Below are 57,438 nucleotides of genomic sequence, written 5' to 3' on the forward strand. Positions count from 1 at the left end.
AACAACCCTTGGGTTGCTGCAAGAGCAATTAGAGAATCAAACAAGCTTAGTTAAACAGCTAAATATGGAGCTAGATGATGTTAACTTATCAGCAGCTAGCACAGAGCAAGAGTTGGCCAGCTTAAAAGAAAAAATGATTTCTACTGCACTTGCTAATAACAACCTAACAAATAGAATCAATGATTTGAGTAATAGTATTGACGTGTTAAGTACTCGAGTACTAGCAGCTGAAAGAGCAAACGCTAATATTGGTAATATAGTTACACCTAAGTCTTAAACAATATTACAGGCAAAAAAATAGAGCATTTAATGCTCTATTTTTTTGTCTTTAAAACCAGAAATAAAATTATTCTGCAGGTTTTTCTGCGTCACGTTTAGCGGCAGACTCTTTAACAACTGCTTGTAATTCACCTTGTTGTGTCATTTCCATAATAATGTCACAGCCGCCAATTAGCTCACCGTCAACCCATAATTGTGGAAAGGTTGGCCAATCAGCATACTTTGGTAGCTCTGCACGAATATCAGGGTTTTGCAAAATATCTACATAAGCAAACTGCTCTCCACAGCTCATAAGAGCTTGTGACGCTTGGGCTGAAAAGCCACAGTTTGGCAATTTAGGTGACCCTTTCATATATAATAAAATTGGGTTTTCTTCGATTTGTTGCTTAATTTTTTCAATAGTGTCCATAAGGGCTCTCGTATAAATAATTGCTAAGGCAGATCTGGCATCAAGTTTAGCGTTTTCAAGCTCAAATTTACACACTCTTGATCTTTTATTGATGTAATTCAGTAAAGCTATTTAAAACAATCACTTGAAAAATGTGTAAACAACACAATATAGATATTTAGTAATCATAATAAAGCAATGCTTTTACATTAACCTATAAAGTAATAGCATTAGCGAATTGTGTTTTTCTGTATCTGGTTGCAAAATGATATTGAGCAATATCGATGCAGCAAACGGATAACATAAATACTCTAATAGAGACTTAGACCACCTATATACTTGGAGAAAAAAAATGGCTTTTGAATTACCCGCTCTTCCCTATGAAAAGAACGCACTAGAACCACATATCTCAGCTGAGACATTGGAGTATCATTATGGAAAGCATCACGCAACTTATGTAACTAAACTTAACGGCTTAGTTGAAGGTACAGACTTAGCAAGCAAAAGCCTTGAAGAAATCGTAAAAACTTCTGAAGGTGGTGTATTTAATAACGCTGCTCAAATCTGGAACCACACATTTTACTGGAATAGCCTAAGCCCGAATGGTGGTGGCGAGCCAACTGGCGCACTAGCTGATGCTATCAACGCTAAATGGGGTTCTTTCGCAGACTTCCAAGCTGCATTAAACGACAAAGCAGTTAACAACTTTGGTTCAAGCTGGACTTGGTTAGTAAAAACTGCTGATGGCAGCCTTGATATCGTTAACACCAGCAACGCAGCTACACCTTTAACAGATAGCAGCCTTACTCCTCTACTTACTGTAGATTTGTGGGAGCACGCTTATTACATTGATTACCGAAATGTACGTCCTAAATACCTTGAAGGTTTCTGGGCTCTAGCTAACTGGGATTTTGCTGCGGCAAACTTTGCTTAATAGCTAAGTATCAAAATACTAAATGGAAGCCCTGTTCAACAGGGCTTTTTTTTTGATATTTTTCAGCGGACAATATCCATTATGAGTCAGACTGTATTTCAATTTTTATGCGATACCTTAAAATTGGAATTCGGTATCACTTCCAATATTTGAGGCATAACCCTTTAACATGGCAGCACAACAGAAAAACAACCCTTTGCATGGCCTAACCCTGCAAAACATTTTGGAGACCCTAGAAAGTGAATTAGGGTTTGAAAAAATGGGACAGCACGTAAAAATTAACTGCTTCACCTCAGACCCATCCATAAAATCCAGTTTAAAGTTTTTACGCAAAACCCCATGGGCCAGAGAGAAAGTAGAACAACTCTATTTGTCTACTGTACATAAGCAAGCAAAAGAGCCAAAAGCCGATACAAGCGAGTTCGTTTGGCCTGACATTAGTAACAAACCAGAGTAGCAATATATTTATTGCGACATTATTCAACAAACAGGAATCTACATGAGTAAAACCCTAGAAACACTTTTTTCTGCCTTCAATATGAAAGGCTTATCTCTAGAAAATAGAATAGCCATGGCCCCAATGACACGTAGTTTTTCTCCAAATGGAGTGCCAACAAAAGAAGTCGCAGGCTATTATCGGCGAAGAGCCGAAGGTGGAACAGGGTTGCTTATTACCGAGGGAACCACAATAAACGATCCTGTTGCGACTATGGATGGCAATGTTCCTAAATTTCATGGAGCTGAATCTTTGGCTGGCTGGAAACAGGTAGTAGATGAAGTTCACGCAGCTGGGGGCAAAATCATGCCACAGCTTTGGCATGTTGGAATGGCCCGTAATCCCGAAAAAGCGCCCTTCCCTGAGTTACCAAGTGCAGGACCTTCTGGCCTGTTATCACCCGGTAAAAAAGTTGCTGAGCCGATGACAGTTGCACATATTCAAAAAGTTATAGAAGGATTTGCCCAGGCCGCTTTAGATGCTAAAAAACTAGGTTTTGATGGTGTCGAAATTCATGGAGCCCATGGCTATCTGATTGATCAATTTTTCTGGGAAGGTACCAACCAACGAACTGATGAATGGGGTGGTAGCATGGAAAATCGGGGGCGTTTTGCTGTTGAAATAGTTAAAGCAATTCGTGCTTCGGTAGGCGAAGACTACCCGATTATGTTCCGTTTTTCACAGTGGAAACAACAAGACTACACAGCCCGTTTAGCAGAAACGCCAGAACTGCTAGAAGCATTTTTACTTCCATTGAGCCAAGCTGGCGTCGATATATTTCATTGTTCAACCAGACGCTATTGGGAACCAGAATTTGAAAGTTCTGATTTAAACCTAGCTGGATGGACCAAGAAGATCACCGGAAAGCCGACAATGACAGTGGGCTCTGTAGGATTAAACGATGACTTTTTTGGGGCTTTTGCTGGTAAAGACTCCAGTACTCGCTCAATTGATGACTTAATTGAAAGGCTTGATAAAAATGAGTTCGACTTAGTCGCTGTGGGGCGCGCCTTGTTACAAGATCCTCAGTGGGCAAACAAAGTTCGTAAAGGTGAAATGGATAAACTTGAACAGTACTCAGGGGAAGCTCTAAAAACCTTGTCTTAAATCACAAGTTGACATTGTACTAAGCAGCTAGCCTTTAGCTGCTTAGTACTAGCCTTTAGCTGCTTAGTACTCGTCTTTGGATATCTACAACTCTGCGGCTAACCTTGTGCCTTGATTAATTGCTCGCTTTGCATCTAACTCTGAGGCTAAACTGGCTCCCCCGATTAAATGATAAGGTTTAGTTAGCCCAGTCACCAGCTCAACTAATGACTCTTGCCCTGCACAAACAATCACGTTGTCTACTGCTAGCACTTTAACTTCTTCATTTACTTTAATGTGTAATCCAGCATCGTCTATTTTCAGGTATTCAACGCCAGCTAACATGTGCACACCTTTACTAAGTAAGCCAGCTCTGTGGGCCCAACCTGTCGTCTTACCAAGTCCCGCGCCAACTTTAGTCTCTTTACGCTGTAATAAATATATCTCTCGCGGAGACGGAGTCGGAGCTGCTTTTACGCCTTCAATACCGCCTCGAGAACTAAGACTCATATCTATTCCCCACTCTTTCATAAAAGCCGGAATATTTACGCTGCTTGACTCACCTGCATGGGACAGATATTCAGATACATCAAATCCAATTCCACCAGCTCCTATTATTGCGACTTTATTACCCACAGGCTTTTTATTGGCAATAACATCTATGTATCCCAACACTTTAGTATGCTCAATCCCTTCGATTGGTGGAGTTCTAGGACGTATCCCTGTAGCCAGAATGACCTCATCAAACTCACTATTGTTTAACTGCTCAACATCAACTCGAGTGTTTAAATTTACGGTCACATTACCTAATTCCAGCTGGCGAGAAAAATAACGAATGGTTTCATAAAATTCCTCTTTACCTGGAATCTGTTTCGCAATATTAAATTGCCCGCCCACTTCCGAAGAAGCTTCAAATACAGTGACTTTGTGGCCACGCTGAGCTGCTGTAGTGGCAGCCGCTAACCCAGCAGGCCCCGCGCCAACAACGGCAATATGTTTAATTTTGGTTGCAGGCTCAATAATCAATTCTGTCTCATGGCAGGCCCTTGGATTCACTAAACAGCTTGTCATTTTTCCTACAAACACATGATCTAAGCAGGCTTGATTACAGCCAATGCAGGTGTTGATTTCATCCGCTCTGTCTTGGGCTGCTTTAATGACAAAGTCAGGATCTGCCAAAAATGGCCTAGCCATAGATACCATGTCAGCATCACCTCGCGCTAAAACCTGCTCAGCAACGTCTGGTGTATTGATGCGGTTCGAGGTAATAACAGGTATAGATAAAGCTTCCCGAAACTTAGCCGTCACCCAAGTAAAAGCAGCTCTTGGAACTTTAGTTGCTATTGTAGGAATACGAGCTTCATGCCAACCAATACCTGTATTAATAATAGTGGCGCCTGTTTTCTCAATAGCTTGACCTAATTGCACAACCTCTTCATAGGTCGAACCACCTTCAACTAAATCCAGCATAGATAAGCGATAGATAATGATAAATTTTTCACCAACGGCTTCTCTTACTCTGCGGACTACCTCTAGCGGTAAGCGAATACGGTTTTCGTAACTTCCTCCCCACTCATCATCTCTATGATTGGTTCGTGCAGCAATAAATTGATTTAAAAAGTATCCTTCGGAGCCCATGATTTCGACACCATCGTATCCTGCCTTTTGAGCCTGCAACGCAGTATTCACAAAGTCTACTATTTGTTTTTCGATACCATGAGCGTCTAGCGCTTTAGGTTTAAAAGGGTTGATAGGAGCTTGTATCGCCGATGGAGCAACTAATTCTGGGTTATAGGCATAACGTCCTGTGTGCAGAATTTGCATGCAAATCTTACCACCGTGTTCGTGTACTGCATCAGTGATCATTTTATGTTGTGTTATAGCCTCATCGGTATCTAGCCTATGGGTATCTTTGTGAGTAGCCCCTTCATCGTTTGGACCTATACCACCGGTCACAATCAGGCCTACTCCACCTTTAGCCCGCTCTGCAAAATACGCAGCCATACGCACATGGCCATTGGGAGCTTCTTCTAATCCCGTGTGCATCGAGCCCATTAGTACTCGGTTCTTTAATTGTGTGAAACCTAAGTCTAATGGTTTCAATAAGTGAGGGTATTTAGCTAAACCTTTATCTGTGTTTTGGTCTACTGAAGTACTAGTTGTCATGTGGACAATATTCCTATAAAAATTTGGAAACTAACTGGCTTTATAAGCCAGATGATTTTTTATGTAAGTTAGCAAACACTGGGAGGCGTTTTTCTTGGCCTGCGGCCATAGCTTCTTGTACATCTGGCATTTGAAACATGCCACTTTGCCAAGTAGCCATATAAGTTAAGCTATCATTGACATCATGATCACGGGTGTAATTGATCATTTCTTTACACCCAGATACCGCCATTGGTGAATGGCTAGCTATTTTTGCTGCTATCTTCATTACCTCCTCAAGCATACTTTGTTGATCTGTATAAACTTGATTAACAAACCCACACTCCTTTGCCTCACCACTTAGCATATTACGCCCTGTATAGGCCAACTCTCGTATTAGGCCTTGAGGCATTAGATGAGGTAAACGTTGCAATGTGCCTACATCCGCCGTCATTCCTAGCTCAGTTTCTTTAATAGTAAAAAATGCATCTTGGGTACAATAGCGACAATCAGCAGCGCATATCATATCGACTGCACCACCGATCACTCCTCCTTGAACAGCAACTAAAACGGGAACACGCACTTCTTCCATAGCATTAAAACTATCTTGTAACGTCAGAACCATCCGTCGAGTTCTTTCAGCCCGCCGTGCTGGCTCCCCTTTAAAATCTTTAGCCATATTGGTAAATACTGACAAATCCATGCCAGCACTAAAATGTTTACCTTGAGACGAAATAACAATCACCCGAGCAAGTGAATCTGCATCTATTTTTCGTACCACTGCCGGAAGCTCTATCCAAAAAGCAGGCACCATACTATTTAACGCTTCTGGGCGACTGAGTTGTATGTGAGCTATATGATTGTCGATACTTACAGAAAGTGTCTCTAAAGTTGAAAAGTCTATTTCTGGCACCTGTATTCCCCTTAAATTAGCTTAATGTCGCTAATGAAAACTCAAACTAGACTGCGTCAAGATAAGAGTTTATATTGACACTGTCAAGATAACCCATATCATAATTATTAATAGACATATATGAATCAGAAAACATCAAAAATATCGAGTTTAAATAAATCCAATTATCACCATGGGGATCTGCGTAGCACCTTGATAAATGAGGCCACAGCTATACTCAAAGAAAGCGGTGTTGAGGGCTTGTCCCTTCGAAAGCTGGCTGACAAAGCTGGTGTATCGCGAACTGCCCCTTACCATCACTTTAAAGATAAAAACCAGCTATTGTGTACGATTGCTGAGCAAGGCTTTGTACGTTGGCAAAATGATGCAGAGTCAATATTTAATCGTGATGATTTAAGTGCCCATAAAAAATACCGCGCCTTCTTTCATGGCTACATTCAGTATGCTGCAGATAATCCTGAGTTGTACGATTTAATGTTCGGACGCACTATATGGAAACAAAACAGTGCAACCGAGGAATTAAAAGGCGTCGCTTTTCCTTGTTTTCATCATCAAGTGGAAATGACTAAAAGGTGGCAATCACAAGGGGTTATACCTAACAACGAAAATACGTTACGATTGTCTCAAGTGACATGGGGAACGATGCACGGTATCGCGCGTTTGTTAATTGATGGAATTTACGCTGATCGTACCCATATAGATGAAATGTGTGACTGTGCGGTAAACTTATTTACACAACAGTTAAGTATCTCCAATGAGGTAGACTGAGTATGAGTCAAAGTATCCAATCCATTACTTTGCAAACAAAATCAGGTGACAAACTTCAAGCCTATTGGTTTACGCCTGAAGACCCGCTAATTGACACTGTAAAAGGTAAAATAGTTATAGCCTCTGCCATGGGCGTAGAGCAAAATTACTACCGCCCTATTGCTACTTGGCTAGCAGAACAAGGTTATTCTGTGCTTACCTTTGACTGCCGCGGTATTGGTGAAAGCAAAAGCCACCCCTTAAAACACTATCAATGCGACATCATTGATTGGGCACAACAAGACTATTCTGCCGCATTAGATTTTACGTTAAAACAAACTGAAGACACTGTTGAGGCTAAGTTACCTGTCTATTGGGTAGGCCACAGTTTAGGTGGACAAATTTTTCCGCTCGTAGAAAACATTCAAGATGTAACTAAGATCATTACAATTTCTGCAGGTACTGGATATTGGAAGCACAATGTTACAAACTTAAGGAAAAAAGCATTTCTGTTTTGGCACCTTATAGCACCAATAAGCACAGCCCTATATGGATACTTTCCAGGGAAAAAGCTAGGAATAATAGGAAACCTCCCCAAAAAAGTCATGTCTCAATGGCGCAAGTGGTGCCTTCATCCAGAGTATTGTGTTGGCGTAGAGTCTGAGTTGGTTAGAAGGGCTTTCATGCAAATTAAAGTACCTTTGCACTCAATTGGTTTTAGCGATGATGAAATGCTATCCGTTACCAATATGCGTGACTTACACTGTTTATTTTCACACCAAGACAAGCGGTTATCTGAATTAACTCCCGTCGACATAGGGGCAAAACATGTAGGGCATTTAGGTTTCTTTAAGGCACAATTTGAAGATAGCTTATGGCCAGACTTGTTACTCCCTGAATTAATTCAACCGGGCTCTTAAAGACAACATTTTTGCTAAATAGTCTTAACCCTGCGGTTTCCTGGTTTTCCCCTACCATTACAAATATATTTGGCGCTGTTTTATGGCTGCTCGTAAGCTTTTAGGGTATGTAACTTAGCGGAGTATAATTTTTCTTCGTTTGGCGTGTAGGCAAGCTCCACTGCTTTTTTCATTGCTAGTTTAGCTTTTGAGGTATCGCCTAATTGAAAATAAGCCCTAGCTTGTCCAAAAAAGCTCTCATGTAAATAAGGTGCCATCTTAGAGGTTTTTGCGAACAAATCTAAAGCCTGTTGATAATTTTGAAGACCATAAGCTTGATTCGCCAAATTGTACCAGCGATAGGGGTTATCATCTTCGATTTCACTATAGCGGCTGGCATATACCCTAGCTTCGTTATCACGGTCTTGTTGTTTTAGTAACAGCACATAATTACTTAACGCACTAACAGAGCCTTGAGTATGATTTAGAATATAGTGATAAATAGACTCTGCTTTCGCTACGTTTCCTGACTTTTTATACAAAACAGCTAAGGTATTTAAGGTTTCAACATTATAGGGGGAGCGCTCTATGGCCGCAGCGAGCAATGAGTAAGCTTTATCATAATTTTTACTGGCTAGTTCTATTGCTGCTAGGTTTTGATAATACATAGAAATAAAGTCATCAAAACTCACAGCATCCCCTAACATTCCCCGTCCAGAGGGAAAATAATCAATTACAATCTTTGAGAAATAAAAATGCCCTTTTTCAATATCTTGTTTCTTAGGAGCATGCACATGAGTTTGAACATGAGATGAAATTGTTATTAGGCCACCTTCCTTAGCGTACACAGGAGCTGAATTAACACGGCGATACTCAATTTTCAGGTCAGCCAGTAAAGCATAAGCCTTGGTTAAAATGGCCAAAGATAAGCAGTTACCAGCATGCTCGGTAGAAGCTAGGTCAGCGTTGTAAGTATTCCCTTTATAGGAAAACCCGCTAAGAAACAAAGCGATAAAGTTACTAAGGCGCTTGTGGCCTTGCACCTCTTGGTTTTCTGGTGCGTGATAATAATCTAAAAATAATTGCTTATTTTCGTCGCTAAGATAAAAAATACTCTCAACTGAAGGTACATTGACTGACGAAAAGGTGTCGCTTTCCCAGTTTAATTCAGGGGTTTCTTTTACATTTGACAGCTTAACTGGCCCAGCACAACCAGTTAAAAGCGCTATCAATATCAATCTAAAAACTAGCATAGAAGACATACCCACCCGCAAAAAAACAATCAAATAGGCTTGGAACATATAATTTTCAGTAAAGAAAATCTACTTGAACATCTTTGAGTTCTTAAGTAGCAACTGTAAATCAAGGACTAGCATAGCTTGATTGCATAAAGCTATGCTGGCAAGTTAAGAAATAAAAACTTTAGGAAATTCTCTATAGAAAGTTAATTGATTTTGAAATTAACTAAGCTTATCGCCAATCAACTAAGGTTTGAGAATGGCGACTAATCCACTAGCCCTTTGGGCATATCTGCTCGCATACCTTCCCAAAGTTTACCACTTTCAATCCCGTAATTACGCACTACCAACTGCACCTTTTCGTAGTCCTTGGCTTCTGCTAATTCGAGTAATTGATTGTAATAGTTTCTGGTTAAATCTCTCGATTCTTGATTTGAGAAGTAATAGCTTCCAATTCTTGCGTACAAGCCTTTAAAGCCATTCATCATTAACACATAGACAGGATTTCCCGACGCAAAGGCTAAGTCGTGGTTGATTTGATAATCTTTAATAGCAAACGTTTGGCTATCATCATTAATCTCTAAGCCTTTCTTAACGATTTCAATAGCTTTCTCTTGATTATTACGAATAGCACCTCGAATAAAAACAGCGCTCAAATTTGTTCTTGCCGCCAGCAAGTGGTCAACAAGCTCAGATATACCGTCTTCATCCAATCTTGCAAGGGTTTCCAAAATATTTAATCCAGAGGTTTCCCAAAAATTATTTACTTTAGTAGGCTTACCATGCTGAATAGTTAACCAGCCATCTCTGGCTAAACGTTGCAACACTTCTCTTAGAGTAGTTCGCGTCACGCCTATTAATTCAGACAGCTCCCGTTCAGCGGGAAGGATAGTACCAGGGGGAAAGCGTCCACTCCAGATAGATTCCACAATATACTCTTCGGCGAAACCTGCAGGGCTTTGTGCTTTGTAAATCATCAATAACTCACTTTTTGATTATTGTTTTTGTCATTTTTCAACACTGATTGTACCAGATCATAATTGACGGTAACAATGAATCTTTAAGGTGTAACTTACTATTTGTTAAGAAATAGTTAAAAAACACCTAATTACATATCAACTATAGGATTTTGTGAAATTTTTTGGGTACACTCTAATCCTGGTTTATTTTAAAAATATAATATTCAGCAAGGAATTTTTGCTTATGCAAATGTCAATATCTAAAGCAGTAGCCTCCAACTTTTTGGGAAAAGCCCCAAATTGGTACAAACAAGCAATTGTCGCCTTTCTCGTTATTAATCCCATCTTATTCATTTTTAACCCTTATATAGCAGGTTGGGCATTGGTAGTAGAATTTATATTTACACTAGCAATGGCATTAAAGTGTTATCCACTGCAACCTGGAGGGTTATTGCTGATTGAAGCACTTTTTATTGGTATGACAACCCCAGAGCACATGAAGCATGAAATTGTTGTCAATATCGAAGTAGTACTGCTGCTGGTATTTATGGTAGCAGGCATATACTTTATGAAAGGTCTGCTCCTCTTCCTTTTCACTAAACTTCTTTTAAAGTTAAAGAATAAAATTGCACTCTCCATTGCCTTTGCTGCTGCGTCAGCTCTACTTTCGGCATTCTTAGACGCTCTTACAGTGGTAGCAGTTATCATTACGGTAGGTCTAGGGTTTTATTCAATCTATCACAAAGTTGCCTCTGGCAAAGACTTTCACTCTTCTCACGATCACTCAGACGATGATGGGGTTCCCCACCCTAACCGTGATGACCTAGAAAACTTTAGAGCTTTTCTTCGTAACTTAATGATGCATGCCGGAGTGGGAACCGCTCTTGGTGGTGTAATGACTATGGTAGGGGAGCCTCAAAACCTTATTATTGCAGAAAAAGCAGGGTGGGACTTTATTGAGTTTTTCATGCGAATGTCTCCTATAACAATCCCGGTTTTTGTGGCAGGTCTAGCGACGACATTTGTGGTAGAGAAATTTAAATTATTCACTTACGGTGCCCAGCTACCTCCAGTAGTGAGAACTATACTTACTGATTACGATAAGCACACTCAAGAAAATTTAACTACACAAGACAAAGCTAGACTAGCAATTCAAGGACTTATTGTTATCTGGTTAGTGGTCGGGCTAGCAGGCCATTTAGCTGCTGTAGGCTTAATTGGATTATCAATTATCGTATTAGCAACATCTATGAGTGGCATAATAGACGAGCACTCAATTGGTGAAGCCTTTGAAGAGGCCCTGCCGTTCACTGCCTTATTATGTGTGTTCTTCGGTGTAGTTGCCGTGATTATCGACCAAAGCTTATTTAGCCCCGTTATAAACTGGGTGCTTACATTCGAAGGTAAAACGCAGCTTGTGATGTTCTATCTAGCGAATGGTTTATTGTCTATGGTTAGTGATAATGTATTTGTAGGCTCTGTTTACATCACTGAAGTCACCGCAGCTTTGAATAATGGCACGATAACTCGTGATCAATTTGATATGTTAGCAGTTGCTATAAATACTGGCACAAACTTGCCTAGTGTAGCGACACCAAACGGACAAGCAGCCTTCTTATTTTTATTAACCTCTGCCATCGCTCCACTTTTAAGATTGTCTTATGGCACCATGGTTTATATGGCACTACCTTATACAATCATATTAACGCTTACAGGGTTAGCTGCGACTTACTTTGGCTTGTACGATCTGACAAATTGGTTATACGACCTGCACTTAATTGAGCATCATAGTGGCGCGGTACCAGGTGCCGCCGCACCTGCACACCATTAAGGTATGACTTTTAAGTCATAGTATTACTAAAATATGTTTACCACTATTTCAACGTTTACAGCCTCCAGATTATCATGGGGGCTACTATTTTTAAGTGCACTAGGGTTAGAAATAGCTGCGCTGTATTTCCAACATGCGTTGGATTTACAGCCTTGTATCATGTGCATTTATCAAAGAACGGCTGTATTTGGCGTTCTTTTTTCTGCACTTCCAGCAGCGTTAATCAATAACATAATGACCCGCGCAATAGGGTTTGTAGGCTGGGGAGTATCTTCAATTTGGGGGTTAATGATTGCGATTGAACATGTTGATATTCAAACGGCAATCAATCCATTTTTTGCCACCTGTGAGATAGTACCTAACTTCCCTAGTTGGGCACCACTACATCAATGGTTACCAAATATCTTTGGTGCGACTGGCGATTGTGGTGATATCAACTGGTCATTTTTAGATATGAGTATGCCACAGTGGATGATAGTTATTTTTGCAGTGTATGCTTTGGTGTGGGTGCTAGTACTTGCAAATAGAGCACTCATTAGTAGAACAATATAATTACCTACCTCGCCCAGCTCCTATTGCTGGGCATTTAATCTGGCGTTAATCAATATCCTCTATTGGCCATATGGCAATATAATCTTCGAAGTTCTCCAGATCTACGTCATGATCTGCAACAGTTTTTCCTCTCACAGACATTCCTGCTTTATGCATAGCTGACTTTTTACCTTTATGTAAAAGTGGATGCCAACTGGGCAAGCCTCGACCTTCATGTAGCCTTCTATAACTGCAACTAGGTGGCATAAAAAAGATATCTTCTAAGTTTTCTTTAGTAAGTTTTACACATTCAGGTACTAACTTAGTTCGTTCCATGTACTTAGTACATGAGCAAGATTTTGTATTCAATAAGCCGCATGCAATATTGGTATAATGAATTTGCTCACTTGGTTTTATGTGATCTGTTGTCGCAGCTTCACTCACCTCTTCATCGTCAATAAATTTGTGTAAACAACATTTAGCGCAACCATCGCAAATGCCTTCCCACTCACTCACAGTCATGTCAGATAAAGGCTTTTCTTCCCAATATTTATTCATAGTAACTTTAAATATTTCCCAAATTTCACGTTGTTTTAAGTTTGTCAAAGAGTAACCACAACATAGCGTCGCTTCGAGAAGTAAAGTTCTTAATTGGTAAATCGAACCTATCTGCTAGTCTATTGAGCATTTTGTGACTGCCGTGATTGACCTTTACTATACGAGCAATTTTCAGGTCCGAGATCCACCCTTGTTCTCGAGTCTCCATCACAAACTTTCCCATTTCTAGGTTAGAGCAACGGATAGAACATCTGGTCACGTCATGTACTATATCTTTCATCTGGTTTTTACCGGCCATTTTGACAGACGTTTTAAGGATATGCACAAGTGTTAACCCATCGGAAATTTCTCCCTGCACCTCGCAGATTAAAATTTTATTGGCGTTATCTAGGGTGTAATCATACGTAAACGACATGTTTAAATAACAAAGGTCCCTACAGAAAAGTGGTTCTCTAATGTCACCTCAAGCTGTTCCTCAGCACACAAGGGACCGACTCCCTCTGGCGTACCTGTCATCACAATATCACCAGGCATTAACTTAAAGTGCTTTGATATCTCCACTATTAAATCGGTTATCGAGTAAATCATTTGCTTAGTGTTACCTTGCTGACGCAACTTGCCAGCGACCTTTAGGCTAAACTCCAGATTGGCGTAATCTTGTATATGTTTTTTTTCAATAAACTGCGAAACAGGGCAACTGTAATCAAATGCCTTAGCTCGCTCCCAAGGTTGTCCTTTAGCTTTCAACTTACTTTGTACATCTCTCAAAGTTAAATCTAACCCTAACCCTATACCCCAAATTGCGTTTTTTGCTTCTTCGCTTGACCCATTACTGAGTGGGCTTTTTATCAATACGGCCACTTCCAACTCGTTATGGCAGGCACCTTTATCTTTAGGAATAATCACCGGCTGCTTTAGAGAGCAAAGTGCGGTAGCGGGCTTCATAAACAACAAAGGCTCACTTGGGACCTCGTTATTCAACTCTTCAATATGTTTAAGGTAGTTCCTTCCAACACACACTACCTTTCCTAAAGGTAGAGGGATTTCTTTCCCCCTATTATCAATATGTTTATAAGCACTCATTTACTTAAAAGCCTTTATTTATACGTTCAGAAAGATAACTCACCGAAACACCAAAATAGCTTGAACGATTCCATTTCATTAACGTATGAAAATTTTCGTATACCAGGTACACTCTACCGTTAAGGCCATCAGGGGCGATTACAGATGCTTTAATATCTGCAATTGGCAGTGTTTCACCATTATAACGTTTAACGCCTAAATCAGACCATTGGTTTAATGTTTTCATCTTTTGACGGGCTAACCCAATGTGACTTTTATCAAAATCATCGCTTAGGGAAACTTGACGCCCCCAAGTTAGCTGCTTACTCCATCCCTCAGACTTTAAATAATTCGCAATTGACGCGAATACATCAGCTTTGTTGGACCAAATATCTTTTTTACCATCACCATCAAAGTCAACTGCATAATTTAAAAATGAACTAGGCATAAATTGAGTCTGCCCCATAGCACCAGCCCACGAACCTACAAAGTCCTCAAGTTTAATATGGCCTTGTTCAATGATTGATAAAGCCGCAAAAATTTGCTTTTTAAAAAAAGCTTCGCGGCGTCCGTCATATGCAAGAGTTGTTAGCGAGTTGAACACGGGGTGACGCCCCATGAACTTTCCAAAATTACTTTCATTGCCCCACAGTGCAACAATAAAACGTTGCTGCACACCATATTGCTTTTCAATAGCATCTAACACTTGCTTGTTTTCATTGAGAAGCTTCACAGCTTGTTTTACTTTCCAGTCTGGCACCCTAGTAGCCAAATAACTATCAAGGGTGATCTTAGTCTCTGGTTGGCTTTTGTCAGCTTTCACAACAGATTTTCTATACGTCACCTTAGAGAAGGCAGCCTCAACCAATTCAGGATCATGGCCCTGAGATATTGCCTCTTGCTTTAAATCCTCAACATATACTTCAAAGGTTTTCTTAGCATAACTATTACAGCTGACCACTAATAAAAGGGATATAACCAGTTGTATTAAGCTTTGACCAAGACTTTTTATCATTAACATACCGGCCATTACTTCATCTTATTTTGTGCTAAGTGAGCTTTTAACAGGTTTTCCTGCGGCGGTGGCAGTTGTAAATAGAACCCCTTGATAGTTAGCTCACTTCGGAGCTTATTAATATCAACCTGTGCTAAAGGGCGGTCTTTCTTAAGGGGCATAATCATCAAAAAAACAGGTGTGCCAAAAGTTTTCATAAGTGCTTCAGGCACTTTAGAAAAGTCATCTCTACCAGGCACATATAAATATGTCTCCTGCTTTTTGCTACTTTTATACACTGCGCACAACATTATTCTGCTCCTTCAATTTGGCTAACTGCTGCTCTTAAATTATCAACCTTAAGTAGCTCTGGAACTAAGTATTCTCTACGCCAGCCACTTAACAAATCTGGCAACAAGCCCAAGGCTTTGGTTTCATCAATATCAAACCAACACCATTTAAATAATTGATTTAACTGTTTTTTTGACCCCATTAGTTCAATGGGAACCTCTAGTTCATTAGCGATTTTTTCGCATATTTTTTTAACTTGAGAGTGCGTATTTTTATACTCTGGATAAAAATTAACTCGCTCAACTTTAGGAGGAACAGAAGCAGCATCAAGGCCATCACACTCAGCGACAATAGCCAATAAGGTTTGGCCGTGAATTCTTATTTCGTGAGGGTTCATGCCTTGAATACTTCTGAGATTATTCATAGTGATAGGTTGACGCTTAGCTATCTCAATTAAGTTTTCTTCACGTACAACAAAGTTAAGTGCTAAATCTCTTTCTCTGGCTGTCTGGGTGCGCCATGCAGCAAGGTGTTTAAGAGTAAGTAGCTGTTTTCCCGCTAACTTCCAATTATTCTTAATTGTTAAATACACAGCATCTAACGGCAACTCAGATTGTTTTTTACGAGCTAAGTGTTCGATTTCAGCATACACCCAAGGTAACTTTTGCTGTTCCTCAACTTTAGCCTTTAATTCTGGATACAACTGAAAAAGATATAGAACATCATTGGCAGCATACACACATTGCTGCTCACTTAAGGGCCTAGCAATCCAATCTGTTCTAGACTCACCTTTATCGACTACCACCCCTAACATAATTTCAACTAATTTTGCATATCCTAAAGCTGGCCCCATACCAACAATACTTGCTGCAAATTGACTATCAAAAATCGGCGTGGGGATAACCTTTAAAGCATGCCAAAAGGCTTCTAGATCTTCTGAGCATGAGTGTAAAACTTTAACAAGCTTGGGGTTGGTTAGTAATGCTTGTAAGCTTGAAAAATCATCGATACTCAAAGGGTCAACCAACACCAGTTGCTTACCATCATATATTTGAATCAGACCTAACTTGGGATACAAGGTTCGCGTTCTAACAAATTCAGTGTCTACGGCAATCGCTGGGGCTTTGATCGCTTGCTGGCAAAAATCATTTAATGCCTGAGTGTCTGTGATAAAAGTGTATTCCATGAATATCCAAAATTGGCTGATAACAGATAAAAAACCGGCTTTCGCCGGCTTTTTAAAGTGAGTTTATAAATAAAAATCTAGAAGCAGTTAAATTTTAATGCATGAACTGTTTTTAAACTACTGGAGCAGCGTATGGGCAAAATACCTACGACTGAGCCACTCTTTTATCTAAAACAATTAGTTGCAAAAACATCTACTCAAACGCTATCGCCCTAAACCTTTACTTATCTCTTAATTCTCTACGTAGTATCTTACCAACATTACTTTTAGGAAGCTCGTCTCTAAACTCAACTTTTTTAGGTACTTTGTAACCAGTTAAGTGCTCACGGCAATGTTTAATCACATCTTCTTCTGTCAAAGCAGAATTTTCACTTACCACATACAGTTTTACTATTTCCCCTGAGTTTTCATCGGGTATGCCAACGGCGGCAGCTTCTACTATATCTGGATGCATTGCACTTACATCTTCAATCTCATTCGGATAAACGTTAAACCCAGAAACCAAGATCATGTCTTTTTTACGATCAACTATATAGAAAAAGCCATCTTCATCGCATTTTGCAATATCGCCAGTGGCTAACCAGCCATCTTTTAATATTTCATTGGTTGCTTCTTCTCGATTTAAATAACCGGACATAACTTGTGGCCCTTTTACGAACATCTCTCCAGACTCTCCAAGGGGCACTTCAGCACCAGCATCATCTAAAAGCTTAATGTCAGTTGATGGAACAGGCATGCCAATTGAACCTTTATAAGTCTTTAAAGAAGGATGATTAACGGTAACAACTGGAGAACACTCAGTTAACCCATAGCCTTCAAGTAAAACGTGACCAGTGGTGGTTTTCCAGCGCTGCGCAACCGACTTTTGCACCGCGGCTCCTCCAGCCAGTGACACTTTCACGTTAGTGAAATCTATATCAGAGAAGCCCGCTGTATTAAGCAAACCATTAAATAGAGTGTTTACTCCTGTAATAATGGTAAATGGATAGTTAGATAGGGCTTTAACAAACGCTGGCATATCCCTTGGGTTGGTAATTAATAGGTTTGGACACCCAAACTTTATAAAGGCTAAGCAATTCGCCTGTAATGCAAATATATGATACAGAGGTAAAGCGGTTACCACATATTCCTTACCAGGTATAACAATGGGAGCCAAAATACTCGCAACTTGCTCTAAGTTAGCCACAGCATTTCTATGGGTCAACATAGCACCTTTTGATACGCCAGTGGTTCCCCCCGTATATTGTAAGAAAGCTAAATCTTTTCCTTCTAATGTGGGGCGAGTGTACTGTTTGGAGGCACCAAGTTTGACTGCAGAGACAAAGGATTCTGCATCAGGTAAATGATAATTTGGCACCATTTTCTTAACGTATTTAATCGCAAAATTTACAACCCATTTTTTTAAACTGGGTAACATGTCACCAATAGAAGTAAGTAAGACTTTTTCAACATTAGTGTCGGCGATCACTTCACTTAGTGTGCACGCAAAGTTTTCTACTATAACAATAGCTTTAGCGTTTGAATCTTTTAGCTGATGCTGTAACTCTCTTGCCGTATACAGTGGATTAACGTTTACCACTGTCATTCCAGCTCGTAAAACCCCAAACAATGCCACAGGATACTGCAACAAGTTAGGCATCATAATTGCCACTGCATCGCCTTTATTTAGACCGATACTTTGCAAATAAGCTGCGAAATTTTTCGACAACTGGTCAAGCTCAGCGAAGGTAATACTTTTACCCATATTGATGTAACTGACATTATCAGCAAATGTCGCCACTGATTGCTCAAAAACGTCTACAAGAGACGGATACTTATCTGCGTCAATCTCCGCTGCAATGTCAGAGTCATAATTATTTAACCAAATTTTTTCCACTACGCCTCCGGGCATAAAACATAAAAAGTACATAGGTAAGAACACCTACGGGCCGAAACACCTCTAGAGGTTGGACCACTTAGGCTATAGTACCTAAAAAACCAATAAATAGTAATCAACAAGTGATTAACAATTTTAACTTTTCATAAAATCAACAATAGCCTCAGCTACTGGTTTGGGATTATCCATATGCAAATGATGATGACCGTCATATTCAAATGACTGTAATTTTACTATCCAATCTTTTCTTGCAAGGAAAGCGTCTCCCATAGACTCGTAACCAGAGCGGCCCATAATCACTAAGACTGGGCACTTTATGTTACGTAAAAAGCTTTCTACTTGTTGTTCAGTCAATCGCATCGAAGATAAGGTTCTCAAACGTCTGTCAGTTGTAAAACGCAACTGCCCTGCAACCGTCTGAGTATTTCTTGCCACCAACAGTCGTGCAGAAGACACGCTAATATCACCTACCATAGTCCGCGCTTCTACAGTTCGCTCGAAACTAGTAGGATGCCTCACCCTGCTTTTTTGTGCCTTGAGCCTACTATTAATAGAATCTCTTAGTTGAGATGGGCTAGTTTGAGGAGCTTTCGCTAAAGGGCCTAATGATTCAATGGAGATAAACTTGCTGACTCTTTCTTCAAAACAGGCACTATACAAAGATCCAATAATCCCTCCCATTGAATGTCCCATTAATACTAAATCAGTCCATCCTTGAGATTCTACTAGTTCATGCAAATCATGCACAAAATCAATTAAATGGTAATGGGCACCTGGTGTTCTATGGTCAGATAAACCATGGCCAGTTAGATCAATTGCAACAATGTAAAAGTCTCTTAGGTATTGTGAAATAGGCTCAAAACTCGCGGCATTATCAAGCCAACCATGCAAAGCCAAAATCATTGGTTTTTGGGGATCTCCATACCCTACCCCGCGCAGAGTTAAGTGACTTAATGAAAATTCTAGAGCTTGTTGCATTAATTTCCGTTATCTCAAACATAAAAAAAGCGGCAATTACTTGCCGCTAAGACTGAATAAGTATGCCATATCTGGCGCTAAATGGCCGCTACTTTTTATGACTCTTAACTTGTACTGGTCTTGGCAAAGTGGCTGCCCCACTTGGTCTTAACCCTTTATTAGAATTAACTGAACTCCTGATCACCGCACGGTTATAGAAACCTCTGTTATAGCGACCATAACCAAAACCAAATCCGAAACCATGGGGCCATATGCTAACTGTGCTGATATTGACTCTTTGGATGTTCTTCCATAAATGGTGTTGTAATGCAGTCACACTAGGAAAAACATAGTTGTGCTCCCCTACTAAGCCTTCTTCTAAACCATTTAACTCACCGGTAAAGGTCATCAAACGTCCAATTTGATAAACCATAGGATCCATAAACCCATTTACAGTAACACGATAACGGCCGATGCTTTCATCGCCAGAAATAGGTTTTCCATAACTTGTAAGGGGGTAATGCACCATTTCTAAAACGGTTGACTCTGCTTTGTTCTCAATCTTTGCGATTGCTCCACCCCAGCGGATAGTTTTTCCTTTGACATCCTCAGCTTTAGAGGAAGCATCTTGATAACTCACTAATTGCGAATCATCTTCAATTTGTAATTCTTCTGGAAAAGTTGCACAACCACTCACAAACATGGCTAACAACAGTAGACTTACCCGAATATTCATATTTGCCTTCTTACATGTTTAGTAGAACATTATCGTATTCTATTAATATTAACTGAACTGAGACTGAATTTAACGGTTTTTTATCGGGCTATATACTCTAATCACCCCACAATTAAGGACGGTTAGCTTGTTACAAAGCGCTACACAAAGGTATCAACGCCTAAAAGTAATTGTATACCTTCCCTTTGCTGGCTCTTTTCAATGCTTTGATATGCCTCAATCGCAGACTTCTCATTAAGGGTTGCACCGGCTTGGGATGAGGTGCTTTGACTAAAACTAGCAGCTTGCTCAAATGCTTTAGGTGTACCAGACCTTATGATGTCGACTTTAGAGTACGAATCAGCTGCCTTATCTTCTTGGATAGGCTTAACACTGCGACTTTTATCTCGTGTAGAACGAGTTAAATCCGCAGTCTTTAAAGCATTTGAGAGAGAATCTATGGTCAACAAAAAATCCTAATCTATGGCAATATTTTGCCTTAAACAAAGTTTAAGGCCATGTTTAGCCGTCTAGTTATACAAATTTCGTTCCATAAAAATAGCTTAAGGGGAATTATTCTCGGCCTGGTAACTTTTTCCAAGTTACTTTATCTCTTAAATATACTGGCTCTATATCTTCAACATCCACGGCATTACCAGCGTTTATTTGCGAGACGGCTAACGGCAACATGTACAAAGCATTTGGATACAAAATATCGGCTAAGACTTCTACCTCATGACTTTGGTTAATGGTTTCATATGCAGCCCACCCCGTACCAACACCTACAGCTTTTTCATCAAGCTGAGTATTTGCAAGGGCTAACTCTGGTGGTATTACTTTTTCCTCAGCAACCAAACTGACTACCCCTTCAACTAAACGATACTCAGCAAAATAAACTTCTGACATTCGAGCATCAATCGCGGCAAATATTCTACTACTCTCAGTGTTAGTCGCTGCTTCTTGTGCCATCGCTGCTAATGTCGAAATCCCTACAACCTTTAACCCAGATCCTAGCGCTAAGCCTTGTAAAATACCTGTTGCAATCCGTACTCCAGTAAAACTGCCAGGACCTCTTCCAAATGCCAGATAATCTAAGGCTTGCAACTTAACCTCAGCCTCTTTTAATACTTCATCAATCATTGGCAAAATACGCTGACTATGCTGTTGGGGGCATATTTCAAAACGACTATATGTTTTGCCATTTACTTGTAATGCAACGGAACAGGCTTCTGTCGCAGCATCAATTACTAATAAATTCACAAATTTTCCTCATGTATGGAGCGCAAAAACTCTATTGCTTTATTTAAATCCCGAGTACGGTGCATATCAGGCAAACTTCCCATAAATATTTTTCCATAGTCTTTTGTAACAAGTCGATTATCACAAATAACTAGCACTCCTTTATCATTTTCATCCCTGATCAACCTACCCGCCCCCTGCTTTAAAGAAATAGCAGCTTGGGGAATTTGTAATTGAGCAAAGGGATTACCTCCTTGCTTCCTACAGTCATCGATACGGGCTTGTAATAATGGATCATCGGGAGACGCAAACGGTAGTTTATCTATCAGCACACAGGTTAGATCTTCTCCGCGTACATCTACTCCTTCCCAAAAGGCACCAGTCCCCAAAAGTACTGCGTCTTTGTTTTCAATATAGCGCTCTAGAAGTGCTCTTTTAGTGGTAGTACCTTGAACAAGAATTGGGTTATCTATTTTATCTTCTAACTGCGAGGCCACTGCATTAAGTGCAGCATGGCTGGTAAACAGTAAAAAACAGCGCCCTTGGCTTGCTTTGACCAGTTTCGCAGAAATATCTATCAGCGTAGCCCGCATTTCTCTTGCATTTGGTTCAGGTAAAAAACGAGGGACACAAAGCATAGCCTGTTTAGGATAATCAAAAGGGCTGTCTAAAGACAAGGTACTCGCGTCATCTAACCCCATTTGTTTTTGAAAGTGGGTAAAGCTGTCATTCACCATTAAAGTAGCAGAAGTAAAGACCCAACTGCGCTTAGGCTCAGCGATAAAATCAGCAAATTTATTAGCAATACTCAAAGGTGTTAGATGCAAAACTATGTGTCGTTTCGTGGTTTCATACCACAAACTGACACCTAACTTAGTGGTATCGATTAAGCGAGATAACTTACCTTTGGCCTCAGAGATCCGTTCAAAGATGTTATCAAGCTCTTTATCTCGACCAATATGAAGCTTTGTCACCTCGTATAACACCCCAAGCCCGTCCGTTAACTTACTCACTTGAGTTTGTACATCATCACGGAGCAACATTTGTCGCCAATTACCTTTATGGGGATTTTCTGGAAACAATATCCTTAAATCTGCAGCGATCATTTTGCATTTTTCAGCGGCAACTTGTACTTGCTTGGCATCTTTTAATACGGTGCGGTAAACCATATCGATATCACGGCTAATGTCTTGAATTTGTCGACTAGAAAAGGTTTCACCAAAATATTCACTCGCGATATCCGGTATTTGATGGGCCTCATCGAATATCACTAAGTCAGCCTCGGGAATGAGTTCGCCGAATCCGGTATCTTTTAATGCCATATCAGCAAAAAACAAATGATGATTCACGACCACAACATCGGCATCTAGGGCTTTTCGCCGCGCTTTAACCAAGTAGCAATCTTCATAATCTTGGCAATCTTTACCCAAGCAATTATCTGTAGTGGATGTAACAAAAGGCAGCACTTTGGCATCTTCGGCAAGAGACTTTAAATCTCCCATATCTCCCGTTTTAGTACTTGAAGACCACTGCCTTACCTGTGTTAACTCTGATAAGGTTTGACGCTCTAACAAGGTGCTATTTCCACCATGTTGACGCAGGCGATGGATACACAAATAATTTGCGCGGCCTTTTAACAAGGCTATTTTGCCATTACTTTTTAATGCTTTTTTAACTAAAGGTAAGTCCCGATGAAAAAGTTGTTCTTGTAGGTTTTTAGTACCCGTTGAAACAATTGTTTTCTTTGTAGATAAAAGAGCAGGCACTAAGTAGGCAAAGGTTTTCCCCGTTCCAGTGCCTGCTTCAACAATCAGTTTTGACTTATCTTGAATGGCTCGCCCTACCTCTTTGGCCATATCAGTTTGAGCCTGACGTGGCGTAAAGCCAGAAATAGCAATTGAGAGATCGCCGTCTTCAGAAAAAGTCTGTGAAATACTAGGCATAACACCTTAAAAAGGAATTCAGAAAATTAATATGCTTAATTATGCCAAATAGATCGACTTCAAACGAGAGTTATTCTTTGTAAGTCTAAGTAATTTCTGATTATCTAAGCTTAACAGCAGATATTAAATTGAGTTACCCCTGATGTAGGTTAGAATAATATTTACCGATAAAATTATTTATATTGAAGTACTTATGGACCCTATTACTGATTTGACCATAACTATGAGTCATCCAGATAAATCTGCCACCGACAAACTAAAGCTAGCCTGCACAGTGGCCTGTCAAAGTATTTCAGGAGCAAATCGAACCAGTATTTGGCGCTTAGTAGATAACAAACAAAAAATAGAGTGCCTGATGTGTTTTGATCAACTAAGTAACAGCTTTTCATCTGGGCAAATATTAACGAAAGAAGATTTTCCAGAATACTTTGAAGCTATATTAGAAAATGAGCATATTGTTGCCTCTGATGCCAGAAACCACCCATCAACAGAATGTTTTAATGCCGATTACTTTATTCCTAACGACATTTACTCACTGCTTGATTACATACTTCATCAAGACTTTTCACCTACAGGGATATTTTGCTGTGAAAGCGTTGGGACATTTAGCCATTGGGAAGAACAAGATTCCACAAAGTTAAGAAAAATGGCAAATATAATTTCGATGTTTTTTACCCCAGATCTATAACCGAAATAAAAAACATCAAACAATTAAATTCTCTTCACGCAGCCAGTACTTACTTTGAGAAGTTAAACTGTGCCAGACTCACACTGTTTTTCTCGCAAATTACCAACAAAATTAGGAAGCTCTAATTTTTCAGTAATAACCTCAGACACAACTAGGCCTGTTTCGGACTCCTGGATCCAAAGTGATACTGTGTCTGCTTTAACATTCCTATTCAGCATATAAGCCTTGCCCTCATCTAAGTTCACTTTAAAATTAACTATTGCTTCCTTAGCAGAGCTCATCCGCTCAATATCGCCAAACTTAGCTTTCACCCATAAGTCATGTTCACCGCTTGTAAATTGCTTAGGAGAGGTCCATGACACCGGTCTATGGTTTTCACACATTAAATAAACAAGCTCAACGTCATAATTTTGCAAACGTCTAAAATTTTCAAACCTCAAATGATTATCAGCAATCTTAGGTGAAAAATTGCTACACCCTGATAACGTAAGGCCTACTAGTATACTCGATAATACAACTTTCATATTAAGCTCCCTGTTCTTTCACTTTAGTTAATGCTATCTATTAAATTGCTTAAAAATAATACTCTACGCCAACCCAGCACATAATTCAAAGGTTAAAATACGTACCCGAGTTAACATAAAAAACGTCAATAAATACAGCTACCAGTTTGCCAACTTTGTTTTTCATGCTATTTTCTGCCGCAAATAATTTGAGAGTGATTCCAATGCCTAAAGCCAGTGAAATAAAAAAAGGTGCCGCTATAGAGCACAATGGTAAAGCCTATCTTGTAAAAGATATCAACAAACTAACCCCAAGTGGTCGAGCCGGTGCTAGCCTCTACAGAATGCGCCTTTACGAAGTAGGCACAGGGGCAAAAGCTGACGAAAGCTTTAAAGCAGACGAAGTATTAAATTTAGTAGATTTCCACCGTAGTAAAGTCACATTTTCTTATGTAGACGGTGATGAATATGTCTTTATGGACAGTGAAGACTACACATCTTATTTCTTAAACAAAGACACTATCAGCGAAGAACTACCTTTTGTCACAGAAGACACTCAAGGGTTACAGGTTCTATTAGTTGAAGGTAAACCTGTCGGTGTTGAATTACCCCCCAACGTTGAGCTTGTTATCACCGAAACCGACCCGTCTATAAAAGGCGCATCTGCAAGTGCTCGTACTAAGCCTGCAACACTTAGCACAGGTTTAGTGGTACAAGTACCAGAATACATATCTAACGGTGAAAAAATTAAAGTGAGTACTTCTGAAAGTAAATTTGTAAGCCGTGCTGACTCATAACCCCACCTAAACAACCTCTATCAAGATAGAAAGCAAACTTCAGTGTTGCTTTCTATCTTGAGTTTCACAATTAACTGCAGATTTCACAAAAGCTCAGCTTGCAGTGGCTAAACTTATCACCACAGACTTGTATGCTGGCGTATTACTTTTTTCTGCAACACTACTAAGTGGAATTAAATCATTGGTTTCGGGGTAGTATGCTGCAGACGAACCTTGAGGGATATCAAAAGCCACTAAAGTAAAGCCTTTTACAGTGCGAGTTTTAATATCTTCACTTGGCCAATGGCTGTGAATATCCACAGAATCACCTACCTCAAATCCCAAAGCAGCAATATCTTCCTGGTTTAGAAACAACACCTTACGGCTACCATGTATTCCTCTGTACCTATCGTTATTGGTATAAACCGTTGTATTAAACTGATCATGACTTCGAATTGTCATCATCAATAAACAGTTTTCGGGGACCGCTATGGGCTCAATTTGATGTACGATAAAGTTGGCTTTTTGAGTGTTGGTGGAAAATTTACGGGCGTCTCGAACGGCATTAGGTAATACAAACTCACCTAACTCATCTATACGACGGTTAAAGTCCTCAAAACCGGGGATAACCTTAGCAATGCCATCTCGTATTAAACTATAGTCATCTCTCATACCCAGCCAGTTTATGTGACTAGCATCTAGGGTTAAATCTGCAAGTTCGGCGATTATGGCAATTTCGCTTTTTAATAAGTTCGATGCAGGGGGGATCTTCCCATGGGAGGTTTGCACGACTCCCATAGAGTTTTCTACGGTAACAGTTTGAACGCCAGAAGCTTGAGTATCAATCTCAGTTCGCCCCAATACCGGCATAATCAAAGCGTTTTTACCGGTATACAAATGACTTTGATTTAACTTAGTTGATAGCTGCACTGTCAATTCACAATTTGCCAAAGCATCTTTAGTTAATAAATGATCAGGCATGGCTCTGTAAAAATTCCCGCCTAAGGCAAAAAACACTTTAAGCTTGTTTTCGGCCATGGCGGTAACCGTTTCTACAGCGTCGTAACCAAACTCTCTAGGGACCTCAAATTGATAGGTATGTTGCAAAGCATCAAGTAAAGCATCACTTGGTTTTTCCCAAATACCCATAGTACGATCACCCTGCACATTACTGTGGCCGCGCACTGGACACACTCCCGCACCTGGTTTACCTAGATTCCCCTGCAACATTAAAAAGTTTGTCATTAGCTGTATGTTAGCCACTGCATTCTTATGTTGTGTGACTCCCATTGCCCAGCAACAAATCGTCTTTTTAGAAGACGCCGCAATATCGGCAGCTTCATTAATTTGAGCCAGAGTGACACCACTATGCTTGATAATGTCATCCCATGATGTTGCCAAGATATCTTCCTTAAATGCATCATAACCATGGCAATACTCAGCGATAAATTCTTTGTCTAAGATATCTAAACCAGAATCATCTCTTTCTATCAAGGCCTTACACAAGCCCTTCAATAAAGCCACATCACCATTTATTTTTACTGGTAAATGTAAATCACGTAACTCTGTTCCTGTACCGATTACACCGCCAACCTCTTGGGGATTTTTAAAGCGTTTAAGGCCCGTTTCATCTAGGGGGTTTATAGAGACAATTTTAGCGCCATTACGTTTAGCATCTTGCAGTGCACCTAGCATTCTTGGGTGATTTGAACCGGGATTTTGACCAAATACAAAAATGGCTTCAGCGTGTTCTAAATCTTTAAGGGAAACCGTACCTTTACCCACACCTATAGTTTCACCAAGACCCACACCACTGGATTCGTGACACATATTTGAACAATCCGGCAAGTTGTTGGTACCAAACTGACGCACAAATAACTGATATAAAAATGCCGCTTCATTGCTCGCTCGGCCAGAGGTATAAAAAGCCGCTTCATTTGGCGAGTCCAACTTACTTAAGTGGGTAGCGGTTAACCCTAAAGCCATGTCCCAACTGATGGGTTTGTAGTGAGTGGCACCTTCAGCCAAAAACATAGGCTCAACTAATCTGCCCTGGGCATTCAACCATCGGTCTGATTTTTGTTTAAGCTCTGCAACACTGTATTTGGCAAAAAAGCTCGCATCGACAATGTCTTTCGTTGCTTCATCTGCGATAGCCTTAGCGCCATTTTCACAAAATTCAAACGTAGCTCGCTTTCCTAAAGGATCCGGCCAAGCACAACCGGGGCAATCAAACCCTTCAATTTGATTTAAATGGGTTAACAAGCGGGTGCCTTTTATTGGGCCTACTTTGCCACCCACATTTTTATAGGCAGAGACTACGGCAGGTATACCTGCTGCCCATTGCTTTTGAGGGGTGACCTGTAAGTTTTTAATCGCTATTTTATTAGTTGTCATATCACACTCCTTGATGGGTAGGTTTATCACTTAGTAGGTGTCCACCTGTGTATAAATTACAGTGCTCCGGCTTCACAAAGCCGAGTAGGCAAATATCACAATCTTCAGCTAAATCAATCGCTAGGCTAGATGGAGCACCCAAAGCGATAATATAGTTAAGACCAGCCATCGCAGCTTTTTGTACCATTTCAAAGCCCACTCGACCGCTTAAAACCACTCCTGCAAGATTGTGGTTCGACTTAGTAATCATACTGAGGTTGGCACCAATGAGCTTATCCAAAGCGTTGTGACGTCCAACGTCTTCACGTACATCAAGTATATGAGTGTGATAATCAAACAGGGCTACACCATGATTACCGCCGGTTTGTTCAAAAATACTTTGTCGCTCACCCAAACCTGATACCAATGTGGATAAACTTTGAAGAGATAGCGTTTTGGTTTTTTTCGTAGTTTGCGCCCTATTAGGTAACTTTTTTAATATGCTATCAATACTCTGCTCACCACATACACCACAAGCAGAGCTCGCCACATCAGCTCTTTTAGACTGACTCACATCAATCACCTTTGAAAAGGTAACCATAATACGGTTAGTGGTGTGTCGCTTTAACCTGCCTGTGCCAGTGTGGTTGATAGAATATACGTCAGATACATTTTGAATAATGCCACTGCAAAACAACCAACCTAATACTAGGTTTAAATCATCACCTGGGGTGCGCATAGTGGTATACAGTAGCTCAGCTGGAGGAGCATGATTAATATGATAACAACACCAAACCTCCAAAGGCTCCTCAACCACTATGCAATCTGTTCTAGATTTACTGGCAACCGAGTACTCTGACGCATTCGACAAGGATATTTTATCAATAGAATAATGTTTAACGGGTTTCAAACAAGCCAACAAATAAAGTTAATGTCCTAATCCTGCTCCATATCAATAAAAGCGAACAATTAGGTTACTAGAAAGGTAAAGAGGTAAGGCCTAAGATAAATATCCAAACGCCAAAAAACAACTTTAAATTTTTTGGCGAAAAATAAAGAACTAACTTTTTAGCTAACACACCACCGATTATTGCCCCAGCACCGGCAAATAAAACCACAGGCCAATACACGGCTGACGTCACAAACAAGTGATACACAATCCCAGCCCAGACAGTAACTGCACTGACAATCACAGCCGCAGCAATAGCGAAAGCAACGTTAAAACGCCGCGCAATTAAATACACAGCTATAAGCTCTCCAACGCCAATCGAAAGCCAAGCAGTAATACCGCCCCCAAGCAGCCCTATCATGCTTAAAGAGACATAATCAATTAAACACAAGCTTTTATTAAAGCTTTGAGTTTTCACCCAAAAAACACTGGCGATAATCCCCAAGGATAACCCCATAGAAAAAATCCCAAACCCTAAGTGTAAAGTATCGGGGTCGCTAAGTTGCTCTAAAGATTGAGAATTTAATTGAACCAACCACAAGCCAATCATTGAAGCAGGAATAGTCAATATCAAAACTTTTGGTAACACCGACCACTCTTGAGCTTCGGTGAGTTTATGTGCCGTTAATTGTTTAAAGTACGCATACCATGTCAGCGCACCAGCAGTCATTCCGCAACATTGAATAGCAAAACTCGTTGCCACAGAGGTCGTGACACTAAAGCCTAACTGATTAAAAAACGGCATGAATACCACACCGCCACCAGCGCCCGTTGAATTGGCAAAAATCGCGCCGATAACACCTAAAAAAGCGAAGGGGCCAAAGTCTTTAAGCAAACCCCAAGGGTTAGCTTGGCAAATAAAAATAGCCAACCATATACCCAAAAGTGCTAGCCTAATAATTAAAATGGAGGAAGGTGAATACTTCAAAAAGCGGAAATCCAAGCTTAAACGCAATGATTAATCTAGTAACGTTATTTACAATAATAATGATTTCATCATAAAAACAACGAGTGAACTAGTATCAATTGTAGATATATTTTGAAAACTTATCTTTAGTAAATATAAAACACATTCGATACAGACTTTGTTTAGTCCACCTAATGATTAAAAGCCAAAGTGGGTTTAATTCTATTACCTCTTACGCATGAAGTACAAATGCTACTCGCGTACTAAAACGTCAATACATTTAGTTCTACATTATTAAGCTTGTTTTCAAGCCCAGTGTGATAAAGGCTCTCGATAGCGGTTACGCCAGCATACTCAGCTACTTTCACCTTATCATTCATATGCAGTGCGAAACTCTGCCAGGCTTTTGCATAACGCTCTGCAAAGCCTTCATGGCCCCATTCGCTAGTACGTTTTTTCACTTGGCTTGGCGCAAAGAAAAACTCACTATTTAGATGTCCTTGAGGTTTGTTTTGCTGGGCTTCCACATCGGTAGAGCCAATCAAAATCAGCTTACCTAAGTTTTTAGCAAACCCTTGCTGCAACTTAAGCAATAAACTTTTATTACCTGCAAAATCTAGAACCAAGCTAGATTTACCTCCATCTAATGTATCAATGTCATCATAACTCACTACTTGGTCGTAACAGGCTAAACCTTCGGTAAAGGTTTTATTATGTGTAGATGTTAACCCTATCACCTTATAACCCAAACCACGGGCTTGCTTATGCTTCATTAATAAATGGGCCGTGCCATAGGCAGTTTTACTGGAGGCGCTGGTAACAAAAATCTGCTCAACAGGATTTACAAGCTCAGCTAGCCCTTCACCAACAAAATCATCTAATACAAAGGATGTCATAAACAAAGGGCGATAGTTTAATTGCCACGCTTCTCTACTAGCTTGATACCCAGGGTCTGTGGCGCAGCGCACATAGTTATCGTATACCGGAGAAATACTTTTACGTTTATCGCTAACATCAAAAAAGTGAGTGGCAGAGGTTTTACCAGCTTTAATGATTAAGTGAGAAGCCATAGGCAAATAGCCGTATACTTTTTCCCCTACCTGCACATCCAAATGGTTAGATTTGATCACAGTTGCAAAGCCCCACATAGGCACAATACCCCAGTTATCAGAGGCAGGAAAAAAGCCCCAATATCCCATTTTATCTCCAAATACAGCATAGGTAATATTGTTAGCAGAAAACCCTAATGAATCGATTTTCAGTACAACCTCACCCTCTTGTAGTAGGTCAATATCTATATTTTTTTCAATAATTTTAGTGTTCGCGACATTAGACTTCTCAATCCAAACTTGGGTAACTGTAATAGAATTGCTCATATACTCTGCCTGTAGCTAAAGATAATTAGTGCACTGAGTATAAGATTGAAGCCTAAGACAAGGGCATCATAAATTTGAATGGCTCGGCATAAAACCCGCTGATTATCAAAGCCTAGCAATGCTGACATATAGGCTCATTAACATAAGGTGATTGAAGAATGAGTACGAGTGGCGAGCAACAAAACCTAAAACCAGTTTTGTGGCATTAGAAGTTATTGAAAGCCATTTATAAAACTATGTTTTGCGCCATTCCATCAAAATTTCTTCATGCTCGGTTTGTTCGCATAGTTGACGATCAAAGTCTTTAAAGCCTTGAGACTGATAAAAACTGTGAGCTCTGTGATTTTGGACATACACAGCAAGCTGTAATTGATTGTGTCGCTGTTTAATAAAGTTTAGTAACTTACTGCCAACACCTTGAGACTGTGCATTTGGAGAAACAAACAGCGCAGGTACAAAGCCTTGATGATAAGAAATAAAACCTAAAATATGATTATTTTCTTCGTAGATATAGGTGTCACTATTCGGTAGATAACTTTCTTTCATCGCCAAAATTTGGCTTTGCCAAAAATCTTCTGGGATAAAATTATGCGCCTTAACAGACGATTTAAACCAAAGAGATACTAAAGTATCTACTTCTACTGTATTCATTTTTCTAATCATAATACTTCTTTGTGAACTAAGATGAACTTACGCCGCCATAAATATCAATGGTAAAGCCTCGCTCTAACAGGTACTTGTTTGGTGTTGTACCTATTTGCTGTTTTAAATAACGGATCAAATGGGGTTGGTCGCTGAAACCAAATTGAAATGCTATATCAACCCAATCAATCTGCCAGGCTTGTTTTTGATATAGGTATTCCAACATTAATTCTAGCTTGGTCATCGCCTGATATTGCTTTAAGGTCAGCCCTGTAACACGGCGAAAGCTACGTTCAATAGTGCGCTTCGAGCAAAAAAGCTTATCTGCCAAAACAGCAATACTTACCTCTTGTAAGGCTTCAACTACCCTAAATGTTAATTGGCTATGCTGATCATGTTGAATCTGCTCCATCCAGGGCGTTAGAATACTTTCTAACCTAGTGATACAAGCTTCAGGACTCTGCCTAGCCAATACAAAAAATTCACTTAGTGCAGCCGCATTGACTGACATTAACTTATCGGTATCTATTTGCTTAACAATATCTAATTGCCCTTCTTCGCTTGTTGTCAGCGACATCATATAGGGCACACCCACTTTAAATTTAACCCCTAGATGGGTGAACGACTTTGAATGGTCCAGATCAAACGTATTTTGGTGCGCTAACAGCAAATGACTGCCTTGCCCTAACTCCTGTTGTTTTGCATAACCATAGCTGTAAGGCTCTGAGCAAGGTGCAAAAATTAGATGCGCACAAGGGTCAGGGTTGAGCTTTGGAAAATTATCACCAGCTCCTGTGTTTTTTTCAATAAACCAATAACATTCAATAAAGTCACTGAGTTTACTGGTTGATGGAATAATCCAATGCAGCATAACTTTTCCGATTAATAGTCCTTAAGACACCTTAACAAAATTAAAGATCACATTAACCAAACTATGAAGGATTCAACATACCTACAGTCATTCATGCAAACGTTACTTGCAGCAAACGGTGATTTGTCACTAAACCTGCTTTTGCTATGGCCTTTTGTGCTCCTAAGTTTGCTTTTTCTGTTGAACACATTGGGATTAGCTCTTGAGACTTTGCCAACGCAATAAGTGCTCGTAATACATCAGTGGCAATTCCATGCCCACGAAAATCTGGCGAGACAATCACACCAAGATCAGCATATTCAGTTTGGTGTTCAGCAAATTTTCGACACTCGCCGCTTGCAATAAGTTGCTGGTCTTTCCAATAGCCAAATAATTCTTGCTTTGCTATTAAGTCACCAAAGTAGCCTTGTAACCACTCCTTAGGCGCTCCAATTGCGTTTACTGCAAAGTCAACAAAGCGCACCAGTTGCTCTTGGCTAGCTTGTTGTAACTCTGCACTAGTAGCTTGGCTTGTATTCCCCTGAACCCCACAGTAAAGCAAAGCGTTAACAGTCGATGATAAGTTGTGGTCTAAACACATCGCTAGGAATGCAGGATCACAGGTGCTAACAAAAGCCCCAGCTACCTTGCCAATTACATTACTATTATTTTGTATTATAAGTTCAAATAATTCGTCGGCTGACGTGATGGCTTGTTGAGAAACGTAAAATTGCAATAAATAACCATCTGTGTTTAAACAACAAAAACCAACTAAATGCTCACTTTCATAAAAACCAAAGTGCTGTGCCATGGGAACAAAGCCAAAGTGCCACATGCCATCTAACGGTGCAGTAGTTTGATTAAAGTACTCTGCCTTTAAAATGCTAAGCCTGTCGTTTGTTTCTATCTTTCTAATTTCTAACATGATTTAAATACTCAAAAATATTGGTTGCTAGGAAAACCCTGCCTAACCTGATGGAAAGATAATAATTCAGCGGCTTTTCGTCGTATTGAACAAAAGCGACAATATTAAGAATATTGAAAATAAAACAGCTTTAACTGCCAAGATTATTTAAATGGGGATACTGAATTTCATAGTTAATTCATATTATTCAGCGCAGCTTTAAGGATAAAAGTAAGTTAGGCATGTCTCCTGAACGCTAAAACTCATCTATCAAAATTTCCGCTCAGATAGCAAATCTCAGCTAATAAGACTAAACATATACATCTAAATGCTTGGGGCCCTTCGGCTTTTTAGGGGCGGTATCTTGGCTTTGTTCAGTGTCATCTTTCTGAGCGGTTTGCTCATCAGAATCTTGTTTAGCCTGATTTTGCTTTTTTCCGTTAGGGTCTTGTTGCTGACCTTTTAGTTTTTCATCTTCCTCTTTTAATGCTCGCGCCCTTGCTATCTTATCTATTTTTTCAATTTTTTGGGTGTCGTGGGCGATAGGCTCTTTACCTTCTCGAGGTAATACTGAAAACAATAAATCATTCACCATTTGCCTCTCTCCTTTCAGTCAAAATGAATAAACGCTCAATAATTGGACAACAAAATAAGCATTTCATTCAATCAAACCTATCATAGTTGATTTTATTGTAAGAAAGCAGGCACTTTCCCTGTAAATCCCCTTGCATTAACTAGGCCGATTGCATAATGTATGCGCCATAATTTAGGGCGTAGCAAATATTTACGCACTAACCACGATAGGGTAAGACAAAATTTTGAAAAACGTACTGCAAGCTATTCATCACCATCATAAAGCTTAACCTTTCAGGTTTGGGCTGGAAGGTGTATTGAATCCTTCTAGCGGCGCAGAATTTTTCTAAACCCCCGGAAGGCGACTTTCGGGGGTTTTTCATTTTTAAAGGTTTTTGTACTGAAATTAGGTACACATTAGCCAGAGTTGAGCCACATCAATTTGACAATTAACTATTGATATTTAATCGGAACAAAAGATGACTGATAACAACAGACTTCGTATTGCAATACAGAAAAAAGGCCGCTTAAGTGATGACAGTATTTCACTGTTAAAAGCTATTGGCATTAAATTACAAATTCGCGACCGGTTATTAATAGCTCACTCTACTAATCAACCTATTGACCTTCTATTGGTGAGAGACGACGACATTCCTGGGCTAGTGATGGATGGCGTAGTTGACCTAGGTTTTATCGGACAAAATGAACTAGAAGAAAAAATGCTAGAGCGCCAAGCTTCAGGTAAACAAGCAGAATACATTGAGTTAAGACGTCTAGACTACGGTGGTTGCCGTTTATCTATCGCAGTGCCTAACGAGATGGATTATCAAGGCATAGAGTCATTAGAAGGTAAAAAAGTTGCTACAACTTACCCTTACTTACTAGAGCGTTTTTTCAAAGCGAAAAACATCAACGCCAGTACCGTAATGTTAACTGGTTCTGTTGAAGTTGCTCCTCGTGCCGGCGTAGCCGATGCAATTTGTGACTTGGTGTCTACTGGCGCCACGTTAGAAGCTAACGGTTTACAAGAAGCTGACGAAATTTTCGTCTCAAAAGCGGTATTTATTCAACGTGCAGGCAAGCTGTCTGAAGAAAAACAAGCGCTAATTAATAAAATGCTACCCCGTATGGATGGCGTTACTCAGGCGAAAGAAAGTAAATACATCATGCTTCACGCCCCTAAAGCTTATTTAGAACAAGTTAAAAGCTTACTACCCGGTTCAGAAACCCCAACTGTATTACCACTAGCCGGTAACGATGACGCAGTGGCGATTCATGTAGTAAGTCCAGAAACCTTATTCTGGGAAACCATGGAAAAACTAAAAGCACTCGGATGTAGTTCTATCCTTGTTATGCCAATCGAAAAAATGATGTCTTAAGATACTAAGCGAGTATTAATCATGGAAATATGGGCCAATTTAAATTCTGAGCAACAAGCTAAATTACTAAGTCGACCAGCCTTGTCTGATAACCGCTCTTTAAGTGAAGCGGTTGCAGATATTATTCAACAAGTAGCAGACCATGGCGATCATGCCTTAAAGCAACTAACCGAACGCTTTGACGGGGCCAAGCTTGAATCATTACGCCTTGCTCAAGACGAACAAGACACCTTTGCTAGCGCATTAAAGCCAGAAGTTAAATGGGCCATAGACCAAGCGTACGCTAATATTTACGCGTTTCATGAAGCTCAGTATCCAGAAGACATAGAAGTAGAAACTACCCCGGGGGTGGTATGCGAACTTAAACATGCACCACTGGCATCGGTAGGCTTATACATTCCAGGGGGCACTGCGCCACTACCATCAACTGTGCTAATGCTTGGGGCAACAGCACAAGTAGCGGGTTGCCCACGCAAAGTATTGTGTACCCCGCCTAATAAAGACGGTGAAATCGCAGTAGAAATTCGCTATGCGGCCAGTCTTTGTGGCATAGACGAAATCTACCTAGTAGGCGGCGCACAAGCCATTGCTGCTATGGCATTAGGTACTGAGTCTATTGCTAAAGTCGATAAAATATTTGGGCCAGGTAATAGCTTTGTCACAGAAGCTAAACAACAAGTAAGCCGCATTCCAGCAGGCCCTGCTATCGATATGCCAGCCGGCCCATCTGAAGTGCTAGTGATTGCAGATAAAGACGCCAACCCTGTTTTTGTGGCATCTGATTTACTGTCTCAGGCAGAGCACGGCGCTGATTCACAAGCGGTATTAGTGTCTGATAGCGAAACCTTAATCAAAGCTGTAAAACAGCAGGTAGACATACAGCTTGATACCCTAAGCCGTAAAGAAATCGCCGAAAAAGCCGTGCAGCACAGCCGTTACATTTTAACAGGCAGCCTAGAGCAAGCCTTTGAAGTAAGTAACCGCTATGCACCCGAGCACTTAATTGTACAAATAGAAAATGCCCGTGACAGCTTAGGTAAACTTACCAATGCCGGCTCAATATTTGTAGGTAAATGGTCGCCAGAATCAGCGGGAGATTACGCCAGTGGCACCAATCACGTATTGCCTACCTATGGCTATGCTCGCAATTACTCTAGCCTAGGCCTAGCAGATTTTATGCGCAGATTTACAGTGCAAGAACTGAGTTACCAAGGGCTTCAAAATATTGGCAACGCCATTATGGATCTTGCCGATGCCGAAGGTTTAGACGCCCACAGACAAGCCGTAGCCCTTAGGTTAAACACCGAGGTGTCAGAATGAGTGAGTTAGTCAATAAACTAGTATGCGAAAATCTTAAGGCTTTAAAGCCCTATGAGTCAGCACGCCGCATTTTTGCAGGCGGTGACAGCGACAGCGAAATCTGGCTAAATGCCAACGAGTCACCTTTTGCCAACAATTACGACGTCGACTCAGCGCACTTTAATCGTTATCCAGATTGTCAGCCACCAAGTGTTATTTTGCCTTACGCAGAATATGCAGGCGTTGAGAAAGACCAAATAGTAGTCACTCGCGGCGCAGATGAAGGTATAGAGTTATTGATTCGTACCTTTTGTACACCAGGCAAGGACAGTATCTTAATCTGCCCACCTACTTATGGTATGTATGCCATCAGTGCCGAAACCTGCAATGTAGGGGTGAGTAAAGCGGTATTAAATGAAGATTTTTCATTAGATATCGACACCATAAAAACCTTCAAAAATAAGGTTAACCTGGTATTTATTTGCTCGCCTAATAATCCAACTGGCACATCGGTAGATAAAGCACAGTTAACTGAAGTTCTAGAGCACTTTGCTGACTCTGCTCTGGTTGTAGTAGACGAAGCCTATATTGAGTTTGATGCCGCCAATACTTGGGCAAAAGAACTTGCGCAATATCCTAACCTAGTGGTTTTGCGGACACTGTCTAAAGCCTTTGCTTTAGCAGGCATTCGCTGCGGATTTACCTTGGCAAATCAAGATGTAATTCAAAGCATAATGAAGGTAATTGCTCCTTATCCTATGCCAGAGCCTGTAGCGCAAATTGCCGCACAAGCCTTAAGCCCAAAGGGGCTAGCATTAATGGCTGAACAAGTAGACTATCTGCATAGTCAAAAAGAACACTTGAAACAGCAATTAACCAAGTTTCCAGAAGTAACACTTGTGGGCGATGATAAAGCGAATTTCATTTTATTTCGTCACCCATTAAAACAAGCAATAATGGACTTTTTGGTCGCCAACTCAGTGTTGATCCGCGATCAGTCCAAACAAATTAATTTAGATAATTGCCTTCGCATTACCCTTGGCAATCAACAACAAAATGAAAAACTTTTGTCATTAATGACAGACTTTTTTGCACAGCAGGAACCATTAGCATGAGCCAGCAGCCTATTCTTTTTATCGACCGAGACGGCACCCTAGTTGAAGAGCCCGCTATCGACAAACAACTTGATACATTAGAAAAACTGGTTTTCGAGCCACAAGTATTACCCGTCCTACTTAAGTTGCAACAAAATGGGTTTCGCCTTGTCATGGTATCTAACCAAGATGGACTAGGGACAGATAGTTTTCCTCAGGCTGACTTTGATTTACCCCACAATAAAATGATGGACTTTTTTAGTAGCCAAGGTGTGGTGTTTGACGACGTACTCATTTGTCCTCACTTTGACGAAGACAACTGCACCTGTCGCAAGCCTAAACTGGGTTTAGTAAAAGACTACTTACAGCAAGGTAAAGTCGACTTTACTCGCTCATTTGTGATTGGCGACCGCGACACAGATATGCAGCTTGCAGAAAACATGGGCATTGTCGGTATTAAATATCACCCACAAGATAACAACTGGCTGGCTATAGAAAAGCAATTGCTTGCATCAAGCCGAGTGGCCACTGTTGTTCGTAAAACCTCAGAAACCAATATAAACGTTACTGTTGATTTAGACTCAACGGCAAAATCAACCATAGAAACAGGGTTAGGATTTTTTGATCACATGCTAGATCAAATAGCCACCCACGGTGGCTTTGAGCTAACACTCACAACAGATGGTGATTTACACATAGATGATCACCACAGTGTAGAAGACACTGCCCTTGCTCTTGGTGAAGCCATGAAAAAAGCCCTAGGCGACAAACGTGGTATTGGCCGTTTTGGTTTTGCCTTACCTATGGATGAATGCCGCGCAGAATGTATTTTAGATATTTCTAACCGCCCTCACCTAAAATTTGAAGCAGAATTTAGCCGTGACCAAGTAGGCGAAATGGCAACTGAAATGGTGCCTCACTTTTTCTATTCGATAGCACAAGCTATGGGGTTATCGCTGCACTTGTCTACCACAGAAGGCAATGCGCACCATCAAGTAGAAAGCTTGTTTAAAGTATTTGGCCGAGCCTTACGCCAAGCAATCCACAAGCAAGGTGAATCCTTACCAAGCAGTAAAGGTGCTTTGTAATGATGAAAGCACAGCAAATAGTAATAGTGAATACAGGGTGCGCCAATATATCTTCGGTGAAATTTGCAGTCGAACGTTTAGGTGTAAACGTGACTGTAAGTGATGACACTCAAGTGATCCAAGCAGCCGACAAAGTATTTTTACCCGGCGTAGGCAGTGCCAATGCGGCTATGGCCAGCATAAAACAAAAGCAACTGGTTAGCTGTGTACAAAAGTTAACCCAGCCAGTACTTGGCATTTGTTTAGGTATGCAGTTAATGGTTGAAGCATCAGAAGAAAGCTTAACCGAGAGCACTGAGTGCCTAGGTTTAATACCAGGCCAAGTAAAACGCATGCAAGTGGGTGATTTACGCCTGCCTCACATGGGCTGGAATACCGTTACCCCTGTTGCAGACGCGCCCCTATTTAAAGGCATAGATGCCAACAGCTACTTTTACTTTGTACATAGTTTTGCTGTCGGTATCTCAGATTTTACTATGGCAAGCTGCCAATACGGAATGGACTTTTCAGCCGCCCTACACAAAGACAACTTTTTTGGTGTGCAGTTTCACCCAGAGCGCTCTAGTGATGTAGGGTCGCAGCTATTAAAAAACTTCATTGAGTTATAAAACCAGCGAATGAGAAAGGTTAGTAAATAAAATATGATCATCCCAGCCATAGATTTAATTGAAGGTTCAGTCGTACGTTTATATCAAGGCGATTACGAGCATAAAACAGAATATAAATTAGACCCTATTGATGTGGTACATAGCTACGCAGATCAAGGGGCTGAATGGTTGCATATTGTTGATTTAACAGGTGCAAAAGATACCAGTAAACGCCAATTAGATTTAATTGCAAAAATGGTGGCCACAGGCCGCATGCAGTTTCAAGCAGGTGGCGGTATTCGTAGCGAGCAAGACGTAGCCCAACTCCTAGAGATAGGCGTAAAGCGCGTGGTAATTGGTTCGTTGGCTGTTAAAGAGCCTGAACTAGTAAAAGGTTGGATCACTAAATATGGTGCCGATGCCATAGTACTCGCTTTAGATATTAATATTGATGAGTCAGGTAACAAGTTTATTGCCACTCACGGCTGGCAAGAAAACTCTGGGGTATCAATAGAAGCCCTACTCGAAGACTTTTTATCAGTGGGTGCCAAACATGTACTGTGCACCGACATCAGCCGAGATGGCACCTTACAAGGCGCTAATCACCAGTTATACACAGAAATGACCGAGCGTTTCCCAACTGTAGGTTGGCAAGCCTCTGGCGGTATAGGCAAGCTTGATGACATTGCCATACTCAAGCCCACTAAAGTAAGTGGCGTAATTTTAGGGCGAGCCTTACTAGAAGGTAAGTTTACAGTCGAGCAAGCAATATCTTGCTGGAATACTACAAGTTAACCCTAAGATTGCTTTACAATAGACAAACAAGCGAATAACAAAATTATATAACAAATTAGGAAATTATCATGGCGGCTTTTGGTACAGTGTTTATGCCTAAAATGGCTCTCGCTACCTTTGAAAATAACCAGTGGAGCACATCTGAAATTGTTGACTCCAATAGCATTCAATTGCACCCCGGCGCTCACGTATTACATTATTCAAGCACCTGTTTTGAAGGTTTAAAAGCCTTTAAACATGCCGACGGCAGTGTGCATATTTTCCGCATGGATCAAAACATTAACCGCTTTGATCAAAGCAGCCGCTTGCTTTCTTTGCCTGATATTGACCAGTCTCAAGTGTCACAAATGATTTTAGACATAGTGGGCCAATACAGTAGCGAAATCCCTGAGCCTCCAGGCTCAATGTATATTCGCCCAACCCATATTGGTACCGAAGCCGCTATTGGTAAAGCAGCAGCACCGAGTGTTAACTCCATGTTGTATGTGCTGATTTCACCAGTAGGTGACTACTTTGCAGGGGGCGCTAAGCCACTAAGAGTATTACTAGACGAAACCGGCATGCGCTGTGCGCCGCACATGGGCATGATAAAAAGTGGTGGTAACTATGCCAGCGCACTAGGGCCCATTATTGCCGCTAAAGAAGAGGTACAAGCAGACCAAATTTTGTTTTGCCCTAACGGCGATGTACAAGAAACAGGCGCAGCTAACTTTTTATTGATAGATGGCAACGAAGTCATTACCAAAGCATTAGACTCAAGCTTTTTACACGGCGTAACTCGTAGCTCTATTTTAACCTTAGCCGCCGACCTTGGGATGAAAGTTACCGAAACCCAGCTGTCGGTTGATGAGTTACTACAACGGGCTGCAAAACCTGGTGTAGAAGCGGCCTTGTCAGGTACTGCTGCAGTACTAACGTCTGTTGGCACCCTTATTCACAATGATAAAGAGCACACAGTAGGTAGCGGTGAACACGGACCAATCACCCAAAAGTTACGCCAAGCGCTAAATGATATCCAATGGGGTAAAGCGCCAGACACCCACAATTGGTTAACCCGAGTTAAATAAGGCCTGTTATGTTAGCTAGACGTATTATCCCTTGCCTAGATGTAAAAGACGGCAAGGTAGTCAAAGGTGTTAAATTTCGTAATCACGAAATCATTGGCGACATAGTGCCACTTGCTCAGCAGTACGCTGAACAAGGTGCCGATGAGTTAGTTTTTTATGATATCACCGCATCAAGCGACCAGCGCGTAGTGGATAAAAGTTGGGTAACTCGCATAGCCCAAGTTATCGATATTCCATTTTGTGTGGCCGGCGGCATAAAAACCGTTGCAGATGCAGGCAAAATACTTGAAATGGGTGCCGATAAAATATCGGTCAACTCCCCTGCTCTGGCTGATCCTGAGCTTATTACTCGCCTGCACGACACCTACGGCCAACAATGCGTAGTAGTAGGCATAGATAGCTTTTTTAATGCAGAAACCGGGAAATACCAAGTTCACCAATACACAGGTGACGAAAGCCGTACCCAAGTTACCGCTTGGGAAACAGCCGACTGGGTAAAAGAAGTTCAAAAACGCGGTGCCGGTGAAATTGTACTTAATTGCATGAACCAAGACGGCGTTCGCAAAGGCTATGATATTGCCCAATTAAAAGCTATTCGCGCTAACTGTACCGTGCCTTTAATCGCCTCTGGCGGAGCTGGCGAAAAAGTGCACTTTACCGATGTTTTTCAACAAGCTGATGTTGATGGCGCACTCGCCGCCTCGGTATTTCACAAAGGTATAATTCCTATTCCAGAATTAAAGGCCTACTTGCGCGAGCAAGATATTGCCATAAGAGATTAAGATGATAATTACAAAGCAAAATGTCGAAAAATTAGCCTGGGACAAAATGGACAACCTTATCCCCTGTGTCGTACAAAATGCCGTAAGTGGCAAGGTATTGATGCAAGGATACATGAACCAAGACGCCCTAGATAAAACCCTTGATACTGGGCTAGTCACCTTCTTTAGCCGCTCTAAACAACGTTTATGGACCAAAGGTGAAGAATCAGGCAACAGCCTTAACCTAGTGGAAATCACCTGCGACTGTGACAATGACTCTATCCTAGCGCTAGTCAACCCTATTGGCCCCACATGCCACACAGGTACAGAAACCTGCTGGTTCGACAGCCAGTCTGCTGACATAAGCTTTATCGCAGACTTAGAGCAAGTCATTGCCTCACGTAAAGGTGCCGATGCAGACTCTAGCTACACAGCCCACCTTTACAGCAAAGGCATAAAACGCATTGCTCAAAAAGTCGGTGAAGAAGGCGTAGAAACCGCCCTAGCCGCCACAGTAAAAGACCTAGAAGAACTTAAAAACGAATCTGCCGACTTGCTATATCACCTACTTGTATTGCTTCAAGCCAGTGACTTGAATCTATCTGATGTGGTTGCTGTGTTAAAACAAAGGCACAGTAAGTAAAGCTTACTAGTTTCATTAGACCTGTTTTAAAAAAACGAAGCCTAGGCTTCGTTTTTTGTTTTTAATTGTTGAGGTTTAGATAGGTACTGCGCCTTCTTAGTTAACTCCCTTGAATTACCTATGCGCTACGCTTACAAAACATTCGCACTGCTCACCAAGCATCTGCTACACATACCAAACATTCACTTTAATCACAGAAAAATGCATATAAAACTTGTAGGTCGGGCTTTAGCCCGTCAACTCACCTAGCGATAAATATTTTGCCGTTTTTAATTGGAAATAAATATTATTAAACAATAGACACAACCAAGCTTATGCCATTGTTTATAATCAAGTTATTTTGAAAGCTATAAATACAATACTCTGTATTTATCCAGAGTCGTAGGTTCTACATGGCAAGCCAAGAATTCTGCGGGGGCAGAGTCGTTGACTCGGCCCACCTTAGTATTTAACATGGATATACATATAAAAGTCCCGTCCTGAAATAAATTGGCATAACAGCGCATCCCTGGTTGTATAAAGCCCGTAAAACTTAGAAGAAAGTTAGTGTTTTGCTAATTTTTAGAATGGATGCCATGATAAGAACAACGAATCTATTTTAACACTAGTATGCAATGCTGTTAACACAAAGCTCACTTTGAAGACCAATCGGTGGCCTTCCGGTCAAAAGGTTGTCGTGTTTTCTACTTAGCCCAAGTGTTATGTTTAAAGGGAAGTTTAGTGTCATACGATAAATTTTTAAGTAGCTTTGACTCCATGTCTCCTATGATGGGAGAGTTGCTGACATTATCTAATTTTGTTCAAAGCAAAATAATTGAAATATCTCCGGAAGAAAAAACCACAAAGCTTTATCACTATACTTCGGCGCAAGGTTTAGAGGGGATAGTCTCAAATGCTAACTTGTGGGCAACTGACTATCGGTTTTTAAATGACTCGAGAGAAATGAAAGACGGATTAGATGTGGTATATAAAGCCCTCATTGACCGTGAAGAAGTCGTTCTACAAGAACTGGCTATATACCTTAAAGAGCACAGTGAAAATTTAACCGAATTTCTTACACCATATATCATTTCATTCTGCTCTAAACATGACCTTCTGAGTCAATGGCGAGCCTATTCAAATCAATCGGAAGGTTATTGTATTGAATTTGACTTATCGGATTCTCGATTATCTACGTATCAAAATAGCACTGTTATTATCTGCAACTTCTTACCAGTCATTTACGACGGTAAATTAAAACTTAAAATAGTTAATTTCATCATTGATGAGCTATCTAAAACTATTAAAAAATACAATATTGATAATGATAATATTTCAGAGTTAAACCCAGAGAATAAAGGCATGATAATTGGCTTGCTTCAAAATGTTTTTCAGATTCCTTTATTAACATTCAAAGATGAAGGGTTCTCTGAGGAAAAAGAGTGGAGAGCCATATTTTTGGCTAACTCAGTTCAAAATGAAAAATTAAGAAAATTCAGAACTACTGGAGGCACTTTTGTACCTTATGTTGAAAGTATATTTCTTCAAAATGATGAAGAAAATCTATTCCAACGCAAAACACTTCCGATTAGAAGTGTTTGTTTACCGCCTGCTGCAGGTAACACAACACGAAAAGGTTTGGAGTTATTTTTACATCACAACGGTTTTCAAGCTAAAAACAAAGTGTCAGTTTTGAATTCTGCAATACCATTACGCAATCAGAAAAACATTAATTGGTAAAATTTAAACATAATCGAGTCTAGTTAGTAGAGGTACTTACAGATACACCCATAGTAACAAATTCAAAATAATTATTTAAATCAAAGCACTAGAGATAAAACAACTGAGTAAAGTCACGATTAGAAACCAGTGCTACTTGCTTGAAGCTTTAGATTAATTATCATGGTTGTCTATATAAGAGCCTGACACCCCCTATCCTCGAACATCTTAATCCCATTAAACTGGTTATTTGAAATATGATAAAGAACAAAAATTGTGTTTATTGCGGTAAAGAAGTTAGAAAATCTAATAATAGCGATGATGGCCGCTCCGTAGAACATTTAATTCCACAAATAGCAGTCAGTAAAACAAGAACTAATGCTCAAGGTGATTTTCATGTTTGCAGAAAATGCAATACGGAGAAAAGCAAAATTGATGAGCTTTTTGGGCTTTTATCAAGGATAAATGCTCCCGGTAGTAGTGATGGTGAAGCCATATCTAAATTAGCTAGAATGGTTAATAAAAAAAATAAAACGGTACTCTCTATGGTGAATAGTGCCACTAAGCACGCTAATGGGGTGGAAGTAAAACTGCCATTTAAAGGCGGAAATATTTATAAATATGGAGTATTCCTTACAAAAGGAGAATATTTTAAGAAACATCGAAGCTTGCTTAGTGCGGATAATAAAATTGTTTTAGTTACTTGGGGTAGTCCACACCTAATTAAAAACCTTTTATCTAAGTACAGAGCAAAACATGGAACTAACCTCTTTGAAGGTTTATCACAAAATGCTCATGTTGAGAGTATTTTTGACGAATGCTTTATTATAGAAAGAAACAATGGCACTGAATTTTTATTTATTTTTAATCAGTCATATCTACTAATTACAAAGGTGGTTGATGACACCGAAAATAATAAAATTGAAAAACGAATAAACATACGTGCCTTAATTGCTGGTTTTTCTAAAAATGAGAAAAGTAAGTATTGTGCATAAATGGAATAAAGATGGCGTATTCCATTATTTATTAACTTCCAACTTTTTAAAGGAATGCGCCCCTTTTCAGCTGTTAAATGCCAGACAAAAACATTCTAGGTTATTAAAAACCTAAAAGCCCACCTCCCCCTCTAACCTTAACCTTGGCAAGTTAAGATGCCAATGTCATATCATTTGATGAGAAACCCTGCTCAGAATTGTCATTAACTTTATTGGTTTCTTGGCTTTCAAATTTCTTCCATACACGTTCGTGAAAATAGAATACAACTGTATTAACAGCTGGCTCAACAAGGGCCACTGCACCACCGATAACGGCACTACCAGTTAATAAATAAGTGACCGTAAACGCTACGGTAAAGTGTAAACAAGCAAAGGTAATTGTCTTTTTCATAATGTGTTACTCAATAATAGTTTTAATTTGATAATGAGAATTATTATCAAAAAGAAACATAAAAGATAATTGATTTTTAAGAACAACATCATCAGATAATTTAATGCTATAAATCAGAGTACATTGCGCACTACGAATAATAGAGCAAGCCTCTTTAAAATTCCTTATAGAGACACCCATTGCAACAATTTCAAAAATAATTATTTTAATCAAAGCGTTATAGATAAAATAACTGGACAAAATCACGGTTTAAAAAAGTGTTACTTGCTTGAACCTTTAGATTAATTATCATGGATGCCCAAATGAGGGGTTCGCATCAGGAGACAGGCAATGATCCTTGTATATGGGATTAATGAATATTTAAATCCAATAAAACCTAAACTTTCGGATGTGATACACGCGTCTATGAGGGAAGTGTTAGGGTTACCTGAAGATAAGCGCGCTCATCGGTTTATTCCTATGGAAAAGGAAGATTTCTTTTATCCTGGCGGAAGGACTGACGCATATACTGTCATAGAAATAAATATGATGGCTGGTCGTAAAGTAGAAACTCAAAAGTTACTGATAAAATCTATCTTTTCAAAAATTGAAAAAGAGCTTTCTATTTCCCCTATAGATATTGAAATTACGATAAAAGAGCAGCAGCCATATCAGTGGGGTTTTCGAGGGATGACTGGCGATGAGGTACGAGATCTCAAGTACAAGGTGAGCGTATAAAAACTGCGTCATGATGGGAATTTAGAATAAAATGGGCCACAGTCACTTTTTCTTCAAAGTAAAAACGATTTAGCTTAAGGCATTGTTTTTAATAGAGTTAAAGTGGTGAGACTAAGTTTCATATCCTGTATTTATCCAGAGTTGTGGTATCTAGATGGCAAGCCAATAAACATTCCGCTTTGAAAACCAATAACTATATGAAAAGATGAAACGGATTAATTAGCAGAATCATTATTCTTAGAGCGGCTTAAGCCTATGGTTTGGCTAATATACTGTTAGGTGTTTTTCAACAAGTAAGTGGGGTACAAATGGAAATTGCACTTTTATTGATTTTGTTCGTGGTTGCGTATTTATTTTACATTCAGAATCTAGACGAGCCCAAACGGAGAGTTCGAGAAAAAAAGTTTAGTAATGTCTCCAAGCTACATCCAGACTTAAAATGCCTTATTGATGAAGATAAAAAGATAGAAGCAATCAAAGAGTATCGTCGTATATATGGTGCTGGTTTAAAAGAAGCGCATGATGTTATATGTAAGCATTTGCCACAAAACACATAAAAATAGCAAAGACACTGATTGTACCAAATTCAAAAATAGTAATTTAGAATAAAGGAATGCGTCCCCTTTATTCCATTGCGATAGGGCCAATGATAAACCTCTATCCAAACAGCTACTTTAAATGTCTGCCACCATCTAGGTGTATTGTGCGGCCGGTGATGTAACGGCTTGCTAATAACCATTCAACGGTATTGATGGCTTCTTGAAACGAGCCTTCGGTTTGCATTAAGGATTTATTTCTAGCCTTTATTTTATAACTTTCATCGTCATCTTCATTAAACGCTAACAGGGCTGGGGCGATAGCATTAACTTTAATATTTGGGCTAAATCGCTGGGCGAATGACAGGGTTAAGTTTTCTAGTGCCGCCTTGCTGGCTGCGTAGGCAATATGCTTTTTACTCCCCTTAGATGCAACATAGTCACTGATGTGAATAATGTCGGTAAACTCTTGATCATCTTTAGGAGTAAGGAGTGAATGAAAGGCTAGGTTTAATTGGTAAGGTACTTCGGCATGGATGGTCATCATGTTAGAAAATATTTGATGATAAGCGGAAAAGTCTACAGTCTTGTTGTCATCATGCCAGTCTGATGCGTTATGAATTAAGCAGTCTAGGGTCTCGTTGTGACTTGCCACTGCTTTAATAAAGGCTTGGGTTTGCTGATGATCGTAAAAGTCTACTTGATACAGCTGTGCGCCCTTTGTTTGCAAATTTTTAATAGATGCTCTTTCGGTTCGATATGTGCCTATCACTTTGTATTGTTTGGCCAAAAAATATTCGGCCAAACATAAACCTAAGCGTTGCCCTACCCCTGTTATCACTACCGTTGGCATTTACTTTAAAAACTCTTGTCGCGTAATCGAGTTTTGCTTGAAGCTACCGCCAAGGGCTGTGGTAGAGGTATGGGAGTTTGTGTCCATTACGCCACGAGATTTAACGCAATAATGGGTTGCGTTAATTGATACTGCCACATTGTCGGTATTCAACAGTGTTTGCAGTGCCACTAAAATTTGTTGAGTTAGGCGTTCTTGTACCTGTGGACGCTGGGCAAAAAAGCGCACGATGCGATTGATTTTTGATAAGCCAATAATGCTGTCGTTAGGTATGTAAGCCACGCGAGCTGTGCCATCAATGGTGACAAAGTGATGTTCACAGGTGCTGGTTAAACTGATGTCGTCTACTTTTACCATTTCATCAAGCTTCATCTTGTTCTCGATGGCTGTGACTTTAGGAAACGTTTTGTAGTCTAAACCAGAGAAAATTTCATTAACGTACATTTTGGCGAGCCGATGAGGGGTTTCGCATAGGCTGTCGTCTGTTAAATCTAGGCCAAGTGTGGTGACGATGTCGGTGAAGCTGTCTTTAATTTTGGCGTATTTTTGCTTGTCGGTCAGCTCATTGTCAATCATAGGGGTTTCTAAGCCACGCTTAATCAATGCATTTCTGACCATTAATGCTTCTTCACTGATTTGGCTAGAGGATTTGTTTTCACTAGCAATGCTCAAGGCAGCCGTTTGTGATGTCATGATTATTTCTCCTGTGAACTGTTGCTGTGAATATCGAGTGACAGAGATACCGAATCGGCAAAACGCAGAGCATGGGGTTTGTCTATTTTAACTTTGGCATAGACAACATCTTGATGCTCATTACAAATATTGAGTACATCTGCCACCAGCTTTTCGAGCAATAAAAAACGTCCAGACTCGACATGTTTAATAATGGCTTTGGTGATGGTTTTGTAATTTAGGGCATCAGATACCTGATCCTCTAGACATCCGCTACTAAGGGGGTAGTGAATTTCAGCATTGATCACTATGTCTTGTTGTTTGTTTTTCTCTTCTTCATTAAACCCAATAAAAGTTCTGAGCCTAAGATTCGTTATTTCGATAATGGCGTTCATCTTAGAAGACGAAGTCTTAGACATCTGCTGAGTTGAGTTATCTGTTAGAGCGAAAGCAGGGGCATTCATTGCACATCTCTTCACTTATTTTATGTTGTTTTGGTTGTACGCCCTTGTTTTGATTTTGGTTCATGTTAAGAGGCGCTATAGCCGGTGGCATAATACTTATTAATATTGCTTTTAAATACAAAAATTTAATATTTGTTTAATTAAAGTGTCTAAATACTAGTGGTGGTTATATAAGTCTGTTTTGCATTGGCTATAAAGGCCGTTACAAAATAAAAATATATAGGTAGTATAAAATTATGACCGAAGTCACATAAAACTTTAATTCACGTAATAAATGGCTAGCTGCTGTTTACGCTCCTTAGCGTATGACTTTGGACTGATGACCTCTATTAATTTTGTAGATGTTGAATTTACTCACCTCAAGGACCCCAATGAAAAACATTAAATCTTTCGCTTTCCTACTTTTTCCTTTGGCTTTTTCAGTTAATTCTGTGGCTGATGAGTTTACTTTTGGAGCAGGTATTGGGAGTTTATACAGCGGCTTAGGCGTAAATATCGCGATGCGTTCAGATACAGACTTAAAGTATCTGTCTGCTGGGTGTGTAAGCTATTCAGATAGAGGCGGCTCTACTTGTGGAATAGGTGCCGGTTGGGTAACTACAGACGTTTTTGATTTTCAAGATACTCAACATGGCCTTAGTGCTTATGTTGGGGTGGTAGGCACTGAAAGCACAGCATTTAGGAATGATGAAGCTATCTACGGAGCAGGGTTTGGTTACCATTATTTCTTTAATGGTATTGGAATACCTGGAGCTAACGCTGGTATTTCGTTTTTAGTGGGTGACGCTAAATCAGGCACACACACTGGGATAATGGCTCAGATAGGTTATCAATTCTAATCTGTAATCAATTACTCATACTCATTTTTCTTGTTGATAAATCGCAACTCGTTTTAGATTGCGATATTTTAAAAGGACACTTATATGGACATGTTAATATTCTCTGTTGCACTGGTGCTGTTATGTATTCTTGTGTTTTTTATTAGGCGATTAACATTCGAACCAAAACGTGTTTTTACACTTTATGGCGAGACTGTACATATTCGTAAAAACCCACATAAATTAAATCGCCATTTTTTGAATAGTCATCCACTTGTTGTTCAAAAAGCATCTATCTCACAAATCCAAATGACGGGTGATATAGTGACCTTATTTAATCAAGCTAGTAACGCTACAGACATTTGTGCACCTAATTCTAAGCTTGCATCTGAAGTGTTTGAGTATGCAAAAAAACATTTTGAGCAGGCTAAAATTATTGAAGTGACTAAATAATACCTGTTTTAATTTTTAGCGCTTTACCGCTACTAGCCTAGCTGATTCGCCTTACGATAAGGCCCTTCGTAATCAAACAGACGCTCGGTGACTTGCCAGTGATGTTTTTGTTTTTTGGCTATTACAAAGTCTGGGGCTGGCAGGTAGGGTAAAAAGCTCTGTAGCTCTTCCAATGAGTCAAATTGAATCGATTGGGTGCCTTTGGCTAGCCTTCGGGCAAATAGCTCATTAAAACTTTGTCTCGACTTTTTAAAATTAAAACGAAAGGTTTCGGACAAGGTCAGGCCGTCTTCGTCGTGGTAGGTGATCTTTACTGTTTTATTGCTATGGTCAATTTTTGGTGTAATAGCGGCGCAGCGTAGCACCTTATTATTTTTTAAGTTTAAAGCCTTGCGCAATATATCATCGGGGTCGATTAGCTTTTCATGACAGTGCTGGCATTGTCTGGCGGCAATATCGTTTTCTTGGTTGCAATGGGGGCAGAGTTTAAAGCGAAAGCGGTAGCTGCACTGTTTATCAAATCCAGGGCCTTCAATGCCATCTTGGTTTTCGCTGTCTTCAATTAAACCTTGGCACCGACGCCCAAAGTGCTCAAGTATATTCCCTTGAGAGTCTGTTCTACCCCAAAAGGCATTGGCAAAACCACACTGCGGGCAATGTATTTGTACGGCAACTGAATCTGGCGTTGGCTTTTTTTCGCCTATTTCGGGTTGAAAAATATCGTACCCATTGTTGGTGTAATCTAATACTAAGCAGTCTTTTTTACCTGGGCTTAGCCGTAAACCTCGACCGACAATTTGTTGAAATAGGCTAATAGACTGGGTGGGCCGCAAAATAGCTATCACATCTACGTGGGGCGCATCAAAACCTGTAGTCAGCACAGACACATTCACTAAGTACTTAATTTGTTTGGCTTTAAAGGCGCTGATTAGCTCGTCCCGCTGATTGATTTTGGTGGTTCCGGTAATTAAGGCCGTTTGCTCTGCTGGTAAATAACCGCAAATTTCTTTGGCGTGGTCGATAGTGGCGGCAAAAATCATGACACCTTGGCGCTCTTTGCTTAGCTGTAATATTTGTTCGGTTACGGCCTGAGTAACTCGCGGGTGTTTGTGAATGAGCTCGTTCAAGGCAATGTCATCGGTGTTTTGCTCGCCGTCTAAGCTTTCGGTCAACAAACTAAAATCATAGTGGGCTATCGCTGCATCATAGTGAACAGGCGGTGTTAAATAGCCTTTTTTCACCATGTACTGTAGGGGCAGTTCAAAAATACACTTTTTAAAAAACGAACTTGGAGCAGGCCGAGCAAACCCACGGTAATGATGCTGGTATATCCAGCCACTGCCTAAGCGATAAGGGGTAGCGGTTAACCCTAATATTTTCACATTGGGGTTTAGGCTACGAAAGTGCGCCAGAGCCTTTAGGTATTGGGCGCTATCGTCCATGGATACTCGATGGCATTCATCAATAATAATTAAGCTGGCTGGGGTTTTAAAAGACCCTAAGCTCGCAGACAGCGACTGAATACTGGCAAAGGTGGTTTTGGCGGTATGTGTTTTTTGCCCTAGCCCCGCTGAAAAAATACCGGCTGGGGTGCCTGTTGCGAGTAACTTAGCGTGATTTTGCTCCACTAATTCTTTTACATGGGCAAGGCAAATCACATGGCCTTTTGCCAGTCGGCTTAATTCTGCAATCACTAAGCTTTTACCCGCCCCTGTAGGCAATACAATTACTGCGGGATCATCGCCATGACGAAAGTGCGCAAGTGCCGCCTCAACGGCTTGAGTTTGGTAGTCTCGTAATTTGAATGTTTGGCTCATGATGCTTGAAGTAGAGTTGTTTTAGTATGAGGCATTAAAATTGGCTTATATTGTCGCAAATACAGAATACCCCTAAACATCATTACCTGAGTAGTTGATTGCTTTATTTGCAATGGCATACGAGAAACCCTGCCCAATTAAATGTCGCAATGCCTTTTGTTTAAGTTTTTCATCGACAATTTTGGACTCACCAAATTTTTTGATTTTAAGGGTGAGGGCTTTATCTAAATAGTCCTCATCTGTGCTCTCTATTAATTCTACGCACTCGTTGATGATTTGCGATGTGAAGCCTTTGGTATAGAGCTTTTGTTTAATTTTGTTGGGGCCAATGTTTTTTTCTGCGTAATTTTGGGTCAAACGTTTTGCATACCTCAGATCATCTACTATGCCTTGTTCCATAAGGTAATTAAGGGCGTCTTCATTAAATGATGTGTTCTCTTTAAATAATGTGTTGGCCTTTTGCATTAAGGTTTTTGATGTGTAGTCTCCATATTTTCCAATCAGCCAGATGTAATAACCTTTCACTCGTTCGAAGGTTATTTCTTTGGGTTTTGCATCTTGCTTCTTTTTAAACATGGTTCAGGTTTTCTACATTATAACTGGCGTTAAGGTTTGCATTTTTGCTGGAATAAACACGTGCACAAGCGACAAGGATAAGTGAATTTAAAAGACAGTCTAGTTTATTTCCTCAATGTTAGATTTTTTACCTTTTATAGTAAGAATATCTGCAGAGTTTACCTTGCCTCAGGTAGAATGCCGCCAATTAAGTTATTCCGCTTTTGGGGGCGTATTCTAGATGCAAATTAATCGAGTTATGCTAACAGCTATCGGCAGTGTTTTATTCGCAATGGTGGCAATTCAATCTGGCGCATCTCTAGCAAAACAGCTTTTCCCTTTGGTAGGTCCAGAGGGTACTACGGCATTACGTTTAGGGTTTGCAGCTGCGGTACTTTGGTTGGTGTTTCGGCCATGGCGAGCCATGCCCAAAGGGCAAGAGTGGCAAAGTATTATTATTTACGGCCTATGTTTAGGTGGCATGAATATTCTGTTTTACCTCGCGATTGAGCGTATTCCTTTAGGGATAGCGGTAGCCCTTGAATTTACTGGCCCACTAGCGGTGGCACTATTTGGGTCTAAGCGTAAAAGTGATCTTTTTTGGGTGGCTTTTGCCATCGCTGGTATCGTATTACTGCTACCAGATTTAGCTAACGCACAAGGCCTCGACCTTGGGGGCTCCTTAATGGCGTTAGGAGCAGGGGCATGCTGGGCGGGTTATATTTTGTTTGGCACTCGTTCTGGTAAGCAGGTGTCTGGTGGCATGACTGTGGCTCTTGGCATGACAGTGGCTTCTATTGTACTGGTACCTGTTGGAGTCGTTAGCCAGGGCTTAGCACTAATCAGTTGGGAAGTATTATCTATGGGGTTATTGGTAGGGATTTTATCAAGTGCGTTACCCTACTCCTTAGAAATGATCGCCCTGAGAAACATGCCCACCCAAGCTTTTAGTGTGCTGATGAGTTTAGAGCCAGCCATAGGGGCATTAGCTGGTTTTGTGTTATTGAGTGAGCAGCTAACCTTGTTGCAGTGGATTGCAATTGCTTTGGTTATTGTTGCTTCAATGGGAAGTAGTTTTACACCTAAAAAAGCCGCTGAAATGGGCGTGTAACTCTAGGTGCTAAAGTGTTGCCCTCCCCGCCCCAAAGCCTAGGCCGTGAAAGAAGCGTTTTGGGGAACAAAGTCCATACCCAATAGCGTAATTGCTTTTGGTATTTATCAGTGAGCTAAGCATCCAGATTTCATCCAGCGGCATACCGGAGGGGTGGTAATAGTTGCTAGGCAGTTTTCTATTTGGCAGATTGCAGCCCCTTGGGTCCAGCTTACATCTACTTTGCTAGATTGTTCGGCCTGTATATCTAGTGTTTTCAAATATTTATCTAAATAGATAGGGTTAAAACATGCCGTAAAGGCATTGTAATATCCATCATGCTGATTGACACAAAAATCATCAATGTCTGTTTCTTTTGCATAGTTAAAAGCTCCCATTAAATACCATTTGGGTATATTTTTATGGGCAGCTGGTAGCGTATTTGTAGTCCCTTTGGTCCCTGTTTTGGTGTAATTGTAAGGGTCTATGATGTCAGTGTTTGAACCTTTAGCGGTAATTGGTATTTCAACGGCACAGCTTGCTATTGTCCAATCAGGATTGTTTGTTCCAACACCATAACTACAGCTTTTTGGAACTTGGCCTGCAACAGTAAAGGGCAAGCTATGGGGAGCTTCATCTTGGCCTAGCCCAAGGTACGAATAACTGTAAATTTGCATGGGGTTGCCATCTACGATTACGGTTTTAACTGCATCGTTTACTGAGTCGCAGTTGGGGCATGGGAAGGTAACTTGTGAAGATGCTCCGCCCATTTCCACAATACCGTAATTGCTGGAGGGCTCGTCTGTTGTATGGACATCTTTAACACTTAGCCAAGCAAACAGGCCTTCTTCAAACCCTGTAAGGGTTCTTGTTTCTACGGTCACATTTGGCCCAACTTTAGCGGTTATTTTTGATGCTAAGGTTTGCCACAAGACTATGCTATCGGTTGGGTTATTTTGTTCGGCAATACGCATGCCTGCTGTGGCAAAAACCTTAACTGACTGTGCTTCACATTGCTTGCTCCAATCAAACCCTGACCAATTAGGCTTACCCTCTTCTAATGGCCCATCTAGCTTAATTAAATCTAAGGCAGATGCCACTTCATCTGTAATAGTGTCGAGATCGCTTAGGTCTTTGCCATGGGTATGGCGAATTGGATCTGCCAGTGCGCTAACCTTAGGGCCTTCATGGGATATCAAGTCAGCGCCTGATTGTTCGTAAATATACAAGCGCGTACCACTGCTACCTGCGTCATACACTATGTAGCAGTTATGCTTATCTGGTGTTGTTATTTCACTTGTACAGCTATTTACACTAAAAATTGCTAAAACAATGAAAACAAATTTGTTCATGGAGTGGTTCAAAATCATCCTGGTTAGTAGTAATCCGTACATAGAAAGCCTAGTTGCTTTGAAGTTCAAAAAGAGCAGGTGTATTAACGCCTTTAAATGCTTATTTTGGCATATAAGCTGGTTAGATGTAGGTGCTCAATAAAGCAATTATGGCGTTTAATATACTTAAAATAATGCTGAAAGAGGTTTAACCATTACTCTTAGCGTTTAAAGAGGCTTAAACGATGGCCGCGCTTTACCCTTTGTCTTTTACTAGCTGTTTTTTACAGTATCACAGTAAGATACAGGTGCTTGTTATCAGCTTTTCTTTGGTGCAAGCCAAATCTCAATTGGTGTGAGTGTTGGCATCGCTTTTTGGGGGTAAGTGGTAGGCTTTTTTAGTTTTTGTAGAGTCTAAAGAACTCACCTCTAATGTATAGGAAGGGAGCGAAGTGCTTATTTTTTGTAAGGCCATTAGCTATTAAGTTGCCTTTGTTGGGAGCAAAAATACTCTTGGTTTTAAAAGTTAACCTTAGCATTTGCTTTTAAAATGGCTGATGTTATCAGCGAGCAGGTCAAGTAATCTTTGTTGTGATTCTATACTCGCCCATGCAATATGCGCTGTAATTTTAAGGTTATTAAGGTGTAAGTCAGGCTCTTGAGCGGATATCGCTCTGATTAATATATGATCTGCACTTGGAGGCTCTTGCTCAAGCACATCTAGCACCCCGTAACCTAAGCGTTTATTTTTTAATGCTGCATGTAAGTCGTTACTATTTACAAGAGCCCCGCGTGCAGTATTGATTAACATAGCACTGGGTTTCATTTGGCTTAAGGTTTGCGCGTTAATGAGGTTTTCGGTTTCTGGTGTTTGTGGGCAATGTAACGTTAGTATGTCTGCCTCTGATAATACTTGTTCGAAACTGAGTCTATTTTGACGAATTGTTGCAGCATAAGGGCGCTCTGCAATGAGTATTTTCATACCAAAGGCCTCGGCAATTTTGGCAACAGCTTTCCCTAAATTTCCGTATCCTACTATGCCTAACTTTTTACCGTAAAGTTCGCTTATTTCACCTGAGTGATAACAAAACGTCGGGCTTTTCTGCCACGCCCCTTGGGCTGAGTCTTGGTTATAAAGGTTGGTTTGATTAAAGTATTCCAGCATTTGTGCAAATACATATTGACTAACTGAGGTGGTGGAATACCCCGCCACATTTTTTACCTGTATCCCTAACTGAGCAGCGGCTGCTAGATCAACATTGTTGGTGCCAGTAGCAGCCACACACACTAGTTTTAGCTTGGGGAGTTGTTCTAGGGTATTTTGGGTTAATTCTACTTTGTTTGTAATAACAATATCGGCTTGAGCACAGCGTGATAAAAGTTGCTCTGGCGAAGTGGTTGCAAAACAGTTTAATGAAGTAACCTGCTGGCGAATATTATCAAGGCTAATATTAGCGCTAAACGTTTGTTGGTCTAAAAACACTGCATGCATACTTGGTGCTCTCAATATCAAAGTACAGAAGTTTACGAGTAAAGCTAGGCAAGCTCAACGTCATAATTAAGATGTTGCTTACTCACTTAAAGTAGAAATAAATACTCAAATCTCTTAAAAATATTAGCGGATAGCCTGAGGGTGATGGCCTCCCCTACAACACCAGACATGCAGTTCAGAAGAACCCTGCCGAGTATTAACCCAGCAGGTTTTATCATTATTTAGTGGCTTTCACTGGCTGGAGTAGCCGGACTAACGCTATCAAGGTAAATAATCCCGTTCCATTCTTTTGGTTTTAATTCTATAAAGTAGTCATTTTCACGTAATAAAAAAGATGAATCTAACCACTTGGCTGGGCCTGCTGGAGCTTGCTCCCAGTTAATGTAATAATTTTTTGTTCCCACTTTTCCAAGGGTTTGTTCTATTTCACCCTCTCGGCTTGCTGGGATCTTATCAACAAAGCGGTTCTCTGGTTTTTGCCATTTATTCCAAAACTCTCCTTTGCCGTAAGCCATACCAATAACAAATAGTTTATCTTTGAGTTGCTCTTTAATTAATTGGCCTGCTGGCACAAAGTGCCCCAAATAACCATTTTGACGTTTTGTTGCAGTTTGAGTGTGTAATACATGATTAATTAAAATGACTTTAGCATCCTTACGTTGTTCTAAAATCCAATTAAGATTTGTTTCCATCGCAATCTCTCTGCCATTGAGCCCAATATATTTACTGGTATCAGAATAAACTTGGTTCATATAATTTCTGTAGTAGTTTTCTGCGAGTTGCATAGCAACCGCACTTTGCCGATTCCATTGATATTCCTTCATATTACTTTGGGCAACAAAACTCTCTTTTTGAGCGCTAAAGTGCAGGACTACTTCATCTAAAACACGAGCCAAGTCATCTCGCTGAGCTTGAGTTAATTTATTTATGTAGTTGACTCTTGCATTATTTTTTAAATCTTTAAGAAGTGGAGAAAGCTCAGCTCTCATTTTTGAACTGTAGCCACCGTCTACAAGATCAAGATATTCAAAG

At 40.3% G+C, this 57,438-nt stretch carries 61 protein-coding genes and 1 other annotated feature (2 of these 62 only partly in view); of the genes, 26 read left to right on the top strand and 35 right to left on the bottom strand.

Going from position 1 to position 57,438, the window contains the following annotated elements; genetic code table 11:
* Positions 1–277, top strand: the final stretch of a protein-coding gene (locus tag ACMUMK_RS10765; protein WP_414701118.1) for a hypothetical protein. Its footprint begins 500 nt before the window's first position; the window shows 277 of its 777 coding nt (coding positions 501–777); its start codon lies beyond the left edge, outside the window; its stop codon occupies positions 275–277.
* A 69-nt stretch (positions 278–346) separates the two neighbouring features.
* Here the strand turns inward: ACMUMK_RS10765 and ACMUMK_RS10770 are convergent, their stop codons facing one another.
* Entirely contained in the window at positions 347–688 is a 342-nt protein-coding gene (locus tag ACMUMK_RS10770) for a Grx4 family monothiol glutaredoxin (protein WP_414701119.1), read from the bottom strand.
* Between the two features lie 331 nt (positions 689–1,019).
* On the opposite strand from ACMUMK_RS10770, the gene ACMUMK_RS10775 reads away from it, so the two are divergent.
* From ACMUMK_RS10775 to ACMUMK_RS10785, 3 genes are all read left to right on the top strand, one after another.
* Positions 1,020–1,601 carry a Fe-Mn family superoxide dismutase gene (locus tag ACMUMK_RS10775; protein ID WP_414701120.1) on the top strand — a complete coding sequence of 194 codons (582 nt, stop codon included), beginning with the start codon at positions 1,020–1,022 and terminating at the stop codon, positions 1,599–1,601.
* Between the two features lie 169 nt (positions 1,602–1,770).
* Positions 1,771–2,058 (top strand): VF530 family DNA-binding protein, encoded by a 288-nt coding sequence (locus ACMUMK_RS10780; RefSeq protein ID WP_414701121.1) that lies wholly within the window; start codon positions 1,771–1,773, stop codon positions 2,056–2,058.
* Positions 2,059–2,100: 42 nt separating this feature from the next.
* Positions 2,101–3,204 (top strand): NADH:flavin oxidoreductase, encoded by a 1,104-nt coding sequence (locus ACMUMK_RS10785; protein WP_414701122.1) that lies wholly within the window; start codon positions 2,101–2,103, stop codon positions 3,202–3,204.
* A gap of 84 nt (positions 3,205–3,288) precedes the next feature.
* Here the strand turns inward: ACMUMK_RS10785 and ACMUMK_RS10790 are convergent, their stop codons facing one another.
* Positions 3,289–5,349: an FAD-dependent oxidoreductase gene (locus tag ACMUMK_RS10790; protein ID WP_414701123.1), complete on the bottom strand. Its 2,061-nt coding sequence runs from the start codon at positions 5,347–5,349 to the stop codon at positions 3,289–3,291.
* Positions 5,350–5,389: 40 nt separating this feature from the next.
* On the bottom strand, positions 5,390–6,241 hold the full coding sequence (locus ACMUMK_RS10795) for a crotonase/enoyl-CoA hydratase family protein (protein WP_414701124.1): 852 nt from the start codon (positions 6,239–6,241) through the stop codon (positions 5,390–5,392).
* A gap of 120 nt (positions 6,242–6,361) precedes the next feature.
* On the opposite strand from ACMUMK_RS10795, the gene ACMUMK_RS10800 reads away from it, so the two are divergent.
* Entirely contained in the window at positions 6,362–7,009 is a 648-nt protein-coding gene (locus ACMUMK_RS10800) for a TetR/AcrR family transcriptional regulator (RefSeq protein WP_414701125.1), read from the top strand.
* Positions 7,010–7,011: 2 nt separating this feature from the next.
* The gene (locus ACMUMK_RS10805) at positions 7,012–7,908 is read left to right on the top strand and encodes an alpha/beta fold hydrolase (RefSeq protein WP_414701126.1); all 897 of its coding nucleotides are present in this window, start codon (positions 7,012–7,014) and stop codon (positions 7,906–7,908) included.
* An 80-nt stretch (positions 7,909–7,988) separates the two neighbouring features.
* On the opposite strand, the gene ACMUMK_RS10810 is transcribed toward ACMUMK_RS10805, so the two are convergent.
* Entirely contained in the window at positions 7,989–9,140 is a 1,152-nt protein-coding gene (locus ACMUMK_RS10810; RefSeq protein WP_414701127.1) for a tetratricopeptide repeat protein, read from the bottom strand.
* Between the two features lie 251 nt (positions 9,141–9,391).
* A complete protein-coding gene (fadR, locus tag ACMUMK_RS10815; RefSeq protein ID WP_414701408.1) occupies positions 9,392–10,102 on the bottom strand; it encodes a fatty acid metabolism transcriptional regulator FadR in 711 nt (236 codons plus the stop codon).
* Between the two features lie 226 nt (positions 10,103–10,328).
* Between fadR and nhaB the strand changes: the two genes are divergently transcribed.
* Positions 10,329–11,915, top strand: a complete 1,587-nt coding sequence (gene nhaB / locus ACMUMK_RS10820) for a sodium/proton antiporter NhaB (protein WP_414701128.1) — start codon at positions 10,329–10,331, stop codon at positions 11,913–11,915.
* A gap of 33 nt (positions 11,916–11,948) precedes the next feature.
* Positions 11,949–12,467 (top strand): disulfide bond formation protein DsbB, encoded by a 519-nt coding sequence (gene dsbB / locus ACMUMK_RS10825; protein ID WP_414701129.1) that lies wholly within the window; start codon positions 11,949–11,951, stop codon positions 12,465–12,467.
* Positions 12,468–12,512: 45 nt separating this feature from the next.
* On the opposite strand, the gene ACMUMK_RS10830 is transcribed toward dsbB, so the two are convergent.
* The 12 genes from ACMUMK_RS10830 to ACMUMK_RS10885 all read right to left on the bottom strand — a co-directional run bounded on the left by ACMUMK_RS10830 (position 12,513) and on the right by ACMUMK_RS10885 (position 23,267).
* Positions 12,513–13,004 (bottom strand): YcgN family cysteine cluster protein, encoded by a 492-nt coding sequence (locus ACMUMK_RS10830; protein ID WP_414701409.1) that lies wholly within the window; start codon positions 13,002–13,004, stop codon positions 12,513–12,515.
* Between the two features lie 25 nt (positions 13,005–13,029).
* The gene (locus ACMUMK_RS10835; RefSeq protein WP_414701130.1) at positions 13,030–13,419 is read right to left on the bottom strand and encodes a hypothetical protein; all 390 of its coding nucleotides are present in this window, start codon (positions 13,417–13,419) and stop codon (positions 13,030–13,032) included.
* A 2-nt stretch (positions 13,420–13,421) separates the two neighbouring features.
* On the bottom strand, positions 13,422–14,087 hold the full coding sequence (locus ACMUMK_RS10840) for a fumarylacetoacetate hydrolase family protein (protein WP_414701131.1): 666 nt from the start codon (positions 14,085–14,087) through the stop codon (positions 13,422–13,424).
* A 4-nt stretch (positions 14,088–14,091) separates the two neighbouring features.
* The gene (locus ACMUMK_RS10845) at positions 14,092–15,081 is read right to left on the bottom strand and encodes a lytic murein transglycosylase (protein ID WP_414701410.1); all 990 of its coding nucleotides are present in this window, start codon (positions 15,079–15,081) and stop codon (positions 14,092–14,094) included.
* Positions 15,082–15,095: 14 nt separating this feature from the next.
* On the bottom strand, positions 15,096–15,371 hold the full coding sequence (locus tag ACMUMK_RS10850) for a YcgL domain-containing protein (protein WP_414701132.1): 276 nt from the start codon (positions 15,369–15,371) through the stop codon (positions 15,096–15,098).
* On the bottom strand, positions 15,371–16,537 hold the full coding sequence (gene rnd / locus ACMUMK_RS10855; protein WP_414701133.1) for a ribonuclease D: 1,167 nt from the start codon (positions 16,535–16,537) through the stop codon (positions 15,371–15,373). The genes ACMUMK_RS10850 and rnd overlap by 1 nt, the downstream gene beginning before the upstream one ends.
* Before the next feature lie 220 nt (positions 16,538–16,757).
* A complete protein-coding gene (gene fadD, locus ACMUMK_RS10860; protein WP_414701411.1) occupies positions 16,758–18,413 on the bottom strand; it encodes a long-chain-fatty-acid--CoA ligase FadD in 1,656 nt (551 codons plus the stop codon).
* Positions 18,414–18,548: 135 nt separating this feature from the next.
* A complete protein-coding gene (locus ACMUMK_RS10865) occupies positions 18,549–19,391 on the bottom strand; it encodes an alpha/beta fold hydrolase (RefSeq protein ID WP_414701134.1) in 843 nt (280 codons plus the stop codon).
* An 88-nt stretch (positions 19,392–19,479) separates the two neighbouring features.
* Positions 19,480–20,106 (bottom strand): Slp family lipoprotein, encoded by a 627-nt coding sequence (locus tag ACMUMK_RS10870; RefSeq protein ID WP_414701135.1) that lies wholly within the window; start codon positions 20,104–20,106, stop codon positions 19,480–19,482.
* A gap of 140 nt (positions 20,107–20,246) precedes the next feature.
* On the bottom strand, positions 20,247–20,552 hold the full coding sequence (locus ACMUMK_RS10875) for a hypothetical protein (protein WP_414701136.1): 306 nt from the start codon (positions 20,550–20,552) through the stop codon (positions 20,247–20,249).
* Between the two features lie 106 nt (positions 20,553–20,658).
* Entirely contained in the window at positions 20,659–21,345 is a 687-nt protein-coding gene (gene tsaB, locus ACMUMK_RS10880; RefSeq protein WP_414701137.1) for a tRNA (adenosine(37)-N6)-threonylcarbamoyltransferase complex dimerization subunit type 1 TsaB, read from the bottom strand.
* Positions 21,342–23,267, bottom strand: coding sequence for an ATP-dependent DNA helicase (locus tag ACMUMK_RS10885; RefSeq protein ID WP_414701138.1), 1,926 nt, complete (start codon positions 23,265–23,267; stop codon positions 21,342–21,344). Before ACMUMK_RS10885 ends, tsaB begins: the two co-directional genes overlap by 4 nt.
* 193 nt (positions 23,268–23,460) lie before the next feature.
* On the opposite strand from ACMUMK_RS10885, the gene ACMUMK_RS10890 reads away from it, so the two are divergent.
* Positions 23,461–23,955 (top strand): histidine kinase, encoded by a 495-nt coding sequence (locus ACMUMK_RS10890; protein ID WP_414701139.1) that lies wholly within the window; start codon positions 23,461–23,463, stop codon positions 23,953–23,955.
* Between the two features lie 62 nt (positions 23,956–24,017).
* Here ACMUMK_RS10890 and ACMUMK_RS10895 read toward each other — a convergent pair whose 3' ends face one another.
* On the bottom strand, positions 24,018–24,479 hold the full coding sequence (locus tag ACMUMK_RS10895; protein ID WP_414701140.1) for a hypothetical protein: 462 nt from the start codon (positions 24,477–24,479) through the stop codon (positions 24,018–24,020).
* Positions 24,480–24,682: 203 nt separating this feature from the next.
* Here ACMUMK_RS10895 and yeiP point away from each other — a divergent pair, with 203 nt between their 5' ends.
* Complete coding sequence (gene yeiP / locus ACMUMK_RS10900) at positions 24,683–25,255, top strand: elongation factor P-like protein YeiP (RefSeq protein ID WP_414701141.1); 573 nt, start codon at positions 24,683–24,685, stop codon at positions 25,253–25,255.
* Between the two features lie 93 nt (positions 25,256–25,348).
* Here the strand turns inward: yeiP and ACMUMK_RS10905 are convergent, their stop codons facing one another.
* The 8 genes from ACMUMK_RS10905 to ACMUMK_RS10940 form a co-directional block, all read right to left on the bottom strand.
* The gene (locus ACMUMK_RS10905; RefSeq protein WP_414701142.1) at positions 25,349–27,631 is read right to left on the bottom strand and encodes an FdhF/YdeP family oxidoreductase; all 2,283 of its coding nucleotides are present in this window, start codon (positions 27,629–27,631) and stop codon (positions 25,349–25,351) included.
* Position 27,632: 1 nt separating this feature from the next.
* On the bottom strand, positions 27,633–28,520 hold the full coding sequence (locus ACMUMK_RS10910; RefSeq protein ID WP_414701143.1) for a formate dehydrogenase accessory sulfurtransferase FdhD: 888 nt from the start codon (positions 28,518–28,520) through the stop codon (positions 27,633–27,635).
* Positions 28,521–28,587: 67 nt separating this feature from the next.
* Positions 28,588–29,430 carry a sulfite exporter TauE/SafE family protein gene (locus ACMUMK_RS10915; RefSeq protein WP_414701144.1) on the bottom strand — a complete coding sequence of 281 codons (843 nt, stop codon included), beginning with the start codon at positions 29,428–29,430 and terminating at the stop codon, positions 28,588–28,590.
* Between the two features lie 299 nt (positions 29,431–29,729).
* Complete coding sequence (locus tag ACMUMK_RS10920) at positions 29,730–30,842, bottom strand: DUF2855 family protein (protein ID WP_414701145.1); 1,113 nt, start codon at positions 30,840–30,842, stop codon at positions 29,730–29,732.
* 234 nt (positions 30,843–31,076) lie between these two features.
* Positions 31,077–31,505 (bottom strand): N-acetyltransferase, encoded by a 429-nt coding sequence (locus ACMUMK_RS10925; RefSeq protein WP_414701146.1) that lies wholly within the window; start codon positions 31,503–31,505, stop codon positions 31,077–31,079.
* Between the two features lie 16 nt (positions 31,506–31,521).
* A complete protein-coding gene (locus ACMUMK_RS10930; RefSeq protein ID WP_414701147.1) occupies positions 31,522–32,355 on the bottom strand; it encodes a helix-turn-helix domain-containing protein in 834 nt (277 codons plus the stop codon).
* A 91-nt stretch (positions 32,356–32,446) separates the two neighbouring features.
* Positions 32,447–33,259, bottom strand: a complete 813-nt coding sequence (locus ACMUMK_RS10935) for a GNAT family N-acetyltransferase (RefSeq protein ID WP_414701148.1) — start codon at positions 33,257–33,259, stop codon at positions 32,447–32,449.
* Positions 33,260–33,548: 289 nt separating this feature from the next.
* Positions 33,549–33,833, bottom strand: a complete 285-nt coding sequence (locus ACMUMK_RS10940; protein ID WP_414701149.1) for a hypothetical protein — start codon at positions 33,831–33,833, stop codon at positions 33,549–33,551.
* Between the two features lie 243 nt (positions 33,834–34,076).
* Positions 34,077–34,192: a sequence feature (His leader region), on the top strand.
* Positions 34,193–34,290: 98 nt separating this feature from the next.
* On the opposite strand from ACMUMK_RS10940, the gene hisG reads away from it, so the two are divergent.
* The 11 genes from hisG to ACMUMK_RS10995 all read left to right on the top strand — a co-directional run bounded on the left by hisG (position 34,291) and on the right by ACMUMK_RS10995 (position 45,217).
* On the top strand, positions 34,291–35,190 hold the full coding sequence (hisG, locus tag ACMUMK_RS10945) for an ATP phosphoribosyltransferase (RefSeq protein ID WP_414701150.1): 900 nt from the start codon (positions 34,291–34,293) through the stop codon (positions 35,188–35,190).
* A gap of 21 nt (positions 35,191–35,211) precedes the next feature.
* Positions 35,212–36,510, top strand: a complete 1,299-nt coding sequence (gene hisD / locus ACMUMK_RS10950; RefSeq protein ID WP_414701151.1) for a histidinol dehydrogenase — start codon at positions 35,212–35,214, stop codon at positions 36,508–36,510.
* Positions 36,507–37,604, top strand: a complete 1,098-nt coding sequence (gene hisC / locus ACMUMK_RS10955; RefSeq protein ID WP_414701152.1) for a histidinol-phosphate transaminase — start codon at positions 36,507–36,509, stop codon at positions 37,602–37,604. The genes hisD and hisC overlap by 4 nt, the downstream gene beginning before the upstream one ends.
* A complete protein-coding gene (gene hisB / locus ACMUMK_RS10960; protein WP_414701153.1) occupies positions 37,601–38,671 on the top strand; it encodes a bifunctional histidinol-phosphatase/imidazoleglycerol-phosphate dehydratase HisB in 1,071 nt (356 codons plus the stop codon). Before hisC ends, hisB begins: the two co-directional genes overlap by 4 nt.
* 2 nt (positions 38,672–38,673) lie before the next feature.
* Positions 38,674–39,279, top strand: a complete 606-nt coding sequence (gene hisH, locus ACMUMK_RS10965; protein WP_414701412.1) for an imidazole glycerol phosphate synthase subunit HisH — start codon at positions 38,674–38,676, stop codon at positions 39,277–39,279.
* 33 nt (positions 39,280–39,312) lie between these two features.
* Positions 39,313–40,053, top strand: coding sequence for a 1-(5-phosphoribosyl)-5-[(5-phosphoribosylamino)methylideneamino]imidazole-4-carboxamide isomerase (gene hisA / locus ACMUMK_RS10970; RefSeq protein ID WP_414701154.1), 741 nt, complete (start codon positions 39,313–39,315; stop codon positions 40,051–40,053).
* A 68-nt stretch (positions 40,054–40,121) separates the two neighbouring features.
* Positions 40,122–41,120 (top strand): branched-chain amino acid aminotransferase, encoded by a 999-nt coding sequence (locus ACMUMK_RS10975; protein WP_414701155.1) that lies wholly within the window; start codon positions 40,122–40,124, stop codon positions 41,118–41,120.
* A gap of 8 nt (positions 41,121–41,128) precedes the next feature.
* A complete protein-coding gene (gene hisF / locus ACMUMK_RS10980) occupies positions 41,129–41,902 on the top strand; it encodes an imidazole glycerol phosphate synthase subunit HisF (RefSeq protein WP_133469121.1) in 774 nt (257 codons plus the stop codon).
* A gap of 1 nt (position 41,903) precedes the next feature.
* Positions 41,904–42,524, top strand: a complete 621-nt coding sequence (hisIE, locus tag ACMUMK_RS10985; protein WP_414701156.1) for a bifunctional phosphoribosyl-AMP cyclohydrolase/phosphoribosyl-ATP diphosphatase HisIE — start codon at positions 41,904–41,906, stop codon at positions 42,522–42,524.
* Positions 42,525–43,244: 720 nt separating this feature from the next.
* Positions 43,245–44,243: a DUF2971 domain-containing protein gene (locus tag ACMUMK_RS10990; RefSeq protein ID WP_414701157.1), complete on the top strand. Its 999-nt coding sequence runs from the start codon at positions 43,245–43,247 to the stop codon at positions 44,241–44,243.
* A gap of 236 nt (positions 44,244–44,479) precedes the next feature.
* On the top strand, positions 44,480–45,217 hold the full coding sequence (locus ACMUMK_RS10995) for a hypothetical protein (RefSeq protein WP_414701158.1): 738 nt from the start codon (positions 44,480–44,482) through the stop codon (positions 45,215–45,217).
* Between the two features lie 151 nt (positions 45,218–45,368).
* Here ACMUMK_RS10995 and ACMUMK_RS11000 read toward each other — a convergent pair whose 3' ends face one another.
* A complete protein-coding gene (locus tag ACMUMK_RS11000; protein ID WP_133469113.1) occupies positions 45,369–45,608 on the bottom strand; it encodes a DUF2061 domain-containing protein in 240 nt (79 codons plus the stop codon).
* Between the two features lie 330 nt (positions 45,609–45,938).
* Between ACMUMK_RS11000 and ACMUMK_RS11005 the strand changes: the two genes are divergently transcribed.
* The gene (locus ACMUMK_RS11005) at positions 45,939–46,325 is read left to right on the top strand and encodes a tautomerase family protein (RefSeq protein WP_414701159.1); all 387 of its coding nucleotides are present in this window, start codon (positions 45,939–45,941) and stop codon (positions 46,323–46,325) included.
* A gap of 260 nt (positions 46,326–46,585) precedes the next feature.
* Positions 46,586–46,882 carry a hypothetical protein gene (locus ACMUMK_RS11010; protein ID WP_414701160.1) on the top strand — a complete coding sequence of 99 codons (297 nt, stop codon included), beginning with the start codon at positions 46,586–46,588 and terminating at the stop codon, positions 46,880–46,882.
* A 112-nt stretch (positions 46,883–46,994) separates the two neighbouring features.
* Here ACMUMK_RS11010 and folM read toward each other — a convergent pair whose 3' ends face one another.
* From folM to folX, 3 genes are read right to left on the bottom strand one after another with little or no spacing between them, the layout of a single operon-like run.
* On the bottom strand, positions 46,995–47,714 hold the full coding sequence (folM, locus tag ACMUMK_RS11015) for a dihydromonapterin reductase (RefSeq protein ID WP_414701161.1): 720 nt from the start codon (positions 47,712–47,714) through the stop codon (positions 46,995–46,997).
* Entirely contained in the window at positions 47,715–48,407 is a 693-nt protein-coding gene (gene folE, locus ACMUMK_RS11020) for a GTP cyclohydrolase I FolE (RefSeq protein WP_414701162.1), read from the bottom strand. It abuts the gene before it with no gap.
* 2 nt (positions 48,408–48,409) lie between these two features.
* Positions 48,410–48,781: a dihydroneopterin triphosphate 2'-epimerase gene (gene folX, locus ACMUMK_RS11025; protein WP_133471280.1), complete on the bottom strand. Its 372-nt coding sequence runs from the start codon at positions 48,779–48,781 to the stop codon at positions 48,410–48,412.
* Positions 48,782–49,221: 440 nt separating this feature from the next.
* Here folX and ACMUMK_RS11030 point away from each other — a divergent pair, with 440 nt between their 5' ends.
* Entirely contained in the window at positions 49,222–49,689 is a 468-nt protein-coding gene (locus ACMUMK_RS11030; protein ID WP_414701163.1) for a hypothetical protein, read from the top strand.
* Between the two features lie 84 nt (positions 49,690–49,773).
* Positions 49,774–50,121 carry a hypothetical protein gene (locus ACMUMK_RS11035; RefSeq protein WP_414701164.1) on the top strand — a complete coding sequence of 116 codons (348 nt, stop codon included), beginning with the start codon at positions 49,774–49,776 and terminating at the stop codon, positions 50,119–50,121.
* 32 nt (positions 50,122–50,153) lie between these two features.
* Here the strand turns inward: ACMUMK_RS11035 and ACMUMK_RS11040 are convergent, their stop codons facing one another.
* Both ACMUMK_RS11040 and ACMUMK_RS11045 read right to left on the bottom strand, forming a co-directional pair.
* The gene (locus tag ACMUMK_RS11040; protein ID WP_414701165.1) at positions 50,154–51,938 is read right to left on the bottom strand and encodes a DEAD/DEAH box helicase; all 1,785 of its coding nucleotides are present in this window, start codon (positions 51,936–51,938) and stop codon (positions 50,154–50,156) included.
* Between the two features lie 72 nt (positions 51,939–52,010).
* A complete protein-coding gene (locus ACMUMK_RS11045) occupies positions 52,011–52,514 on the bottom strand; it encodes a regulatory protein RecX (protein WP_414701166.1) in 504 nt (167 codons plus the stop codon).
* A gap of 220 nt (positions 52,515–52,734) precedes the next feature.
* Between ACMUMK_RS11045 and ACMUMK_RS11050 the strand changes: the two genes are divergently transcribed.
* On the top strand, positions 52,735–53,604 hold the full coding sequence (locus ACMUMK_RS11050; RefSeq protein WP_414701167.1) for an EamA family transporter: 870 nt from the start codon (positions 52,735–52,737) through the stop codon (positions 53,602–53,604).
* 107 nt (positions 53,605–53,711) lie between these two features.
* On the opposite strand, the gene ACMUMK_RS11055 is transcribed toward ACMUMK_RS11050, so the two are convergent.
* The 3 genes from ACMUMK_RS11055 to ACMUMK_RS11065 all read right to left on the bottom strand — a co-directional run.
* Entirely contained in the window at positions 53,712–54,935 is a 1,224-nt protein-coding gene (locus ACMUMK_RS11055) for a nucleoside phosphatase (RefSeq protein ID WP_414701168.1), read from the bottom strand.
* A gap of 511 nt (positions 54,936–55,446) precedes the next feature.
* Positions 55,447–56,406 carry a D-2-hydroxyacid dehydrogenase gene (locus ACMUMK_RS11060; protein WP_414701169.1) on the bottom strand — a complete coding sequence of 320 codons (960 nt, stop codon included), beginning with the start codon at positions 56,404–56,406 and terminating at the stop codon, positions 55,447–55,449.
* Positions 56,407–56,627: 221 nt separating this feature from the next.
* Positions 56,628–57,438: the 3' portion of an erythromycin esterase family protein gene (locus ACMUMK_RS11065; protein WP_414701170.1), read on the bottom strand. 533 nt of this gene lie beyond the right edge of the window; the window shows 811 of its 1,344 coding nt (coding positions 534–1,344); its start codon lies off the right edge, out of view; the stop codon is at positions 56,628–56,630.

Source organism: Paraglaciecola sp. 2405UD69-4, from assembly GCF_047525415.1.
Lineage (GTDB): Bacteria > Pseudomonadota > Gammaproteobacteria > Enterobacterales > Alteromonadaceae > Paraglaciecola.

Bases quoted from the DNA above. Each gene is read 5' to 3' on its own strand.
- ACMUMK_RS11000 (WP_133469113.1), bottom strand. From the start codon at position 45,608: ATGAAAAAGACAATTACCTTTGCTTGTTTACACTTTACCGTAGCGTTT.
- ACMUMK_RS11030 (WP_414701163.1), top strand. From the start codon at position 49,222: ATGAAAAACATTAAATCTTTCGCTTTCCTACTTTTTCCTTTGGCTTTT.
- ACMUMK_RS11040 (WP_414701165.1), bottom strand. From the start codon at position 51,938: ATGAGCCAAACATTCAAATTACGAGACTACCAAACTCAAGCCGTTGAG.
- rnd (WP_414701133.1), bottom strand. From the start codon at position 16,537: ATGGAATACACTTTTATCACAGACACTCAGGCATTAAATGATTTTTGC.
- hisD (WP_414701151.1), top strand. From the start codon at position 35,212: ATGGAAATATGGGCCAATTTAAATTCTGAGCAACAAGCTAAATTACTA.
- hisC (WP_414701152.1), top strand. From the start codon at position 36,507: ATGAGTGAGTTAGTCAATAAACTAGTATGCGAAAATCTTAAGGCTTTA.
- dsbB (WP_414701129.1), top strand. From the start codon at position 11,949: ATGTTTACCACTATTTCAACGTTTACAGCCTCCAGATTATCATGGGGG.
- ACMUMK_RS10830 (WP_414701409.1), bottom strand. From the start codon at position 13,004: ATGAATAAATATTGGGAAGAAAAGCCTTTATCTGACATGACTGTGAGT.
- ACMUMK_RS10930 (WP_414701147.1), bottom strand. From the start codon at position 32,355: ATGCTGCATTGGATTATTCCATCAACCAGTAAACTCAGTGACTTTATT.
- ACMUMK_RS10935 (WP_414701148.1), bottom strand. From the start codon at position 33,259: ATGTTAGAAATTAGAAAGATAGAAACAAACGACAGGCTTAGCATTTTA.
- fadR (WP_414701408.1), bottom strand. From the start codon at position 10,102: ATGATTTACAAAGCACAAAGCCCTGCAGGTTTCGCCGAAGAGTATATT.
- ACMUMK_RS11035 (WP_414701164.1), top strand. From the start codon at position 49,774: ATGGACATGTTAATATTCTCTGTTGCACTGGTGCTGTTATGTATTCTT.
- ACMUMK_RS11055 (WP_414701168.1), bottom strand. From the start codon at position 54,935: ATGAACAAATTTGTTTTCATTGTTTTAGCAATTTTTAGTGTAAATAGC.
- hisA (WP_414701154.1), top strand. From the start codon at position 39,313: ATGATCATCCCAGCCATAGATTTAATTGAAGGTTCAGTCGTACGTTTA.
- folE (WP_414701162.1), bottom strand. From the start codon at position 48,407: ATGACATCACAAACGGCTGCCTTGAGCATTGCTAGTGAAAACAAATCC.
- ACMUMK_RS10920 (WP_414701145.1), bottom strand. From the start codon at position 30,842: ATGAGCAATTCTATTACAGTTACCCAAGTTTGGATTGAGAAGTCTAAT.
- ACMUMK_RS10770 (WP_414701119.1), bottom strand. From the start codon at position 688: ATGGACACTATTGAAAAAATTAAGCAACAAATCGAAGAAAACCCAATT.
- folM (WP_414701161.1), bottom strand. From the start codon at position 47,714: ATGCCAACGGTAGTGATAACAGGGGTAGGGCAACGCTTAGGTTTATGT.
- ACMUMK_RS10785 (WP_414701122.1), top strand. From the start codon at position 2,101: ATGAGTAAAACCCTAGAAACACTTTTTTCTGCCTTCAATATGAAAGGC.
- ACMUMK_RS10885 (WP_414701138.1), bottom strand. From the start codon at position 23,267: ATGCCTAGTATTTCACAGACTTTTTCTGAAGACGGCGATCTCTCAATT.
- ACMUMK_RS10835 (WP_414701130.1), bottom strand. From the start codon at position 13,419: ATGTCGTTTACGTATGATTACACCCTAGATAACGCCAATAAAATTTTA.
- ACMUMK_RS10810 (WP_414701127.1), bottom strand. From the start codon at position 9,140: ATGCTAGTTTTTAGATTGATATTGATAGCGCTTTTAACTGGTTGTGCT.
- hisF (WP_133469121.1), top strand. From the start codon at position 41,129: ATGTTAGCTAGACGTATTATCCCTTGCCTAGATGTAAAAGACGGCAAG.
- ACMUMK_RS10800 (WP_414701125.1), top strand. From the start codon at position 6,362: ATGAATCAGAAAACATCAAAAATATCGAGTTTAAATAAATCCAATTAT.
- ACMUMK_RS10865 (WP_414701134.1), bottom strand. From the start codon at position 19,391: ATGCAACAAGCTCTAGAATTTTCATTAAGTCACTTAACTCTGCGCGGG.
- ACMUMK_RS10840 (WP_414701131.1), bottom strand. From the start codon at position 14,087: ATGAGTGCTTATAAACATATTGATAATAGGGGGAAAGAAATCCCTCTA.
- folX (WP_133471280.1), bottom strand. From the start codon at position 48,781: ATGAACGCCATTATCGAAATAACGAATCTTAGGCTCAGAACTTTTATT.
- ACMUMK_RS10905 (WP_414701142.1), bottom strand. From the start codon at position 27,631: ATGACAACTAATAAAATAGCGATTAAAAACTTACAGGTCACCCCTCAA.
- ACMUMK_RS10975 (WP_414701155.1), top strand. From the start codon at position 40,122: ATGGCGGCTTTTGGTACAGTGTTTATGCCTAAAATGGCTCTCGCTACC.
- ACMUMK_RS11050 (WP_414701167.1), top strand. From the start codon at position 52,735: ATGCAAATTAATCGAGTTATGCTAACAGCTATCGGCAGTGTTTTATTC.
- hisB (WP_414701153.1), top strand. From the start codon at position 37,601: ATGAGCCAGCAGCCTATTCTTTTTATCGACCGAGACGGCACCCTAGTT.
- ACMUMK_RS10995 (WP_414701158.1), top strand. From the start codon at position 44,480: ATGATAAAGAACAAAAATTGTGTTTATTGCGGTAAAGAAGTTAGAAAA.
- hisG (WP_414701150.1), top strand. From the start codon at position 34,291: ATGACTGATAACAACAGACTTCGTATTGCAATACAGAAAAAAGGCCGC.
- ACMUMK_RS10890 (WP_414701139.1), top strand. From the start codon at position 23,461: ATGGACCCTATTACTGATTTGACCATAACTATGAGTCATCCAGATAAA.
- yeiP (WP_414701141.1), top strand. From the start codon at position 24,683: ATGCCTAAAGCCAGTGAAATAAAAAAAGGTGCCGCTATAGAGCACAAT.
- ACMUMK_RS10925 (WP_414701146.1), bottom strand. From the start codon at position 31,505: ATGATTAGAAAAATGAATACAGTAGAAGTAGATACTTTAGTATCTCTT.
- ACMUMK_RS10790 (WP_414701123.1), bottom strand. From the start codon at position 5,349: ATGACAACTAGTACTTCAGTAGACCAAAACACAGATAAAGGTTTAGCT.
- hisH (WP_414701412.1), top strand. From the start codon at position 38,674: ATGAAAGCACAGCAAATAGTAATAGTGAATACAGGGTGCGCCAATATA.
- ACMUMK_RS10940 (WP_414701149.1), bottom strand. From the start codon at position 33,833: ATGGTGAATGATTTATTGTTTTCAGTATTACCTCGAGAAGGTAAAGAG.
- hisIE (WP_414701156.1), top strand. From the start codon at position 41,904: ATGATAATTACAAAGCAAAATGTCGAAAAATTAGCCTGGGACAAAATG.
- ACMUMK_RS10805 (WP_414701126.1), top strand. From the start codon at position 7,012: ATGAGTCAAAGTATCCAATCCATTACTTTGCAAACAAAATCAGGTGAC.
- ACMUMK_RS10895 (WP_414701140.1), bottom strand. From the start codon at position 24,479: ATGAAAGTTGTATTATCGAGTATACTAGTAGGCCTTACGTTATCAGGG.
- ACMUMK_RS10850 (WP_414701132.1), bottom strand. From the start codon at position 15,371: ATGTTGTGCGCAGTGTATAAAAGTAGCAAAAAGCAGGAGACATATTTA.
- ACMUMK_RS10780 (WP_414701121.1), top strand. From the start codon at position 1,771: ATGGCAGCACAACAGAAAAACAACCCTTTGCATGGCCTAACCCTGCAA.
- ACMUMK_RS10845 (WP_414701410.1), bottom strand. From the start codon at position 15,081: ATGATAAAAAGTCTTGGTCAAAGCTTAATACAACTGGTTATATCCCTT.
- ACMUMK_RS11045 (WP_414701166.1), bottom strand. From the start codon at position 52,514: ATGTTTAAAAAGAAGCAAGATGCAAAACCCAAAGAAATAACCTTCGAA.
- ACMUMK_RS11060 (WP_414701169.1), bottom strand. From the start codon at position 56,406: ATGCATGCAGTGTTTTTAGACCAACAAACGTTTAGCGCTAATATTAGC.
- ACMUMK_RS11005 (WP_414701159.1), top strand. From the start codon at position 45,939: ATGATCCTTGTATATGGGATTAATGAATATTTAAATCCAATAAAACCT.
- ACMUMK_RS10775 (WP_414701120.1), top strand. From the start codon at position 1,020: ATGGCTTTTGAATTACCCGCTCTTCCCTATGAAAAGAACGCACTAGAA.
- ACMUMK_RS10870 (WP_414701135.1), bottom strand. From the start codon at position 20,106: ATGAATATTCGGGTAAGTCTACTGTTGTTAGCCATGTTTGTGAGTGGT.
- nhaB (WP_414701128.1), top strand. From the start codon at position 10,329: ATGCAAATGTCAATATCTAAAGCAGTAGCCTCCAACTTTTTGGGAAAA.